Below are 57,305 nucleotides of genomic sequence, written 5' to 3'. Positions count from 1 at the left end.
GGGCGGCCCTGCGGTAGTAGGAGTCCTCCAGCAGGAAGCGGAGCAGCTCGGGGCTGACCTTTCCGGCGGCGGCCCGGCGTCCGTCCGCGTCGTAGGCGGCGTTGTCGCCGGTGAAGTGCCGTACCGCGGCGTCGAGCAGGGCGTTGGCGGGGCCGGTGTCGAAGGCCAGCGGCTCGGCGCCGGGCGCGAGGACGGTGACGTTGGCGATGCCGCCGAGGTTCAGCGCCGCCGGGGTGCCGGGAAGGGCGCGCAGCAGCAGGGTGTCGGTCAGGCCGACCAGCGGGGCGCCCTGGCCGCCGGCGGCGACGTCCCTGCTGCGCAGGTCGGAGACGACGGGCAGCCCGGTCTCCTCGGCGATCCAGGCCGGCTGGCCGAGCTGCAGGGTGCCGCGGACGATGCCGTCCTCCACCCAGTGGTGCATGGTCTGGCCGTGCGAGACCACCAGGTCCGCCGTCCCCGCGCACAGCTCCCGCAGGGCACGCGCCGCCGCGCCGGCGAAGGCCTGCCCGATGCCGCTGTCCAGCGCGCAGACGGCCTGCGTGGTCGTGGTGGCCGGCGGCAGGGTGGCGGCGATCAGGCCGCGCAGGTCGTCCGGGTAGGGCACGGAGAGATGCCCGAGGGGCCGCAGGAGCAGGGTGCCGCCGTCCAGGGCGAGGTCGGCGGCGGCCGCCTCGATCGCGTCGTACGACGTGCCGGACATCAGCCCGATCACCCGCATGGCCCCTCCTTCACCGTCCCCCGTCCGCTCGGCGGACTGAGTGCGCTGCGACTGGGACATGGTGCGTGCCTCCGGGGGAGCGTGTGTGGAAGGAGGGGGGCCGCGGTAGGGGGCCGCGGCGCTCCGGCGGGGGACGGTCGTGCCGTCCCGCCCCCCGCCGGGCGGTCCTCAGTCCTGCTGGACGGCTGCCGCGACCTGCCCCTGACCGGGCTTCGGCTCGTCGTCGGTCGGGCGGGCCGGCGTGGGCTCGGGGGCGCGGTGGAACAAGCTCATCAGACCGCCGACGACGAGGGTGACCACCACGCCGATCGGGACCAGCCACTGCGCGGCGATGGCTGTCGGCACGGTGGCGCCGCCCACGGTCACGTCGATCTTCACCTCGCGCACGGTGTACGTCATCACCGCGACCGTCACCAGGAACGCCACCACGGAGTCGGCCTCGCCCGCGCGCCGGACGATCCGGCCGAGCAGGAACGCGCCGAGCAGGGCGCCGTAGGTGTAGCCGGCGATGGTCAGGCCGGTGAGGTAGACGTTGCCCGTGCTGGTGCTGAACGCACAGGCGAAGACCGCCATCAGCGCCGCCCACACCAGCGTCATCACCCGGGCGAGCTTCAGCAGGGACGCCTCGGAGGGCGTCGTACGGAAGAAGCTGTGGATGATGTCGGCGACGGTCGAGTTCGACATGGAGTTCAGCGCGGAGGACAGCGAGCCCATGGCGGCGCCGAGGATGCCGGCCACGAGCAGGCCGGAGATCACCACGGGCAGCCCGTGCAGGATGAAGTTCGGGTAGAGGTTGTCGGAGCTGCTCAGGCCCAGCTCCTTGAAGCTCTTGCCCTCGTTGTACGACCACAGCAGCGCGCCCACCAGGGAGAACGCCGCGAACTGGAAGGTGACGAAGACACCGGAGGCGATCATGGCCTTCTGGCCGTCGCGCAGGGAGCGGGTGGCCAGGATGCGCTGGACGATGAGCTGGTCGGAGCCGTGGCTGGCCATGGCGAAGATCGCGCCGCCGACGATGGCGGTGGGCAGGGCGAACGGGCTGGTCAGGATGTGCGCGAGGCCGAAGTCGGTGTCGAACAGCTTGAACTCGCCCGCGTGCAGGGCGCGGGAGAAGCCGGCGCCGCCGACGTGCCCGGACAGGACGGCGATGGCGAGGACCGCGCCGCCCAGGTAGAGGCCCATCTGGATGGCGTCGGTCCAGATGACCGCCTTGATGCCGCCGAGGTAGGTGTAGACGACGGTGATCACGGTGAGCACGATGATGATGACGCGGTAGCCCGCGTGCACGCCGAACTCGTCGAGCAGCAGCTTGATGGGGATCGCGGAGGCGAACAGCCGGACGCCCTCGGCGAGGAGCCGGGTGAAGACGAAGGTGACGGAGGCCAGTCCCTGGAGTTTCAGCCCGAATCTGGTCCCCAGGTACTGGTAGGCGCTGACGAAGCCGCCCCGCTTGTACAGGGGGATGAGGACGGTGGCCACGACGACGCGGCCGATGACGTAGCCCAGGGCCAGTTCGACGTTGCCGAAGCCCTGTCCGCTGTAGGCGCCGCCGGGCACGCTGATGACGGTGAGCACGCTGGTCTCGGTGGCGACCACGGAGAACGAGACCGTCCACCACGGCATGCTGCCCTCGCCGACGAAGTAGTCCTTCGACGTCTTCTGCCGGCCGGCCAGGCGCAGTCCGATCACGGCGATCGCCACCAGATAGACGACGATCACCACGAGGTCGAGTTGGCGCACGCTCTCTCCTAAGCAACGGCCGGCGGGGAGACCGGCGGGGTGGGGACAGGGGGGAAGGTGGCCGTCCGCCGGACGCGGACGACGTGGGGTTCGTGCGGCCTGCGGGCGTCCAGGGCCAGCAGGCGCGCGCCGTCCAGCGGGTCCCCGAGCGGGGGGTGCAGCCGCAGGGGGCGCGGGAAGCCGGCGAGCGTCGAGCGCAGCGGCCCGAGCAGCGGTTCGCCGAGGCCGGTGAGCCCGCCGGTGACGGCGACGTCGAGGCCGTCGCCGCCGATCCGGCGGGCCGCGGCGCGCACGGCCTCGCCGAGCGCGGTGCCGGCGTCCCGGACGATCGCGCAGGCCGTGGGGTCACCCGCCGTGGCCGTGCGCGCGACGTCCGGTGCGAAGGAGGCGGCGGTGCGGGCGGGATTGCCGTCGCGCCCCAGGGCCAGGGGCAGCCGGTCGGGGTCGCCGAAGCGCTCGGCGGCGGCGGCCAGCAGGGCGGTGTCCGGGCCGCGTCCGTCGTGGGCGCGCAGCGCGGCCCGCAGCCCGGCCGCGCCGATCCAGGCGCCGCTGCCCTCGTCGCCGAGCCAGGGACCCCATCCGTCGACGCGGGCGTACGTGCCGTCGTCCCCGATGCCGATGGCCACCGAGCCGGTGCCGATCGCGAGCACGACGCCGGTCCGGCCGCCCAGGGCGCCGGCGTGGGCGGTGACCGCGTCGCTGGTGACGGCCACCTCCTCGGCGGACAGGTCGTCCAGGAGCAGCCCGGCCAGGGCGCGGGCCGCGTCCGGTGCGGCGGCGGCACCCGCCGCGCCCACACAGACGGCGGCCGGACGGACGGACGGCTCCCGCGCCAGGAGGGGCCGGACGGCGGCGAGCACGGCCGCACGGGCCGTCGTCACTCCGTCGTCGGTGGCGAGCCCGGGGGCGCCGGGCACCTCGTGAACGTCTCGGGCAGGGCCGGTGCCGTGCCACAGCACGGCACGGCAGCCGGTCTTGCCCAGGTCCACCGCGACTGCTGCTGTCATGCGGCACGCCTTCGTGTGTCCAGGGGATCCGTCACGTCGAACGGTCACAGAGTGGCCAGGAGGCCGGTGGCCGGCGCGGATCGCGGTGCAGCGAGTATCAGAAGGCGAACCTCCGGATGTCAATAAGTAACCTCATCGAGTGAGTCCCGTAAATTTTTGACGTGCCTCGCGGGGCCTGGTTACTGTGGCGCCACCCAGAAGGGCGTCCCCCCAGGAGGCAGCGGTCCATGGCCGGCCAGAAACCACCCCGCACCCCGGCCCGGCCGGCGGACGAGTCCCCCGCCGGTACCCTGGCGCGCATCCGAGCGGAACTGCCCGCCATGGCACCGTCGGAACGGCGGGTGGCCGACGTCGTCCTGGCCGATCCGGCGCAGGCGTCGGAGCTGTCCATCAGCGCGCTCGGCCGGCGGGCGGACACCTCGGTGGCCACGGTCATGCGCTTCTGCCGGACGATAGGCATCACCAACTACCCCCAGCTGCGCCTCGCCCTCGCCGCCGCCGCGGCCCGCGAACACGCCCTCGACGGCGAGCGCCCGATGCCGAGCACCGACATCAGCGCCACCGACACGCTGAGCGAGATCGTCGAGAAGATCATCTACAACGAGGTGCGGGCCCTGGAGGACTCCGGGGCCGGGCTGGACATCGACGTGCTGGGCCGTGCGGTGGACGCCGTGGCGGGGGCGCGGCGGATCGACATCTTCGGTGTCGGCGCCAGCGCCTTCGTCGGCCAGGACCTGCACCAGAAGCTGCACCGCATCGGCCACATGGCGTTCATCTGGACCGACCGGCACGCCGCCCTCACCGCGACGGCCCTGCTCGGACCCGGCGACGTGGCCCTCGCCATATCCCACTCCGGGGAGACCGAGGACACCGTCGAGCCGCTCCAGGCCGCCGCCGCACGCGGCGCCACCACCATCGCCCTCACCAACGTCCCCCGCTCCGCGCTGGCGCGCAGCGCGGACCTCGTGCTGACGACCTGCGCCCGGGAGACGCCCTTCCGGTCCGGCGCGACCGTCAGCCGCATCGCCCAACTCGCCGTCGTCGACTGCCTGTTCGTCGGCGTCGCCCAGCGCGGCTTCGACGCCGCGACCGCGGCGCTGCACGAGACCTACGAGGCCGTCCGGCGCCGCACGTCCCCGCAGCCGGGACGCCGCGCGCACACCGGCGACTGACGGCACGCCCGCCACCCTGCCGTCGGCACCGTCCCGAGTCCTTCGGCACCACCTCGGAGCCCTCCGGCTCCACCCGTGAGCTTCGAGTACCGCCCAGGAAAGGAAAAGCGCCGTGGACCTCAGCACTCTCGGCACCGAGACCCGCAACGAGCGGACCGCCGACCTGGACCGCATGCCGGTCGGCGAACTGCTGTCGGTCATGAACGACGAGGACCAGACGGTCGCCCTCGCGGTACGCGGCGCCCTCCCGGAGATCGGCACCGCCGTCGAGGCGATCACCGCGTCCCTGCGCCGGGGCGGACGGCTGATCTACCTCGGCGCCGGCACCAGCGGCCGTATCGGCCTGCTCGACGCCGTCGAGTGCCCCCCGACCTTCGGCACCGCCCCGGACCAGGTGGTGGGCCTGCTCTCCGGCGGCCCCGGCGCGTTCGTCGTCGCGGTGGAGGGCGCCGAGGACGAACCCGAGCGGGCCGCCGCCGACCTGGACGGGATCGGCGTGAACGACCGGGACACGGTCGTCGGGCTCGCCGCCAGCGGCCGTACCCCGTACGTCGTCGGCGGCCTGCGGCACGCCGCCGCCAAGGGCGCGACGACGGTGTCGGTCGCCTGCAACCGCGACGCGGTGATCAGCCGCTGTGCCGACATCGCCATCGAGGTCCCCACCGGGCCGGAGGTGCTCACCGGGTCGACCCGGCTGAAGGGCGGCACCGCCGAGAAGATGGTGTGCAACATGCTCTCGACCGCTTCCATGGTCCGTCTGGGCAAGGTCTACGGGAACCTGATGGTCGACGTCCGGGCCAGCAACGAGAAGCTGCTCGACCGCGCCCGCCGCATGGTCGTCCAGGCGACCGACGCGGACCCCGACGCCGCCGCCGAGGCCCTGCGGGCGGCGGGGGGCCACGCCAAGACCGCCATCGTCATGCTCCTCGCGCACTGCACCGCCGAGGAGGCCGCCCGGCGCCTGGAGAAGGCCGACGGCGACACCCGCAGAGCCGTGGAGCAGGCATGAGCAAGGCTTACTTCAAGCCTTGACTTAACATCGCGGAATTGCTTGGATCCGGAGCGGTAGCGCGCCGCCGGCACCGTACGGCGCCGACCCCGACACCCCCCGGAGCCCAGGGAGCAGGCGTGAGACGTCATCTCACCGCACTAGCGGCCGTCGCGACCATGACCCTGTCCGCGCTGGTCGGCGCGGGCCCCGCCGCACACGCCGACCGGGCCGCGGGCGGGCCGCCCGGACCCGGCCGGATCGTGACCGGCACCTACTCCACCGGCGCCGCGCGGGCATGGCTGCCGCTGCCGGAGGTCAGGACGGGCACCGATCCCGGCGGCCCGGTGACCGCCACCGTCGTCGCGGACCCGGACGCCGTCCGGCAGCAGTACGCGGGCGTGGGCTTCTCCCTGGACGAGACGAGCGTGTCCAACCTGTGGAAGCTCACCCCCGCCAAGCGGGAGGAGGCCGTCCGGCTGCTCGTCGACCCCGTGCACGGCGCGGGCCTGGACCGGTTCCGGCTGACGATCGGCAGCCCCGACCTCATCGAGCACCTGCCGTTCTGGTCGGAGGACGACCTGCCCGCCGGTGTCACCGAGGACTTCGGGCTGACGTACTTCTCCATCCGGCGGGACATCGACCTGCACATCATCGACACGGTCAAGCTCATCCAGCGGTACAACCCCCATGCCACCTTCTTCGCGTCGGCGTGGAGCGCACCGGCGTGGATGAAGACGAACAACCGGTTCACCGGGCAGGTCGCGCTCAAGCCCGGGAGCAGCACGGACTACTACCAGGCCGGCAAGTTGCGGGACGACTGCATCGGCGTCTTCGCCCGGTACTACGTCAAGTTCGTCCAGGCGTACGCCCGGCACGGCATCCGGGTCGACGCCCTGACCCTGCTGAACGAGCCGGGCATGGACGTCGTCTACCCGGCCATGGACATCAGTGTCGCCCAGCAGCAGAAGCTCGCCCTGGCGATCAAGCGTGAGTTCCGGGCCGCCCGGCTGAACACCCGGCTGTACGTGCATGACTTCAACTTCTGGGACTGGCGCGACCCCCACAGCGAGGCGACCAAGAACTACCACCGCATCTTCGACGACGCCCCCGACGGCTCGGTGACCGGCGAGCAGGTCCGCGAGGCGGCCGACGCCATCGCCTTCCACCCCTACTGGGGGGACCCGCGCGTCATGCGCGACGCCTACGAACAGACGGGCAAGCCGGTCCAGCTCACGGAGACGAGCGATCTGTCGCCCTCGACCATCCTCGACGACTTCCGCCTCGACGCCGGTTCCTACATCCTGTGGGCGCAGACCACCGACCAGGACGGCGGGACCCTGCACTGGACACCGGCCCGGGACAACGACGTCGACTGGGACCAGGTCGCGGCCACCACCAAGTGGCGGGACCGGCTGGTGACGGTGAACACGGCCACGCGCGACTTCACCGTCCGCGACGAGCTGTACCCGATCGGGCAGTTCGCCAAGTACCTCTCGCCCGGCGACGTCCGCCTCGAATCCAGCGCCGCCGAGCACGGCATCGGCAATGTCGTCTACCGCACGAAGAACGGCGGCTTCGTCGCCGTCCTCGGCAACAGCACCCACACCGACGGCAAGGTCCGGATCACCGTCGCCGACCAGACGTTCGTGGTGACGGTCCCCGCGGACTCCTTCGCCACCTACCGCTGGAGGAGCGGCCCCGGCCACCGGCCTCGGTGACCGCCCGGGGCGGCGGCCTCCAGGTCGGCGATGCTGCCCGACATGATGGTCCGCACATGCTCGGTGATGTGCTCCAGGGGCCAGTCCCACCAGGCCACCGCCAGCAGCCGGGCGATGTCCCGGGCGTCGTGGCGGGTGCGGACCAGGCGGGCCGGGTTACCGCCGACGACGCCGTAGTCGGGCACGTCGCCGGTGACCACGGCCCCGGTGCCGATGATCGCGCCGTGCCCGATGCGCACGCTGGGCACGGGCATGGCGAACGGTTCCCCAGCGGTTGACGTGACACGGGCCGCTCCATGATCGCGGTACCAGGTCGTCCCGTACACCGGTTCACTGGAGGGCGATGACGGTGTTGCGCCATGCCTTCGGGGCCGCCGCGAGCAGGGGAAGTGTCGGAACACATGGATGGGACACCGGGCAGCCCGTGGCCGGGGACCGGGCTGGACCCGCCGGCCGGGCGGGTGCTGGAGTACCTGGTGACCGTGCCGTCGGCGGAGGCCCTGCGGCAGCTGGAGGACGCCGCGCTGGCGCTGCGCGTCGACGGTGTGACGGCACGGTGGGCGGCCGGCCCCCCGCGCGCCGAGGCCCTGGTGGAGCGGCTGCACGAGAGGTACGAGGAGGTGCCACCATCCGGCAGTTCCTCGACGCCGACCTCGTCGACACTCTGCGTGTGGCGGTGTCGCCGGTCCGGCTCGGGTCCGGACTCCGTCTGTGGGAGTCCCCCGACGAGCTGCTCGACCGGTTCCACCTGGAGGTCGTGCCCAGCCCGAGTGGTGTGACGCACCACCTTTTCCGGCGAAGGTGACGTGAGGGCCCCCTCGCGTCCAGGCCGCGACGGCGAGGAGGCGTCGGCGGCGGCTTCGAGGAGTTCGACCGGGCGGTAGCCGCCCTCGATGAAGATCGGCCCGCCCGGCTGCGCGGCACCGCCGAATGGTGAGCCGCCGGGGCCGGGTCCGCCCTGCTCGGCCACCCGCGCGGGCGTACCTGTCGCGGTCGGATCGACGACGCCTCGCGCCTGGTTCTCACCGGCTACGCCGCCCGGGCGCCCCTGGTTTCCCGTCCGGCACCTGCCGATGGCCGGGTACCTTCCGCCGGGCGACGGCGTGCCGATCGCCCCGCCCTTGTGGATGATCGTACGGAGAGGAGGCTGGATACCCGGTATGCCTCACATGTCCTACGCATCCGGCATGCCCCGGCCTCGTTCGTCACCGCAAGGGAGACACCTGTGATGCGCTCGATCACGACAGGGACGGCCGCCGTACTGGGTGCCGCCGCGCTGTGCCTCTGGGCCCCTGCCCCTTCGTTCGCCGGTGCGGACGCCGCCGCCCGGGCGTCGGTCACGTACTGCGGCGCGGACAAGGCCACCGGGCTGGCGGTCTTCGCCGACCCGGCCGAGTCCTGCACCGCGGCCCTGGAGGTCGCGAGCGCCTACACCAAGTCCGCGTCCAGCAGGTCGGGCGCACCCGCCACGATCCGCGTCGGCGCGACCGCCTGGACGTGTCAGGAGCGTCAGGGCGACCCGAATCCGTACCGGGAATGCGTGAGCACGAGCGACAGCGGTCGCCGGGTCGTGCTCACGTCCTGACGCCGTGCCTCGTCCTACCGTGGCGGATGTCCTGAACCTGCTGTTCAATGCATGGATCGAGTGATGTCGACTCACGGCGTGGGGAGAAGCGCATGACGACGGGACCCGGTGGCGAGGCCGAGAAGGAGATCCTCGGACGCATCACGGACATGATCAGCCAGGAGAAGGACCTGCGGGACCGTCTGGCGGACCACAGCATCGACCAGCCGACCGAGCAGGCACGCCTGGCGCGGCTGGAGACCGAACTCGACCAGTGCTGGGACCTGCTCCGGCAGCGCCGGGCCCGCGCCGCCGCGGGTCAGGACCCCGGGGAGGCACAGGTACGCCCTGCGTCGCAGGTGGAGGGCTACCTGTCCTGATGACCGGCATACGACGGCATCCCATGTCTCCACCCAGGTCTTCACCCATGGAATGAACGCCCCACCTGCCGCTGTTGCCCCGGCAGTGTCGGCCCCGACACGGCACTCGGCGCGAGGTGGAGATGAGCACGGATGAACATGGCGTTCGCACCCGATGACCTGTCGGGCCAGACCGCCTGTGCCGGCTCCCGCTCGCCGCTGCGCGACTTCCTGCGGACCGAGACCGGTAGCGCCGCCGTCCTGGTGACGGCGGCGCTCGCCGCGTTGGTGTGGGCCAACACGGCGCCCGCCGGCTACGCGTCGTTCTGGGAGACGCACCTGTCCGTCGGGCTCGGCGGCCACGGTCTGTCGCTGCCGCTGCGGGAGTGGATCAACAGCGGACTGATGACGCTGTTCTTCTTCGTCGTCGGGCTTGAGGCGCGCCGCGAGTTCGACATGGGTGAGCTGCGCGACCGCCGCCGTCTGGCCCTGCCGCTCGCCGCCGGGATCAGCGGCATGGTCGTACCGGTCGCCCTCTTCCTCGCGGTCAACGCGGGGCACTCGTCCGCGCACGGCTGGGGTGCGGCGATGTCCACCGACACCGCCTTCGCCCTCGGCATGCTCGCCGTCGTCGGGCACCGGTTGCCGGGCGGGCTGCGCATCTTCATCCTGACGATCACCGTGGTCGACGACTTCGTCGCCCTGGGCGTCATCGCCGTCGCCTACAGCGAGCACGTCGACGTGCCGGCGCTGCTGGTGGCGGTCGCCGTCTTCGGCGTCATGCTGCTCGCCCGCGCACTCGGGGTACGCCGGGGCCTGGTCTACGCGCTGCTGGCGCTCGTCGCGTGGGTCGCGCTGCTGGAGTCGGGCGTCGACCCCGTGGTCATCGGCCTCGCCATGGGCCTGCTCACCTACGCCTATCCGGCGGCACGCGCCGACCTGGAACACGCCACGGGTCTGTTCCGGATGTTCCGCGAGCAGCCGACGCCCGAGCTGGCACGCTCGGTGCAGGCCGGCCTCGCGTCGGCGATCTCGCCCAACGACCGGCTGCAGGGCCTGTACCACCCGTGGACCAGCTATCTCGTCGTCCCGCTGTTCGCCCTGGCCAACACCGGTATCCCGCTCGACGCCGACCAGCTCGAGCGGGCGTTCACCTCGCCGGTCACGCTCGGCATCCTGCTCGCGTTCGTCGTCGGCAAGCCGGTGGGCATCCTCGGGGCGTCCGCGCTGGCGTACGGGCTCAGCCGAGGGCGGGTCCGGCCGCAGGTCGGCTGGGGAGCCGTCGCGGCGGGCGGCGCCCTGGCCGGGACGGGTTTCACCGTCTCCCTGCTCATCGCGACCCTCGCCTTCCAGGGGACACAGCTGGCGGACGCCAAGATCGGCATCCTGAGCGCGCTGGTCGGTTCCTTCCTGACCAGCCGGCTCGTCACCGCGGTCCTCGCGGTGCTGCCGCGCCGGCTGCGGCAGCGGGCGCTGCTCGGCGACGCCGAGACGCTCGTCGACCTGGCGGTGCCGGTCGATCCCGACCGCGACCACGTCCGGGGGCCCCGGCACGCGCCGGTGACCGTCGTGGAGTACGGCGACTACGAATGCCCGTACTGCGGACAGGCCGAACCGGTCGTCCGTGAGCTGCTCGGCGACTTCGGTGACGTGCGGTACGTATGGCGGCACCTCCCCCTGACGGACGTGCACGTGCACGCCCAGCTGGCGGCCGAGGCGGCGGAGGCCGCGTCCGCGCAGGGCCGCTACTGGGACATGCACGATCTGCTGCTCAGCCACCAGGGCGAGCTGCGCCTCGGCCATCTGCGCACGTACGCCGACTCCCTCGGGCTGGACGCCGAGCGCTTCGACCGGGATCTGCGGTCCCACCGGGGCGCGGCGCGGATCGCCGAGGACGTGGAGTCGGCGGACCTCAGCCAGGTGGCGGGCACGCCGACGTTCTTCGTGAACGGGCGCCGGCACCACGGGGCGTACGACATCGTCAGCCTGTCGGCGGCGGTGCGGGCGGCCCGGGAGCGGGCGGCGATCGGGGCCCGCGGAGGGCGGTGAGGGCCGGGAATGCATCACCGGGTGCTGGTGTTGAGAGAACTGTCTGACATGTTCGAGTCAACGGACTCGGGCAGTCGGCGGAAGGAGTCCCTCATGGCACGCAGCACCACACGCCCCGTCGTCAAGCTGAAGTCGACGGCCGGCACCGGAGTCACCTACGTGACCCGCAAGAACCGTCTGAACGACCCCGACCGGCTGGTCCTGCGCAAGTACGACCCGGTGGCCGGCGCGCACGTTCTCTTCCGCGAGGAGCGCTGACCCGCGCGCACCCCGCTTCCCACCTCCGCCGCCCGCCGGCAAAGGCTCCCCCGAGGAGGAACACCCCATGAGGAACGGCATCCACCCCGTCTCCCGCCCCGTCGTCTTCCGCGACCGCGCGGCAGGCTTCCAGCTGCTCACCCGCTCCACCATCGACACCCGGCGGACGGTCGAGTGGGAGGACGGCACCACGTATCCGGTCGTCGACGTCGAGATCTCGTCGGCGAGCCACCCGTTCTACACCGGCACCTCGCGCGTGGTGGACACCGCGGGCCGGGTGGAGCGCTTCCAGCGGCGCTACGGCCGTACCGCCGCCGACCGCCCCTGACGGCGGAACCCGTTCGACCCCCCGGGAGGAGACCGCGATGAAGGTACGCAAGTCCCTGCGCTCGTTGAAGGCCAAGCCGGGCGCCCAGGTGGTGCGCCGGCGGGGCGTGACCTTCGTGATCAACAAGAAGGACCCCCGCTACAAGGCCCGCCAGGGCTGACGCCCCGCCGCGCCGCACCCCACGGCCCGGCACCGCGCACGCGGTGCCGGGCCGTTCCCGTTCCCGGCGCCGTGAAGGGGAACCCGGCGGCGGTAGTCTGGCGATCATGGGGGAGTGGAGGACGCGGCCGGCGTCGGAGGCGGACGTCGAGGCGGTGGCCGAGTTGCGGGCCGTGGTGCTGCGGGCGGATCTGGAGCGGCTCGGACGGTACGACGAGGCACGGGTGCGGCAGCGACTGCGGGACGGGTTCGCTCCGGCGCACACCTGGGTGATCGAGGTGAGCGGCGCCTTCGCCGGCTGCGTGGCGCTGCGGCCGGCCGCCGGCGCCCACTGGCTGGAGCACTTCTACCTGGGCCCGCACCTCCAGGGCCACGGCATCGGCACGGCCGTACTGCGCGGGCTGCTGGAGCGGTGCGACCGCGACGGCATCCTGGTCCGGCTGAACGTACTGCGGGGCAGCCCGGCCCGGCGGTTGTACGAGCGGCACGGATTCACCCTCGAAACCGAGGACCCCGTGGACGTCTTCATGGTGCGCGAGCCGGCCTCGGCCGCAGGGTGATCACCTGCCGGGGGTCGGACCGAGACGGGCGGATGGCGGTGGATGCCGGCCGGGGCCGCGGCCGTCGGCGCCATCCGCGCCGAGCCGGAGCAGCGTGTCGTGGAGCCGCCGGCCCGGTGCGGCCGGAACGGTGGCCTGCTCGCCGTAGCGGGTGTGTCAGCGGGGAAGCACCCAGCCCGGCGTCCAGGTCCCGGCGGTGTCGTGGCCGGCCGGTGTGGCGGTGAGGTGGGCGCGGAGGGTGGCCAGCGCCGGGTGGGGGTTGTCGCGGTGCCACAGGAGCGAGTGCGGGTAGACGGGCGTCGGGTCGGTCACCGGGATGCGGCGCAGGCCGTGGCCGGCGGGCCAGACGAGGCGGGTCCGCTCGGTCGTGAAGGTGGCCAGGGCCGGGGTGTCGGCGACGGTGTCGAGGAGCGCGTCGGAGCCGAAGTTGGGGCCGGTCGCCTCGATGGTGAGGCCGAACTCGGCGACGAGATCGTCGTAGTAGGCGGCCCACTCGGTACCGGGGACGATGCCGGGCATCCAGATCCGGTGACCGGCGAGCTGAGCCGGCGTCACCGACCGGGCGCCCGCCAGCGCGTGGGCCGGGCCGGTGAGGAGCTGGTGCGGCTCGTCGAGCACGCGGACGGACTCGATGTCCTCGGGCAGGGGCCGGCCGGGCATGGCGACGGCGCGGAAGGACGCGTCGACGGCGCCGGACCGGATGGCGGCGACGGCCGTGTCGACGTCGAACAGCATCACCACGTCGAGGTCGATCTCGGGATGCGCGTGGTGGAAACCGCGCATCAGGCCCGATGGCGCGACGCGCGAGGCGATCACGTCGACGCGCAGCGGACGGCGGCCGGTGCGCACGGACGCGGTCGCGCGCTCGGCGACGCGCAGCAGCTCGCGCGCGTGCGGCAGGAACGCCTGCCCGTCGATGGTGAGCTCGACGCCGCGCGCGGTGCGGGTGAACAGCCGCACGCCGAGGTCGCGCTCCAGCGCGGCGACGCGCTTGGAGACGGCCTGCTGGGTGACCGCCAGCTCGGCGGCGGCCTCCTGGAACTGCCCCGCGTCGGCGGCGGCGACGAAGGTCCGGACGGTGTCGAGGTCCATGCCGACACCCTAGAGCCACAACCACTGGTTGTAGCCGACGGCTCTGTGGTTGTTTGATCCCTGCTCGCGGCGCTCGCTTTGATGCTTCCGGTCGCGGATCGGTTGTGCGGGTGAGGGGCGAGGGGCGTCGGACATGAGGAACGGGCACCGGCTGGGGCGGCGGTTCGGGTGGCTGTGGGGAGCGTACGGGGCCAGCGCGCTCGGCACGTGGCTCGCGTTCGGCGCGTTCCCGCTGATCGCCGTCCGGGTCCTGCACGCCGGGCCGGCCGAGGTCGCCGTGCTCTGCGCCGTGGGCGCGGCGGTGGGCGCGGCCGTGGCGGTGCCGCTCGGCCCGTGGGTGGAGTTCCGCCGCAAGCGGCCCGTGCTGATCACGATGGACCTGGTGCGGTGCGCGGCGCTGCTGACGATCCCCGCCGCGTACGCGCTCGGCGCGCTCACCTTCCTTCAGCTCCTGCTGGTCTCGGTCGTCGTCGCGGCGGCCGACATCACGTTCCGCGCCGCCTCCGGCGCGTACCTGAAGACACTGCTGCCGGCCGAGGACCTGCTCGTCGCAGGCGCCCGGTTCGAGTCCACGACCTGGACGACCACGATCATCGGACCGCCGCTGGGCGGTGCGGCCACCGGGCTCCTCGGTCCGGTGGCGACGGTCGTGGCCGACGCGGTCAGTTACCTGCTCTCGGCCTTCGGCATCCGCGCGACGGGCGGGCAGGAGCCGCCGCCCGAGCGCCGGCAGGCCGCGCGCATGCGGGCCGGGGACCTGCTCGACGGCTGGCGGTACATCCTCGCCGACGCGACGCTGCGTCCGCTGTTCTTCAACACCGCCTTGTTCAACGGCCTGGTGATGGCCGCCGAGCCGCTGCTGGCCGTCCTGATGCTCGGCCGGCTCGGGTTCACGCCGTGGCAGTACGGCCTCGCCTTCGCCGCGCCCTCGATCGGCGGGCTGCTCGGCTCACGGCTGGCCCGACCGCTCGCCACCCGGTTCGGGCAGCACCGCGTCCTGGTCGTGGCCGGTACGCTGCGTGCCCTCTGGTCCGTCGCCCTGGCCTTCACCGGGCCGGGCACCGGAGGGCTGCTGCTGGTGATGGGCGTCGAGCTCGGCCTCATCTTCTGCTGCGGGGTCTTCAACCCCGTCTACGCCACCTACCGCCTGGAGCGCACCGCGACCGACCGGGTCGCCCGCACGCTGACCGCCTGGACGGTGACGACCAAGGCCTCGACCGCGCTCCTGACGGCCGTCTGGGGCGTCCTGGCCGGCCTGCTCGGCCCGCGCACGGCCATCGGCATGGCCGGCGCGCTCCTGCTGGCGACCCCACTGCTGCTCCCGCGCCGCGCGGCAACGCCCCTCCCCGAGCCGGAACCGAGCCGGGCCTGACGTCCCGCCGCGGCCGTCACCGCGGCCGGGCCGCGCCGGCCCACGAGCCAGTCCTGATCACCGGCACCTCCTCCGGATACGGCCGGGAGACCGCCCGCCACTTCCACGCGCGGGGACGGAACGTCATCGCCACGATGCGCACCCCGCGTCCGGACCTCCTTCCCGGGTCCGACCGGCTGCGCGTCATCGCGCTCGGCGTGACCAGCCCCGACAGCAGACCGACACCTTCGGCGTGACGGCGACGACACAGGCGGTGCTGCCCCGGTTCCGCGAGCGCGGCTCCGTCCCGACGCGGTCCGGCCCGCCCGCACGTGACGGTCAGTGGTCCTCGGCGCAGCAGCCGTGCGGGGGCGCGGAGCCCGCGGTGACGGTCCGGAGGCGGCAGAAGCAGGACGCCTCGACCGGTACGTCCGCCAGCGCCGCGGCGATCTTCAGCTGCTGGGCCACGATCCGTGCCTCCCCTTCCTTGCCGAGCCGCACCAGGCACTCGTGGAGACCGTGCAACGCCCAGACGTTGCCCGGGTGCTGGAGCGGGCGGGGGAGCGTGTCGTCGAGTCCGAGGTCGGCGCGGTAGACGGCCTCGGCCTCCGCGACCAGGCCCTGTTCGAGGAGCAGGGCGCCGTAGGCGTGCCGGGTGGGCTGCATCCAGCCCCACGGCTCGTCGTACGGCAGGCCGTCGTCCAGTTCGATCGACCGGCGCAGCGCCGCGAACGCCGCCTCGTACCTCCCCTTGCGGTACTCCAGCTCCCCGTCCAGCATCTGCGCGGCGATGGCCAGGATGTCCGTACAGGTGTTGTTGAACAGCATCCGTGTCCGCGGCACCCGGGCGACCGCCTCACGGAACAGCGCGCGTTCCGTGTCGGCCTCGCCGGTCCGGCCCGTGGCCGAGAGGGCGACCCCGCGCGCGTACCGCAGCATCGCTGTCGTGACGCAGTACAGCCGGGCGTCGGCGGGCAGCGGCAGGCGCAGGATGTCGTCCCAGCGGCCGAAGCGGATGAGCACGTGCACCCGCATCGCGAGGAAGCCCTCCAGCCAGTCCGCCATGGGCGGGCTCTCCACGCGCAGCAGTTCCCCGGGTACGGCGGCCTCCAGCCGGTCCGCCGTTTCGATCGCGTCCTGGAAACGGCCGAGGAACATCGCACCGTAGATCTTGAAGTGGTGGTTGTGGCACCGGTACAGGGTGTAGAAGTTCATCGCGCCCGCCCGGGCACGGAACTTCTCGTCGGCCGTGATCGCCTCGGTGTTGTCGGAGATCACCCGGCGGTAGTCGCCGCAGAGCACTTCCAGGTGGGACGGCATGTGCTGGAGATGACCCGCGTCCGGCACCAGACCCCGCAGCCGGTCACCCGCCGGCAGGGCGGCCTCGGGCGTCGGGGACATCTCCATCAGGTGGATGTACAGGTGGAGCAGGCCCGGGTGCCGCGTCCCCGCCTCGGTGGCGAGGGCCTTCTCAAGGACCGCCCTGGCCTCGGTGGTGCGCGCGCCCGGGGCCGGACCGCCCGTGCGGATGTCCCACAGCTGCCAGGGCGTGAGGTTCATCAGGGCGTCGGCGTACAGGGTGGCCACGTCGAGGTCGCCGTCGGCCAGTCGGTGGGCGGCGCTCATGCTGTCGGCGTAGGCGGCGTTCCACACGGAGCGGTCCTCGGCGTCCGGGGCCCGGGACCGTGGGTAGCGGGCACCCAGCGCACCGATGAGGGCCTGCTCGACCGGGGCGGCGCCGGCCGCCTTCGCGTGTGCGCGCCGCACGGCGGCGTGCGCCCGCTCCACCGTCCGCTCCAGGTCCTGTTCGTCGAAGAACTCCCAGGGCTTGTTGTAGTTGGGGCCGAGCGCGTAGGCCAGGCCCCAGTCGGCCATGGCACAGTCGGGGTCCGCCGCGGCGGCGGCCTCGAAACAGCGGACGGCCTCCTCGTGGTTGAAGGCGTACGTCCAGTTCAACCCGCGGTCGAACCAGGTCTGCGCCTCGTCGGACGACGTGGTCACGCGCCGGCTGTGGCTGCCGAGGTCGTAGTAGTCCATGCCCGCGCCTCCCTCGTGTGGGTTGTCTGCGGGTCGCGCGGCGAAGGATATCTTCCAGCAGACCGCATTTCGTCACATACCGGTGGCTCGGGTTTCCGGTGCTCGGGCTCCTCCGCGAGAGCGCGAGAAAAATCCGGGCGGCGATGTCGAGAACCCGTGATCGGCTCCGTCCCAGGGGTGAACGCGGCCACAATGGGTCGCACCAGCACCGAGGAGAAGCACGATGGCCAAGTACCTGCTGCTCAAGCACTACCGCGGCGCTCCGGCAGCGGTCAACGACGTGCCCATGGACCAGTGGACGCCGCAGGAGATCTCGGCGCACATCCAGTACATGCAGGACTTCGCGGCCCGGCTGGAGAAGACCGGCGAGTTCGTCGACGGCCAGGCGCTCGCCCCCGAGGGGACGTGGGTCCGGTACGACGGTGAGGGGCGCCCGCCGGTCACCGACGGCCCCTTCGCCGAGACCAAGGACCTCATCGCCGGCTGGATGGTGATCGACGTCGACAGCTACGAGCGCGCCGTCGAGCTGGCCGGGGAGCTGTCGGCCGCCCCGGGCGCGGGCGGCAAGCCGATCCACGAGTGGCTGGAGCTGCGCCCGTTCCTGACCGCGACGCCCAACGTCACCGAGTGCCATTGATGAACGAGGCCCTGCTCAGGAGCCTCACGCCGAGCGTGCTCGCCCTCCTCGTCCGCCGCGGAGCAGACTTCGCGGCGGCCGAGGACGCCGTCCAGGACGCGCTGGTCGAGGCGGTCCGCGTCTGGCCGGCCGACCCGCCGCGGGACCCGAAGGGCTGGCTGGTCACCGTGGCCTGGCGCAAGTTCCTCGACCAGGCGCGGGCGGAGACCGCGCGCCGCCGGCGCGAGGACCGTCTCGACGAGGAACCGTCCCCCGGGCCCACGCCCGCCGTGGACGACACGCTCCAGCTCTACTTCCTGTGCGCCCACCCGTCGCTGACGCCGTCGTCCGCGGTGGCGCTGACCCTGCGCGCCGTCGGCGGGCTCACCACCCGGCAGATCGCCCAGGCCTACCTGGTGCCCGAGGCGACGATGGCGCAGCGGATCAGCCGGGCCAAGCGCACCGTCTCCGGTGTGCGGTTCGACCAGCCCGGCGACGTCGCCACCGTGCTGCGCGTCCTGTACCTCGTCTTCAACGAGGGGTACTGCGGCGACGTCGACCTGGCCGCCGAGGCCATCCGGCTCACCCGGCAGCTCGCGGCGGCGATCGACCACCCCGAGGTGGCGGGGCTGCTCGCCCTGATGCTGCTGCACCACGCCCGGCGCGCCGGCCGGACCGCGTCCGACGGCAGCCTGGTCCCGCTCGCCGAGCAGGACCGCGGCCGATGGGACACGCGCCTGATCGCCGAGGGCGTCGCGATCCTGCAGGCGGCCCTCGCCCGCGACCGGCTGGGCGAGTTCCAGGCCCAGGCCGCCATCGCGGCCCTCCACGCCGACGCGCCCACCGCCGAGGAGACCGACTGGGTGCAGATCGTGGAGTGGTACGACGAACTCCTGCGCCTGACCGACAACCCGGTCGCCCGGCTCAACCGCGCCGTGGCCGTCGGCGAGGCCGACGGCCCGCGCGCCGGCCTCGCGGCACTCGCCGAGCTGGACGCCTCACTGCCCCGCCACACCGCCGTAGCGGCCTACCTGCACGAACGCGACGGCGACCTGGCGACGGCGGCGCGGCTGTACGCCGAAGCGGCCCACCAGGCCCCCAACCTCGCCGAACGCGACCACCTGACACGCCAGGCCGCCCGCCTCAACACCCGTCGGCGCCCGTGAGGGGTCGCACCCGGATCCGAAGGTCGTACCGGTAGCGGGGCGGCTCGCCGTGTTCTCGCCCCCTGCCTGGTCGCCTCGGCATCGAGCGGGCGCGGTGGCGTGGTCCTCGGCGTGAACGCGACCTCGGACGCCGGCAGGGACGGGCCGGCGCCGCGTACAACGGCCGTACGGCTGGTGCCGCGGCCGTACTCGGGGATCGGCCGCGGCACCAGCCACCCAGGGCACTCCCGCGCACCGCACGAATGCCCCGCGCCGGCGTGCGTATGCGGAGCCGAACGGGTGAACCGACAGGAGTCCAGGGGCCGGTTGACGGCTACCGCGGCCGTGAGCCGGACGGCCGGTGCCGAGGCCCCTGGGGTGGGGCGAGGGGGCACCGGCCGTGGCCTGGCAGCCAGGACGTGTACCGCGGAGTGCCGCGTCTCGGGCGCCGCACGTGTCTCCCGCCGACGGGAGACGGCACCCGAAAACCGGTCGCCCTCCCGGTCCGTCCCGGTCCCCTGCTCACGGACACCGGCCGGCGACGCGAGCCATGCCGGTCAGCACCCGCGAGGGTGTCACCACGCGGTCACTGATCACCGCATCGGCGGGCCAGCGACCCCGCGTCACTGAGCATGCAGCACACAACCAGTCGATATCTACGGTGAATCTTTTACATCAATTGAGCGTGACACTAATTAAACTGAGCGGCAGTCAACGCCAGCCCCCGGGGGACAAGCCACCAGTGAACCGCCAAGCATTGAAAAAGCTCCTCAAAGACCGCCGCGCGCTCATATCCCCCGAAACGCACGGACTGACCCGCCCCACCGGCCGGGGGCGCCGCGCCCCCGGTCTGTCACAGGGTCAGGTCGACGAACTTCTCGGCTACTCCGAGCGCACCTACCAGCGCCTGGAATCCGGCAACTACCACCATCCCCCGGTCGACCTCCTGCGTGACGTGGCGCGCCTGTACGACATGAACGAGCAGGAATGGATCAGCCTCTGCCGGTACGCCCGCGGCGAGGACCCGCCCGGCCCCCTCTACGACACCTCGGGCCACGCCCTGCCCGCCGCCTGGGCCGACGCCGTCGCCGGCATCACGCACCCCGCGTACGTCACGGACGCCTCCTGGAACCTCGTCACCTGCAACGACCGCTTCCACGCCCTGTTCGACAGCGGCCGGGCGCCGGCCAACACCATGCGGTGGATGCTCCTGGACGGGCGTGACCAGCTCATCGACTGGGCCACGGCGTGGGCGCCGCTGGTGATGCCTCAGTTGCAGGCCGCGCTGGCCCAGCGCTCCGACGACAAGGTCCTCCGGCAGATCGAGGCGGACGTCCTCGCCGACCCTCTCGCCCAGCCCCTGTACGAGAAGGGCGGGGCCTCCATCCACCCCGACGGCGACGAGCGTCCGATCCGTCACGCGGTCGACGGGCCGGGGTGGGTGACGATGTGTGTGGCGCAGCCGCTCGCGGCGCCCGGGTCCCGGTGCATGATCCTCGTTTTCCGGCCGGGCCCGCGACGGACCGGGAGCCGACCGCGTATGTTGAAAGCCCAGGAGAAGGGCATGAACGCCTGAATCTGCCCGTCTTTGGTGCGCGGCCAGGCAGTATTTCGAGGACGGCGAAGGAAACAAACCAGCCAATTTTGCCGTACCTTGACTTAATCAGGTCGCAGCGCCTTCAGGGGGGAACCCATGCCTGTTCATATCGCCCGACCCACCACCGTCCTCGCTCCGCACAAAATCACCACAGCGGAGATAGCCGACGACATTCGCGCCCACCACCCCGACCATCCCCGGCTCGGTGCGATCCTCCGTGTCCTCGGCAACTGCGGCGTGGAGACCCGCTATTTCACCCAGTCCTTGGACTCGCCCACCATCAACGGCACCGCGGAGGTGGGCGACCGCGCCGCCCGTGCCTTCGCGGACGGCCTCACCATGGCCGAACAAGCCGTCCGCGCCACCCTCGACCGGTACCGGCTCCAGCCCGGCGACATCACCGGCCTCATCACCACCCACGCCACCGGCTGGGCCGTCCCGAACCTCGACGTCCACCTGGTCGAACGGCTCGGGCTACGGCCCACCATCCGCCGTACCGCCCTGACGACCACCGCCTGCGCCGGCGGAGCCCACGCCCTGGTCCGAGCCGTGGAACAGGCCCTGCTCCACCCCGGATCCCGCGTCCTCGTCGTCGCCGCCGAAGTGCTGTCCACCGCCTACAACCACGCCGACACCAAGATCGAGCACATGATCTACAAGGCGCTGTTCGGCGACAGCGCAGCCGCCACCGTCGTCTCCAGCGACCCCCTCGGCCCCGGCCTCGCCGTCGACGCGGACGGGCTGTTCGAGTACGTCCTCCCGGACAGCCTCACCCTGTACGCGGGCCGTATCGACAGCACCGGACTGCACTTCGACAGCACCAAACAAGCGACCGGCGGTGCCAGACACGTCATGCCCGCCGTCACCGGCTGGCTCGCCGGCCGCTCCGTCGACGTGCCCGTCATCCACCCCGGTTCCAAGCCCATCATCCTCGACACGGCCGACGCCCTCGGCCTCACCGGGACCGACGCCCGCCACTCCCTCGACACCCTCTCCGAAGAAGGAAACCTCGGTGGTGTATCGGTTCTCCGGGTCCTCGAACGCACCCATGGCGAACCCCCTGCCGACGGCGCGAGCGCGCTGGTGGTCGCCTACGGCCCGGGATTCTCCGTCTCCGCCCTCCGCGGCACCTGGCAGAGCTAGCCGGCAGCGGCCGGGGCCCCGTCGCGCGGGCCCCGGCCGTTGAGGGGTGGACGGGTGTCAGCGGCGCAGTGCCGCCAGGTTGCGGTAGCCGATGGCCGCGTGTTCCAGGGACTGGCCCGGGTTGGCCGCGCTCGGGGCGTTGTCCTGCTCGACCATCGGGTTGTGGTAATTGCGGTGGCCCACGCGGGAGAAGAACGTCGTGTAGTCGATGACCCCGGTGCCGAACGGAACCATGTCGTAGCCCATGCCGTTCGTGGTGTTCACGACGCCGTCCTTGGCGTGGAAGAGCGGGTACCGCCTGTCGTGGCGGGTGACCAGGCCCGCCGGGTCGAAGATGTTCGTGCGCGTGGAGCCGTCGTGAGCGGTGTAGGTGCGGAATTTGTACTGGGCGACGTGCGCCCAGAAGACGTCCATCTCCAGCCAGACCAGCTTCGGGTCCGTGATGGACAGGAAGTACTCCAGCTTGCGGATGCCGGAGCTGCGGGTCGGCCTGCCCTGGGCGTCCAGCGGGCCGCCGTCGAGCAGGAAGTCGTAGGCCGCGTCGTGGTTGTGGGTGTACAGCTTCAGGCCCGCGCGACGGGCGATCTCGCCGAGGGCGTTCCACTTGTCGGCGGCCACGTCCCAGTCCGCCTTGTACCGGCTGTTGGTGGGGTCGGCGCCGGTGCCCATGTGCGGCAGGCCGAGGATGTTCGCGATCTCCAGATGCTTCTTGAAGGTGTCGAGATCGCTGCTGGTCAGCGGCCAGGAACCCGGGATGAAGCCGTGGTTGCCCTGCGCGCGCAGGCCGTTGTCGTCGAGCCAGCGGCGCAGCAGCCTGGCGCCCTCCACGGACTCCAGGCTCGCCCCGCCGGGCGCGTTCGGGTGCTGGCCGTAACCGGCGAACTCGACCTGGCGGTAGCCGAAGCGGGCCAGCTGCTCGAACACGGCGCGGAAGCCGGACGGCAGCGAGGTGGACAGCGGATCCCGGCCGATGGCGTCCCGGACGGTGTAAAGGATGATGCCGCGCTTGTCCGGGGGCACCAGGGACTGGCCCTCGCCGCCGGCCGCGGCCCGGGGTGCGGCCTGGACGGGGGCGGCGCCGAGGACGGGAGCGGCGACGGCGCCGGCCGCGACGGCGGTGCAGGTGCTCAGGAAGCGGCGGCGGCCGATACCGAGGCTGCGGCGCAGATCGTCGTCGGTGTGCTGGGTGTTGTTCACGGGTGCCTCTCTCTGGACGGGTCGTCGGTGGTGAGACCGGCGAGGTGCAGCAGGAGCGGTTTCACGTCGGTGGCCGCGATGCGGTCGCCGACGGCGCGGGGGGTGGAGCACAACAGGAGCGGACCGTCGTCGTCGCTCGCGGGGAGGCGGCCGTGGCTGCCCCGGATCGGTGAGGGGTCGAGGGGGACGACCGCCATGCGGTAGCGCAGGCCGAGCTTCTTGCGGGCCAGGGCCGTCGCCGCCCTGACCTTCACATACGGGTCCTCGGGGTCCATGAACAGCTCGACCGGGTCGTAGCCGGGCTTGCGGTGGATCTCCACGAGGCGCGCGAAGTCGGGGGCGCGGGCGTCGTCCAGCCAGTAGTAGTACGTGAACCAGGCGTCCGGTTCCGCCACGGCGACCAGTTCGCCGGAGCGCGGATGGTCCAGGTGGTGGGCCTTCTTGCCCTCGTCGTCCAGGAGCTGCCCGATGCCGGGCAGAGCGTCGAGGGCGGCGCGGGTGGCCGCGAGATCCTCGGGGCGGCGGACGTACACATGGGCGATCTGGTGGTCGGCCACGGCGAAGGCGCGCGACGCCATGGGGTCCAGGTACTCCATGCCGTCCTGGGTGTGGACCTCCAGCAGGCCGGCGCGGCGCAGGGCGCGGTTGATGTCGACGGGCCGGCTCACCGGGGTGATGCCGTACTCGGACAGCACCACGACGGTACGGCCCTCCGCGCGGGCGTCGTCCAGCAGCGGGGCCAGGGCCGTGTCGAGGTCGGCGGCGGCTTGCAGCGAGCGCGGGTCGTCGGGGCCGTGGCGCTGCAAGTCGTAGTCCAGGTGGGGGACATAGCAGAGCGTCAGGTCCGGTTGCCGGGTGCGCAGGATGTGCCGGGTGGCGTCGATGATCCACTGGCTGGAGACCAGGTCCGCGCCCGGGCCCCAGAAGCGGAACAGCGGGAACGTGCCGAACAGGTCGGTGAGTTCGTCGTGCAGGGCCGGTGGCCGGGTGTAGCAGTCGGGTTCCTTGCGGCCGTCGGCGTAGTAGACGGGACGCGGGGTGACGGTGATGTCGGTGTCGGCGCCCATGGCGTACCACCAGCAGATGTTGGCGACCGTGTAGCCGGGGTGGGCGCGCCGGGCGGCGTCCCACAGCTTGTCCCCGGCGACCAGACCGTTGTGCTGGCGCCACAGCAGGACCTCGCCCAGCTCCCGGAAGTACCAGCCGTTGCCGACGATGCCGTGCTCGGCGGGGAGCGTGCCGGTGAGGAAGGTGGACTGGGCGGCACAGGTGACCGCCGGCAGCACGGTACCGAGGTGCGCCCGGGAACCGGCGGCGGCTAGGGCCTCCAGGTGGGGCATGCGGGCGAGGAGGCGGGGGGTGAGGCCGACCACGTCGAGGACGAGGAGCGGGGTGGGGTTCCGCTCGGTCACGGCAGCTCCTTCAGGCCCAGGTCGGTCAACAGATCACGGGCGAGGGCGAGTTCGGCGGCGATGCCGTCGGCGAGCCGGTCCCGGCCGCGCGGGCGCAGGCCGGGCGGGAGCGCCTGCCAGGTGTACGTCTCGACCTCCAGGTGCCGGGTGAGCGGGCGCGGCCCGCCGACGAGCCGGGCGAGGGCCGTGCGGAGCACGGGGAGCGTGCTGGTCAGCGGCGCGGTGGGGGAGGCGTGCAGGGGGACGTGGAAGTGGGCGCGCCACGGTGCGTCCGTCGGCAGCGGGCCGCCGGCCAGGGCCTCGGGCAGGTCGTCGGTGCCGCGCACTCCGGCGTCGGTGAGCGCGCGGGTCTGGTGCAGGAAGCGCGGCTCGGCGAAGCCGGCGAGGGCGGTACGCACCTCGGGCCGGCCGGGATGTTCGGCGTGCAGCGCCGCCGACAGCTGTGCCTTCACCACCGGCACCGGGGACGCGGCCAGGGCGTCCAGCGCGGCCGTCGGATCCTCGAACGAGGTCGCGAGATGACAGGTGTCGACGCAGACGCCGACGCGGGGATGGCCGACGGAACCGAGCGGTGCCAGGGCGTCCGCCGTGGTCTCCACGATGCAGCCCGGCTCCGGCTCCAGGCCGACGCGGACCGAGCGGCCGGTCAGCTCCGCCAGCGAGTCCAGACGCTGCCCGAGGAGGCGCAGCGCCGCCCGGCCCGCCTCGGCGCGGTCGGCGGTCCAGGTGGTGCGCCAGCCCAGCGGCAGGGTGGAGACGCTGCCCTCGGCGACGTCGTCGGGCAGCAGCGCGGCGAGGATCCGGGCGAGCGCGGTGGTGTACTCCAGACGCGCGCGATCCGCCCAGTCGGGCTTGTACACACGGTACTTGACCTCGTCCGCGCCGAAGCCCGCGTACGGGAAACCGTTGAGGGTGACGACCTCCAGACCGCGCCGGTCGAGTTCCCGCCGCAGGGCGCGCAGCGCGGCCGGGTCGGTGTCCACCGCGCGGGCCGCGTCATGGGCCAGCCACAGGCCGATGCCGAGCCGGTCGCGGCCGAGCCGGCGCCGGACGGGCTCGCAGTGGTCGCGCAGCTGGGCGAGGACGCCGTCGAAGGTCTCGGCGGGGTGGACGTTGGTGCAGTAGGCGAGGTGGACGGTCGTACCGTCCGGGTGGCGGAAGCGCATCGCTCACTCCCCGCCGCGCAGCACGGAGTTGCCCTCGTGAGTGGCCTCGGGCGGGACGACGTCCAGCTCCAGCCGGCCGCTCATGCCGTAGAACGCGACCGGGTTGCGCCACAGCACCCGGTCGACGTCGTCCTCGGTGAAGCCCTCGGCCAGCATCAGATCGGCCACCCGGCGGGTCTTCAGCGGGTCGCTGCGGCCCCAGTCGGCGGCCGAGTTCACCAGCACCTTCTCGGGGCCGTAGGCGCGCAGGATCGCCACCATCCGCCGCTCGTCCATCTTGGTGTCGGGGTAGACGGAGAAGCCGAGCCAGCAACCGCTGTCCTTGGCCTCCTTCACGGTCGTCTCGTTGAGATGGTCGACCAGGACCCGGTCGACGGGCAGGGCGCAGTCGCGGACGACGTCGAGCGTGCGGCGCAGACCGGCGAGCTTGTCGCGGTGCGGGGTGTGCACCAGCGCGGGCAGGCCGTGGTCCGCGGCGAGCTGGAGCTGCGCGGCGAGCGCCTTGTCCTCGGCCGGGGTCATCGCGTCGTACCCGATCTCACCCACCGCCACGACCTGGTCCTTGACGAGATAGCGCGGCAGCTCGTCCAGGACGGGGGCGCAGCGCGGGTCGTTGGCCTCCTTCGGGTTGAGGGCGAGCGTGCAGTGGTGGGCGATGCCGTACTGGGCGGCCCGGAACGGCTCCCAGCCCAGCAGCGAGTCGAAGTAGTCCAGGAAGGAGGCGGGGGAGGTGCGGGGCTGGCCCAGCCAGAACGACGGCTCGACCACCGCGCGGATCCCCGCGTCCCGCATGGCCTCGTAGTCGTCGGTGGTCCGGGACGTCATGTGGATGTGCGGGTCGAACAGGCGCATCAGGAGGCCTCCTTGCCGGACTTCGCGGTGGCGAGGGTGAGCACGCGGTACAGGCCGCTGGGGACGGGACGGCCGGCGGCGGTGCGCTCGGCCGCGAAATCGGTGAGCATCCGGGCGAGTTCGGCGTCGCCGCGGGCCCGTTCGGCGAGACCGGCCACCGCCTCGACGGGGACGCCGGTGAACAGGCACTTCAGTACGGCCTGCCGCCAGCCGTGGGCGTCGAGATGACGGGCCGCGTAGGGGCCCACCGCGGCGGCGAGCAGCCGGGTGTCGTTCGTGCGCAGGGCGTCCTCGACGAGGGGGAGCGCGTCGGCGCCGGGGATGAGGTGGGGCAGGGCGAGCAGCACGGCCCGGCGTTCGGCGGCGGTGCCCTGCCGGTAGACGCGGGTGACGGCGGCGAGGTCGGCGCGGGCCGTGTGCAGGATCAGGACACGGGCGGCGTCGGCGTGCCGGCTGCCGCAGCGCCGGCCGGCCTCGGCCAGCCGCAGCTCCCACGCCGAGATCGGGCCGTGCCCGCCGGGGTGGTCGGCGGCCTCGGCCAGTGCCCCTTGCAGCCAGGCGCGCGCGGGCGGGTCGAGGTGCGCGTCGAGATGGTCGCGCAGCGCGTCGGGCGAGGGCGCCGCGGCGGCGGTCGAACGGGTCACGGAGTGCTCCCTTCGGGCACGGCGGCCGGGATACGGGCGGTCGCGCGGCGGAGGAACGGCAGGGAGGTGGCGGCGTGGTGGGGGCCGGCGTGGGAGTGGCGGGGCAGCTCCACGACCGTCAGCCCCCGGTAACCGGTGGCGGCGAGCGCCGCGAGGACGGGCGGGAAGTCGATCTCGCCCTCGCCGAACGGCAGATGGTCGTGCACGCCCCGCCGCATGTCCTCGATCTGCACGTGCCGCAGCCAGGGCGCGGCGGCGCGTACGCAGTCGACGGGGGGCAGCGGCTCCAGGCACTGGCAGTGGCCGATGTCGAGGGTGAGACCGAGCGCGGGCGGGTCGCCGAGGAGATGGCGCAGGTGGTGGAAGTCGGCGAGGGTCGCGAGGAGGTGGCCGGGTTCGGGTTCGACGGCGAGGGGAACACCGGCGGACTCGGCGGCGTCGAGCACGGGGGAGAGGGAGGCGGCGAGCCGCTCCCACGCCGGGGCCGGGCCGGGGTCGGTCGGCGGAACGATTCCGCTGAAGCAGTGCACGGCCGTGGCCCCGAGGTCGGCGGCCACCCGCACCGCCCGCAGCAGCAGGTCCACGCGCCGGGCGCGGGCCTCGGGGTCGGGGTCGAGCAGCGAGGGACCGTGTTTGCGGCGCGGATCGAGGACGTACCGCGCGCCGGTCTCCACGGCGACGCCGAGCCCCAGCCCGGCCAGGCGCCGGGCCACCCGCCGGGTACGGCCGGCGAGGTCCGGAGCGAGCGGGTCCAGGTGCATATGGTCGAGAGTCAGCCCGACACCGTCGTACCCGAGGCCGGCGAGCAGAGCGAGGGCGTCGTCCAGCCGGAGATCGGCGAGACCGTTGGTGCCGTAGCCGAAACGCAGGGGGTTCACGCGGCGCTCCCTTTCCTGACCGGCGGGGCCGTGCGACACGCCCGCTCCTGGCCGGCCGGGCCGGGGGCCGCGGTGACGACGGCGGTGGGGGTGTTGTCGCCCTGGCGGGCGCGGACGAGGCTCATGTGACACTCACCCTTCTGGCCGAGCGGGCGGCCAGTGGGCCGAGGGCCGCCGTGAGCAGGGCGGTCGCACCGGCTCCGGCGCGGGCGGCGAGGGCGGCCTGGAGGGGGATCATGGCGCGGATGCCGGCGCCGACCGCGCGCTGGGTGAGCGGGGGTGAGGGGTTGAGGGAGGCGTGGAGGTAGGGGCGGGCCGTGGTCGTGGCGTAGCCGACGGCGAGCGCGGTGGTGAGCGGGCCGTCGGCCAGGAGCCGGGTCACGGCACCGGTGGCGGCCAGCGCGGCGAGCGGGGCGAGCGGAGAGCCGCCGCGGGTCTCCTGGCGCGAGACGGCCGTGACCGCGAGCGTGTGGGTGCCGAGCAGGGCCGCCGACGACAGGGCCGGCCGGACGCGTCCGGCACCGGCGGCGGCGCCGAGCAGCAGGTCCAGGGCGCGGGCGGCGGCCATCGCGGCCGGACCCGCCGAAGTCCGTTTGAGCAGGAGGTCGTACGACCACACGGTGGCCGCGAGCGGCGCGGCGACCGCCAGCGCCGGGCGCCCCGCCCGGGCGGCCAGGGCGAGCCCGGCGGCCGTCAGGGCGCAGGCCGCGGTCAGGGCGGCGGCGGGCCGGACCCTGCCCGACGGCAGCGGCCGGTGCGGGCGCTCCACGGCGTCCTCGGCACGGTCGGCCCAGTCGTTCAGCGCCATCCCGGCCTCGTACAGGCACAGCGACGAACCGATGGCGAGCAGGCTCCCGCGACCCGGCCGCGCGGCCACGGCCGCCGCCCCGGCCAGCGCGTCCCCGGGAACGGTGAACAGGGCGGGCAACCGCAGCAGTTCGGCCCACGCACGCAGCCGCCCACCGGGGCCCGAGCGGCCGGGGGAGCGCGCCACGCGGCCGTACGACCGGCTCGGCGCCGGCCGGCCGGGTGGGTGCGGGACATGTCTGTCCGGCGCGCTCGGCGTGGGCTCGCCGGGTTCGTGGGGCACGTCGTGGCCGTGCGGTGGGGTCGGTGTCGGCCGGCCGGGTTCGTGTGGGGCGTGGTTGTAGGTGTCGCTCGGTGTGGCCCCGCCCGGTTCGTGGCCGTGCGGTGGGGTCGGTGTCGCTGCGTCGGGGTCGTGTGGCTGGCTCGGTGCCGGGGCGCCGTCCTGGATGCCGGGGCCGGGGGTGGGGCGGCGGGTCACTTGGGGGCTCCCAGGTCGTGGGCGAAGCGCAGGAGCGCGGTGTACTGCTCGGCCAGGGCCGCCGGGGCGGTGCCCACCGGGTCCTTGAAGTAGAAGGACAGGGCGGCGAGCGGACCGCTGTGGCCGGTCTCGTGGGCGCGGGCCGTCAGCCGGGCCAGGTCCAGGACCAGGGGTGCCGCCAGGGCCGAGTCGCAGCCCTGCCAGATGGTCTGCAGGACCATGCGGGTGCCGAGGAAGCCGTCGAAGGCGATGTGGTCCCAGGCGGTCTTCCAGTCGCCGAGCGCCGGCACGTCGTCGATGTGGACCTCGCCCTCGGGGACCGTGCCGAGGGTGTCGGCGAGGACGCGTTCCTTGCCGGCGTTCTTCGCGGCGGCGGCGGCCGGGTCGGCCAGCGCGGCGCCGTCCCCGCCGCCGAGGAGGTTGGTGCCGGACCAGGCGCGCACGTCCAGGGCCCGCTGGGCGAACATCGGGCCGAGGACCGAACGCAGGAGCGTCTGCCCGGTCTTGCCGTCCCGTCCGGCGTACGGCAGCCCGCTGGAGGCCGCGAGGCCGGCGAGCGCGGGGTGGTGCAGCCCGGTCGAGGGGGTGAAGTTGACGTACGGGCAGCCGGCGCGCAGGGCTGCCGCCGCGTAGAGGGAGCTGGGCGGGAGGGACGTACCGGTCGCGGCCGGTTCCGTGGAGGCGACGTTCACCACCACCGCGCGGGCCAGACCGTGCCGTCGGACGAAGTCGCGCAGGTCCTCCGCGAAGGCGGCGATCAGGTCCTCGGCGGCGCGCGTGTCGCCGGGGAGGGGGCCGCCGGTTCTGATCTCCCGGTCGGCGGCGGCGAGTTCGGCGGCGACGGCCGTGGGGAGGCCGGGCGGGAGCACCCCGCCGGCGGCGAGTTGTTCGGCGCGCTTGGGCAGGGGGCAGTCCGTGGTGTCGTGGCCGCCGAAGACGAGGGACGACAGCGCGGGCAGGCCGCTGCCGGCGAACGCCGGGCCCTCGGTGACCAGGCCCGTCGGCGGACGCAGGCCCGCGGTCAGCGCGGCGCAGCCCGCGACCACGGCGGTGGCGACGGAGCCGCGGGCCCCGATCAGCCAGACGCCGACACGCGGGGAACGGGCGGGGGGCGCGGACATGGGCAGCCTCCTTGTCGAGCGCGGACACCGGGAGCGGTGGGGGGGGGATGACGCCGTGCTGTGGGGGGTTGGGCGGTGCGGAGGTGGGGTCGGGGGAGGTGACGGCGGGCGGGAGTCCGGCGTCTCCCGCCCGCCGCCGTTCAGTGGCCCTTGGCGGGCAGTTCCCTGATCCGGATGTCGCGGAAGGACACCTCGTCACCGGCTCCGTGGTTCTGGATGCCGATGTGTCCGTCGGTGAGGCTCCGGGCCGGATCGGTGTTGGTGAAATCGTTGATCTTCACGCCGTTGAGCCAGATCCGAAGGCGTTCGCCCTCGACCCGGATCTCGTACGTGTTCCACTCCCCCGGCGGGTTCAGCGCGCGGTCGCGCTTCTTCAGGTCGGCGGACCGGAAGCCGTAGACGGACCCGGTGGTCTTCTCCGGGACGTCGGTGGCGTCGATCTGGATCTCGTAGCCGTGGTCCACGGCCGACCACGGGTCGTCCGAGGGCGGGAAGCCCACGAACACGCCCGAGTTGTCGTCGCCGGCCGTCTTCCAGTCGAGCTTCAGGGAGTACGACCCGAAGCTCCGGCCGGCGTACCAGAGCAGGCCCATCCCGCCGGACGAGGTGAGCGTGCCGTCGTCGGACAGGGTGAAGGAGCCGGGGCCCGCCTGCCGCCAGCCGTCGAGGGAGTCACCGTCGAACAGGCTGGTGTATCCGGTCTCCGGCCGGCAGTCGGCCTGTGCGGCGCCGATCGCGTACCGGATGCCGCCGAGCAGATGCCGGCGGAACTCCGGGTCCGCGTACGACTCCTTCGTGTGGCCGCCGCCGGTGTAGAAGGCCCGGCCGCCCTGGTACTCCTGGCACCAGGCGATCGGATGGTCGCCGTTCATGGTGCCGCCGGTGTACGACGACTCGTCGAGCGACGCGAGGACGTGGGCCCGGTCCCGGGGGTTGGAGCGGTAGTTGTACCACTCGTCGGTCCGGTTCCACGTCCGTGCCAGTCCCGAGGTCGCCGGGTGGGCGCGGTCCTCGACCCGCACGGTGGCCGGCTGGATCGCCGGGTGCGACTGGAAGTACGCGCCGGCGAGGCCGCCGTAGAACGCCCAGTCGTACTCGGTGTCGGCCGCCGCGTGGATGCCGACGTAGCCGCCGCCGCGGTGGACGTAGTCCTCGAACGCCGCCTGCTGGGCGCTGTCCAGGACGTCCCCGGTGGTCGACAGGAACACCACGGCGTCGTAGCGCCTCAGGGTGGACGGGGTGAACGCGCCCGCGTCCTCGGTGGCGTCGACCGTGAAGCCGCCGCTCTCACCGAGCTGCCGTACCGCGGCGACGCCGTCGGGGATCGAGTCGTGCCGGAAGCCGGCCGTCTTGGAGAAGACCAGCACCCGCTTGCCGTCGTCCGTGTCGTGCGACGCGGCCGGTGCCGAGGCGCAGCCGAGGAGCAGCGCGGCCGTCGCGACGGCGGTCACTGTGCGCATGTGCCGCTCCTCTCAGCCCGTGGTGAAGGTGAAGTCGTCGACGTCGAACAGGGCTCCGCTGCCGCCCTTGAACACCAGGTAGAGCGTGGTGGTGCCACGGGGAGCGCGGGACAGGTCGGCCTGGACGTCCTGGAAGGTCTCCCAGCCGCCGGTCACCGGCACGGTCGCCTTGCCGAGCAGGGTGCCGCTCGCCGAGCCGGCCCGGACCTCCAGGGTGCCGCCCGCGCCGCCGGAGGAGACGCGTGCGGTGATCTTCTTCGCGTTGTCCAGGACGTACGGCGTGAAGGAGATCCAGTCGCCGTTGTCGATGTCGCCGACGGTCTTGCCGCCGTGCGCCGTCTCCTTGGCGATCACGGAGACGCCGGAGCCGTTGCCGAAGTGCTCGGCCTGGCGGTGGCGGGGCTGGAGCACGCTCTGGTCGTGCGAGGTGAGCGCGGCCTGGCCGCCGCCTCCGCCGTCGGTGTACTCGGCGTTCAGTACGCCGAAGATGTTGGCGTCCTCGTCGTGGCCGCCGTCGGCGCTGGTCTGTATGGTGCCGGTGCAGCCGGTGGCCGAGGTGAGCGGGTGGCCGTGGGTGTCGTGGCCGAGGACGAAGGTGACCTTCACCTTGGCGCAGTCGACCCGGCGGCCGTCCTCGGGGTCGGTCACCTTCACGGTGAAGGGGATCGGGTCACCGAAGCTGAACAGCTGCCCGTCCGTCGGTGTCTCCAGCACCACGGTGGGCGCGGTGTTGCCGACGACGATCTGCACGCTGGCGCTGCCGGTGCGGCCCGAGGGGTCCTTCGCGGTGACGGTCGCCGTGTAGGTGCCGTTCTTGCGGTAGGTGTGCCGGGGGGCGGCGTCGGTCGACCGCGTGCCGTCGCCGAAGTCCCAGCTGTAGGTGAGCGCGTCGCCGTCCTGGTCGCTCGTGCCCTCCGAGGAGAACTGGACCTTCAGCGGCGCCTGGCCGGAGGTGCGGCTCGCCGCGGCCTGGGCGACGGGCGAGTGGCCGTCGGTGGCGTTCTCGATGCGGTACAGCGCCGAGTTCTCGTCGCCGCCGAACCAGGAGACGCCGTAGTCGAGGACGTACAGGGCGCCGTCGGGCCCGAACGCCATGTCCATCACCTGGGTGCCGGTCCAGGGCACGTCGTTGATGGACTGGACGGTGCCGTCCGCGTCGCTGGTGATGCGCTTGATCCAGCGGCGGCCGAACTCACCGGCGAAGAAGTCGCCGTCGTAGGCCTCGGGGAACTTGACCGGCGAGTCGAGCGCGGGGTCGTAGTGGTAGACCGGGCCGCCCATCGGGGACTCGGAGCCGTCGCCGAACTCGGGCACGGAGGGGCCGTTGTACGGGATCCAGGCGGGCTGGGCCGGCGGAAGGTCGGTCAGGCCGGTGTTGTGCGGGGAGGTGTTCTTCGGGGCGGAGCAGTCGAAGGAGGCGCCGGAGGCCTTGGTCGCGAAGTCGTAGTCGACGTAGGCGTCGTTGGCGCCGGTGCAGTACGGCCAGCCGAAATTGCCCGGCTTGGTCACCCGGGCGAACTCGACCTGGCCGGCCGGGCCGCGGTTCGGGTCGCCGGCGCCGGCGTCGGGGCCGTAGTCGCCGACGTAGAGGATGCCGGTCGCCTTGTCGACGCTGAACCGGAACGGGTTGCGGAAGCCCATCGCGTAGATCTCGGGCCGGGTCTTGTCGGTGCCCGGCGGGAAGAGGTTGCCGTCGGGGATCGCGTACGAGCCGTCGGCGTTCACCTTGATGCGCAGGATCTTGCCCCGCAGGTCGTTGGTGTTGCCGGAGGTGCGCTGCGCGTCGAAGCCGGGGTTGCGGTCCGCGCGCTCGTCGATCGGGGTGTAGCCGTCCGACTGGAAGGGGTTGGTGTCGTCGCCCGTCGACAGGTACAGGTTGCCGGCCGCGTCGAAGTCGATGTCACCGCCGACGTGGCAGCACAGGCCGCGCGTGGTGGGCACGTCGAGGATCTTCTTCTCGCTCGCCGTGTCCAGGGTCCCGTCGGTGTTGAGCACGAAGCGGGAGAGGCGGTTGACGCCGTCGAAGGGGGCGAAGTCGGCGGCGGTACCGGTCTCGGGCGCGTCGCCCGCCGGGGTGTTCAGCGGGGGCGCGTAGTAGAGGTAGATGAAACGGTTCGTCGCGAAGTCGGGGTCGACGCCGACGCCTTGCAGGCCCTCCTCGTCGTGGGAGTACACGGCGAGCTTGCCGGCGATCTTGGTGTTGCCGGCCGCGTCCGTCAGACGCAGCTCGCCGTCGCGGGAGGTGTGCAGGACCGAGCGGTCCGGGAGGACGGCGAGCGACATCGGCTCCCCGGTCTCCGCCTCGCCCTTGGCGAGGGTGACCTGCTGGAAGTCCTCGGCCGCCGCGGCCGGGTCCTGGCCGGCGACGGCTGCGCCGGCCTGGGGGGAGGTGAGGGTGAGGGTGGCGCCCGCGAGGAGCGCGCCGCCGAACAGGGCGAGCGCCTTGCGCAGGCGTGATCTGTGGGTTCCCTTGCGGGTGGTGCGGTCGTTCCCGTGCACGAAAGGCCTCCAGAGTGGGGCTGGTTGTACGGGGCGGGTGGGTACGCCGGGACGCGCCGTCGTCCCGGAGCCGTGAACCGACCGACAGATACGGTCAGTTGGAGAACGCGGCGTCGAACGAGGCCGACGGCGGCTCGAAGTCGTAGGTCTTCAGGCGGGCCAGGGCCTCGGGTGCGCCCTGGAGCCGGTCCATGCCGGCGTCCTCCCACTCCACGGAGACGGGTCCCCGGTAGTCGATGGAGCGCAGCATCCGGAAGACGTCCTCCCAGGGCACGTCACCGTGTCCGGCGGAGACGAAGTCCCAGCCGCGGCGCGGGTCCCCCCAGGGCAGATGGGAGCCGAGGCGCCCGTTGCGGCCGTCGAGCCGCTTGCGGGCCTCCTTGCAGTCCACGTGGTAGATCCGGTCGCGGAAGTCCCACAGGAAGCCGACCGGGTCGAGGTCCTGCCACACGAAGTGGGAGGGGTCGAAGTTCAGGCCGAAGGCGGGGCGGTGGCCGACCGCTTCCAGGGCCCGGTGGGTGGTCCAGTAGTCGTAGGCGATCTCGCTGGGGTGGACCTCGTGCGCGAACCGTACGCCCTCGGTGTCGAACACGTCGAGGATCGGGTTCCAGCGTGCGGCGAAGTCCTCGTAGCCGCGCTCGATCATCGACTCCGGCGCGGGCGGGAACATGGCGACCAGGTGCCAGATCGCCGAGCCGGTGAAGCCGATGACGGTGTCGACGCCGAAGGCCGCCGCGGCACGGGCGGTGTCCTTCATCCGGTCGGCCGCGCGCCGCCGTACGCCCTCCGGGTCGCCGTCGGCCCACACCGCGTCCGGCAGGATGGCCCGGTGCCGCTCGTCGATGATGGCGTCGCAGACGGCCTGGCCGACGAGATGGTTGGAGATCGCCCAGCACTTCAGGCCGTAGGAGTCGAGGAGCTGGCGGCGGGACTTCACATAGCCGGGGTCGGCGAGAGCCTTGTCGACCTCGAAGTGGTCGCCCCAGCAGGCGAGTTCGAGGCCGTCGTAGCCGAAGTCGCGGGCGAGCCGGCAGACCTCGGCCAGGGGCAGGTCGGCCCACTGGCCGGTGAACAGCGTGAACGGACGCGGCATGAGGGGCGGCCTCCTTCAGCCCGCGACGGGCGTGTAGACGGAGTTCTTCTCGGCGCTCTCCTCCACCGCCGCCAGGACGCGCTGCACCTGGAGCCCGTCGGCGAAGGAGGGGGCGGGGCGGGTGCCCGCGGCGATGGCATGGACCAGGTCGCGGGCCTGGTGGACGAAGGTGTGCTCGTAGCCGAGACCGTGGCCCGGCGGCCACCAGGCGTCCAGGTAGGGGTGCTCGGGCTCGGTGACGAGGATGCGGCGGAAGCCCGCCTCGGCACCGGGGCCGGTGGCGTCGTGGAACCACAGCTCGTTCAGCCGCTCCAGGTCGAAGGCGAGCGAGCCGCGTTCCCCGTTGAGTTCGATGCGCAGGGCGTTCTTGCGGCCGGTGGCGTACCGGGTGGCCTCGAAGGAGGCGAGGGCACCGGAGGCGAACCGGCCGGTGAACACGGCGGCGTCGTCCACGGTGACCGTGCCGGTGCTGACGTGGGGGCTGCCGGTCGCGGACCCGGCCGCCAGGCCGCGGCTCGGGCCGCCGGGCAGCGGGCGCTCCCGGACGAAGGTCTCCGTGAGCGCCGACACCCCGGCCAGCGGCTCGCCCGCCAGGTACTGGGCGAGGTCCACGATGTGCGCGCCCAGGTCCCCGAGCGCGCCCGACCCGGCGTGCTCCCTGCGCAGCCGCCAGGTCAGCGGGAAGGCGGGGTCGGCCAGCCAGTCCTGGAGGTACGTCACCCGGACGTGCCGCAGGGTGCCGAGCCGGCCGTCGGCGATCATCCGGCGGGCGAACGCGGTCGCGGGCACCCGGCGGTAGTTGAAGCCGACCATCGCCACCTGCCCGCGCCCGTACGCCTCCTCGGCCGCGCGCGTCATCGTCTCGGCCTCGGCGACCGTGTTCGCGAGGGGCTTCTCGCACAGGACGTGCTTGCCGGCGGCGAGCGCGGCCACGGCGATCTCGGCATGGCTGTCACCGGGGGTGCAGATGTCCACCAGGTCGATGTCGCCCCGGGCGATCAGCGCACGCCAGTCGGTCTCCACGGCGGCCCAGCCGTGCCGCTCGGCCGCCGCCCGGGCGGCGGCGCCGTCCCGTCCGCAGAGCACGGCCAGCACCGGCCGGCGGGGCAGGTCGAAGACGTGGCCCACGGTGCGCCAGCCCTGGGAGTGGGCGGCGCCCATGAAGGCGTAGCCGACCATGCCGACGCGCAGCGGTGGTTTCCCGGCTGCGGGTGCCGCTTCCGGTGCCGTCCCCGGTGCCGCGTCCGGTGCGGCCCGGGGTGCCGTCTCCGGTGCGGCGTCGGGGCCGGCTGACTGCTGCGGCTGTTCCATGCGCTCGTCCTCCTCGTCGTCGGGGCGCGTTCGTCGTGGCGCGGTGGGGGGTGCGGGCGGGCCGGCTCAGCGGAAGCCGGTGGGCATGTACCGGTCGACGTTGGTCTTGTCGACCACGGCCGAGTAGAGGGTGATGGACGCCGGGATCTCGAACTCGGCGAGACCGCCGACGCCCTTGCCCTGGCCGAGGGCGCGGGCCAGGTCGATGGCGGAGGCCGCCATGGTCGGCGGGTACAGGACGGTCGCCTTGAGCACGCCGTCGTCCCGCTTGATGGCCTGGAAGGCGGAGAGGGCGCCCGCTCCGCCGACCATCAGGAAGTCGTCCCGCCCGGCCTGCTGGATGGCACGCAGCGCGCCCACGCCCTGGTCGTCGTCGTGGTTCCACAGGGCGTCGAACTTCCGCTGCGCCTGGAGCAGTTGGGCCATCTTGGCCTGGCCGGACTCGACGGTGAACTCGGCCGCCTGCCGGGCCACCTTCCTGATGTTCGGGTAGTTCTTCAAGGCGTCGTCGAAGCCCTGGGTGCGCTGCTTGGTCAGCTCCAGGTTGTCCAGGCCGGCGAGTTCGACGACCCGGGCGTCCGGCTTGTCCTTCAGCTTCTCGCCGATGTAGTGCCCGGCGTTGAGGCCCATGCCGTAGTTGTCGCCGCCGATCCAGCAGCGGTAGGCCTGCGCCGAGTCGAAGATGCGGTCCAGGTTGACGACCGGGATGCCGGCGCGCATCGCCTTGAGGCCGACCTGGGTGAGGGCCCGGCCGTCGGCGGGCAGCACGACCAGGACGTCGACCTTCTTGTTGATCAGGGTCTCGATCTGGCCGATCTGCTGGGCGGTGTCGTTGGAGCCCTCGGTGATCTCCAGCGTGACGTCGGCGTACTTCTTCGCCCGGTTCTTGGCGTTGTCGTTGATGGCGTTCAGCCAGCCGTGGTCGGCCTGGGGTCCGGCGAAGCCGATGGTGACGTGCTTGCCGGGCTTGTCGTCGGCGGCCGGCTGCTCGTTCGCGGCCGGCTTCTCGTCCTTCGTCTCATTGCTCGTGCAACCTGCGAGGAAGGCACCGGCGGAGACGGCGGCGGTCCCGAAGAGCAGTCCTCTGCGGCTCGTCAGCTGTGACATGGTGGTGAACCCTTTCCTCAGGTCGTGCTCGCGGTACGGCGCTGGACCAGGACGGCGGCGACGATGATCGCGCCCTTGGCGATCTGCTGGACGTCGCTCTGGAGGTTGTTCAGGGCGAAGATGTTCGTGATCGTCGTGAAGATCAGCACGCCGAGCACGGAGCCGGTGACGGTGCCACGGCCCCCGCTGAGCAGGGTGCCGCCGATGATGGCGGCCGCGATGGCGTCGAGTTCGTACAGGTTGCCGTTGGTGTTCTGGCCGGAGCCGGAGAGCACGATCAGCAGGAAGGCGGCGATGCCGCAGCACAGCCCGGACAGCAGGTAGAGGTACAGCCGCTGGCGGCGGACGTCGATGCCGGCGAGACGGGCGGCCTCGGCGTTGCCGCCGACGGCGACCGTGCGCCTGCCGAAGGTGGTGCGGTTGAGCAGCAGCCAGCCGAGGACCGTCACACTCGCGAACACCAGGACCAGCGGCGGGATGCCGAGCACGTACGAGTCGCGCTCACCGAGGCCGAGGATGCCGTCGACGGTCACGATCTGCGTCTTGCCGTCGGTGATCTGCAGGGCGAGTCCGCGCGCCGACGCCAGCATGGCGAGGGTGGCGATGAAGGGGACCAACCCGCCGTAGGCGATGAGCAGGCCGTTGACGAGCCCGCAGCCGAGGCCGACGACCACCGCCGTGAAGAGGATCCCGGCGAAGCCGTACTCCTGGGTGGCGACGGTGGTCGCCCACACGGAGGCGAGGGCGACGATGGCGCCGACGGACAGGTCGATGCCGCCGGAGGTGATGACGAAGGTCATGCCGACGGTGACCACGCCGATCACGGACGCCTGGGTCAGGACCAGCTGGAGGTTGCGGGTGTCGAGGAACTCGTCGGGCTTGGTGACGCCGCCGATGACGACGAGCGCGGCGAGCACCCCGAGCAGGGAGAGGGTACGGAGGTCGGCGCGGGCCGGCAGGCCGCGCCAGACGGGGAGCCGGGCCGGCGGTGTCGGGCCGGCGGTGTCCCGGGGCGGGGAGACGTGCTGCGTCATGACGCCGGGCTTCCTTCCATGACGAGGTCGAGGACTCGGTGTTCATCCAGCTCCTGGGCGGGCGCCGTGTGCACGACGCGGCCCTCGCGGAGCACCAGCACGCGGTCGGCGAGACCCAGCACCTCGGGCACCTCGCTGGAGACCAGCAGGACGGCGAGGCCCTCGTCCGCCAGCCGGCGCACCACCGCGTACAGTTCGGCGCGGGCGCCGACGTCGACGCCGCGGGTGGGTTCGTCCAGCAGCAGCACCCGGCAGCCGCGCAGCAGCCAGCGGGCGAGCACGGCCTTCTGCTGGTTGCCGCCGGACAGGGTGCGCACGGGCACGTCCGGGTTGTCGGGGCGCAGCGACAGCTCCCGGGTCGCGGCCCGGGCGGCGCCGCGCTCACCGCGCCGGTCGATCCAGCCGCCCCGGGAGAAACGGGACAGGGAGGACACCGACACGTTCCGCGTGACGGACTCCAGCATCAGCAGGGCCTGCGCCTTGCGCTCCTCGGGCGCGAGCCCTATCCCGGCGCGTACGGCGGCACGGACGCTCCCGGTGCGCAACCGGCGGCCGTCGACGACGACATGGCCGGCGGTGGGCCGGCGTGCCCCGTAGACGGTCTCCAGGATCTCCGAGCGCCCCGAGCCGACCAGTCCGGCCAGCCCGACGATCTCACCCGGGCGCAGATCGAGATCGAACGGCGCGAACTCGCCGTCCCGGGCGAGGCCCCGCACCTGGAGGACGGGCTCGGCCTCCGGCGTCCGGGCGGCCCGCCCGGGGAAGACGTACTCCACGGTGCGGCCCGTCATCAGGGCCACGACCTCCCGCGTCGGGGTGGTCTTCGCGGGCAGTCCGCCGGCCACGGCCCGGCCGTCCTTGAGCACGGTCACCCGGTCGCCGATGCGCCGGATCTCCTCCAGCCGGTGCGAGATGTAGACGACGGCGACCCCGTCGGCGGTGAGATCGCCCACGATCCGGAAGAGGTTGTCGACCTCGTCGGGGTCGAGCGCGGCGGACGGCTCGTCCATCACGATGAGCCGTACGTCGTGGGAGAGGGCCCGTGCCATGGACACGATCTGCTGCTGCGCCGCCGACAACTGCCCGACGGTACGGGCCGGATCGATCTCGGGATGCCCGAGCCGCTTCAGCAGCGCCGCGGTCGACGCGCGAGCGGCCTTCCCGCGGACGACGAACCCGGCGGCCGTCGGCTCGTGGCCGAGGTGGACGTTCTCCGCCACCGACAGGTGCTCCACCAGGTCGAGTTCCTGGTAGATGGTGGCGATGCCCAGGCGCATGGCGGCGATCGGGGAACGCAGGGTGACCGGCTCGCCGCGCCAGCGGATGCTGCCGCCGTCCGGCTGGTGGGCGCCGGCCAGCACCTTGATGAGCGTGGACTTCCCGGCGCCGTTCTGGCCGAGCAGACAGTGCACCTCCCCGGCCTGGACGTCGAGGTCGACGCCGTCCAGAGCGCGGACTCCGGGGAAGGACTTGGTGATTTCGGACATGCTGAGCAGCGGTGGTTCTGGTGCCATGTGAGTCCCCTCGGCGGGCGTGCGGACCGGATTCAGGGCGTAGCGGGGCGAGCGCCCTGCGGCCAGGGAGCGGCGTTACACGAGTAAGCGGGGGTGGTGCGGGAGAGGTCGCTGATGCGGACGGGGTGCGTGGGCGGGCGGAACGGTGGCCGCTTGCGCGGGTGGTGCGTCTACGCGGGTGAGAAGAGGTGGTCGCTGATCAGCCGGGCGGCGCCGATGACACCGGCGCTCGGTCCCAACTCTCCGAGGACGATGGGCAGATTGCCGGTGGCCAGCGGCAGCGACTGGCGGTAGACCTGGGTGCGGATCGCGGCGAGCAGGGTGTGGCCGAGGCCGGTCACCCCGCCGCCGATCACCACCAGGCCCGGGTTGAAGAAGGACACGAGCCCGGCGATGACCTGGCCGACCCGCGTGCCGCCCTCACGGATCAGTTCGAGCGCGGTGGCGTCACCCGCGGCGGCAGCGGCGGCGACGTCCACGGCGGTGAGGGTGCCGTTCGCCGCCAGCCGGGCCGCGAGTTCGGCGGACAGGCCCTGCCCGGCCGCCTGCATCGCGTCCCGGGCCAGGGCCGCGCCGCTGAAGTGGGCTTCCAGGCAGCCCCGGTTGCCGCAGGCGCAGGGCCTGCCGTCGGGCACCGCCTGGATGTGGCCGATGTCGCCGGCGCTTCCGGTGGTGCCCCGGTGCACCCGGCCGCCCGCGACGATGCCGCAGCCGATCCCGGTGCCGATCTTGACGCAGAGGAAGTCGGCCGTGGTACGGGCGACTCCCGCGTGCTGCTCTCCCATCGCCATGAGGTTCACGTCGTTGTCGACCATGACCGGGCAGCCGAGCTCCTGACTGAGCGCCTCCCGGACGGGGAAGCCGTCCCAGCCGGGCATGATCGGCGGGGCGACCGGTACGCCCTCGGGGAAGCGGACCGGTCCGGGGACGCCGATGCCGGCGCCGTCGAAACCCTCGGCGAGTCCCGCGGCCCTCAACTTCCCCGCCAGGTCCAGGACTTGCTCGAAGACCGCGACCGGCCCCTCGCGCACGTCCATCGGCTGGTTGAGATGGCCGAGGATCTCCAGTTCGGGGGTGGTGACGGCGACGTCGACCGAGGTCGCGCCGATGTCGACACCGAGGAACCTGAGGTCCGGATTGAGCCGGACGTTGTGGGAGCGCCGGCCGCCGCGCGAGGCGGCGAGTCCGTCGGCCACCACCAGACCCGTCTCCAGCAGCCGGTCCACCTCCACGGCCAGCTTGGACCGGGACAGGTCGACCTGGTCGCCCAGCTGGGCCCGGGAGTTGGGGCCACCGTCGCGCAGCAGCTTCAGCAGGCGGGCCTGGTGCGCGTTGGCCGGTCGAGCCGTCATGCGTCTCACGTGCCCCTCCCCGCCCTTTTCGGCCACCAGTGTCGGGCTTTCGACAGGGAACGTAGCAGTGGCCGCCGACCCTGGGAAGAAGTCGTGCACGGATTCCTGTGAACTTCTTCCACTGAGAGGACAAAGATCCGGGCCTGGCGCACCGTCAGGTCATGCCAAGAGGCTCATCAGGCTCCGGGCCTCCTCCCGGGCGGCGGTCACCGCCGACTCGCCCAGCCCGCACAGCCGTAGGCACGACGACGCGATGGCCTCCGTGTCGGCCGCCTCCGGCTCACGGGAGCGGCGTATCTGGATGACGACCTCCACCAGCTGGATCAGCAGTTCGCCGAGCCGCTCGGCGGTCAGGTGGCGGGCGACGCCGTCGTTCGCCGCCAGGGCACCGAGCGCGCCGTAGCTCTGCTGCAACCGGCCCCGCTCGGCGCGGAACGCGTCGAACCGCTCGGCCCGCACCTCCGGCAGCAGATAGAGCGTGCCGATGTTGTACGGGGTGCCGGAGAGGGTGTCCACGTCCATGGCGGCCACCGCGTACAGCGCGGCGGCCGGATGCGCCCGCTCGGGCACCAGCTCCCGGACGCGCTCCACCATGTGGAGGCTGGGCCGCACCGAGGTGGCCAGCAGCTCGGCGAGGATCTCCTCCTTGGTGGGGAAGTGGTAGTACAGCGAGGCCTGCCTGATGCCCACCCGCTCGGCGATCATCCGGGTGCTGGTACCGGCGATCCCGCGTTCGACGAAGAGGGCCCCGGCGGCGTCCAGGATCTGCTCCCGGGCCGACGTGCCCGGGTCGGACGGCGGTGTGTGCCGGGGCCTGCCTTGGCGGGGACGCGTCATGCTCATGGTCCCATGCTGCCACCCCTCGCCCGATCGCCTGCTCTCACGCGGACGCCGTGTACGCCCGCCAGCCGCCGAAGCGTGTGATGTCGGGTGCGCCCTCGACGGCGTACGGCTCCACCAGGAAACCGCTGACCCGCCGCCCGTCGGCGAGTTCGACGGTGCCGATGGCCATCGGCGCGGGAACGGCCGCGACGAACGCCCCGAACCCCGCGGCCGGCAACCGCCACACCTCCCCCTCGATGCCGGCTTCGGCGTGGCCGCCGGCTTCCGCGTGGCTGCCGGCTTCGGCGTCGCCGCCCGGCCCGCTCCCGGTGGCCCGGAGCAGGCCCGGTTTGGGTGGGGTGGTGTTCAGGGCGTACAGCCGGTAGCCGGGGGTGGTGCGGGCCGGGCCCAGCAGTGTGCCGCCCGCCTGTACCAGCTGCGCGTTGAGCGGCTGGCCGGTGAGGTGGGCGCCCACCACGAACAGGTCGAGCGCCGGGGCGGCCAGCCGTTCGGCCAGGGTGGCCAGGGCGCGGTCGGAGAAGGCCGGGCCGGTGAGCATCACGCCGAAGGGCAGGCCGTCCACGAACCCGGCGGGGACGGCGAGCGAGGCACAGTCCAGCAGGTTGGCGAAGTTGGTGAAGCGGCCCATCCGGGCGTTGGCGCCGACCGGGTCGGCCGCCACTTCCGCGAGGGTGGGGTGCCAGGTGGTGGTCGGGGTCAGGAGCGCCGCGCAGCCGTCGAGGGCGGCGCGTCCGGCGGCGCCCAGCGCGGCGAGCCGGGCGGTGTCGGCGGCCCAGTCGGCGGCGGTCTTCTCCCGGCCGGCCAGCACGATGGAGGCCACGGTGGCGTCGAGGCCCGTACCGATCAGGTCGCGGTGTTTTTCGATGTGCCGGCCCACGGCGGCGTACCGCTCGGCGACGAAGGCCCCGCCGTACAGCAGGTCCGCGGCCTCCAGCAGCGGGGTGACGTCGACCTGGACGATCTCCGCGCCGGTTCCCGCGAGGCGGGCGACCGCGGCGTCGAAGGCCGCGCGCCAGCCGTCGGCCATGCCGTCCAGATGCTCCGGGGCCGGTACGGCGATCCGGGGGCGCGCGGGCGGCGGCGGGAGCTGGGTGCCGGTGCGGGAGAGCGGGTCGGCCGGGTCGGGGCCCTCGACGATCTCTGTCGCGGTGCGGGCGAGCCGCAGGTCGCGGGCGAAGACGGTGACGCAGTCGAGGGTGTAGCAGGCGGGGACCACTCCGGTCACGGGCACCAGGCCCTTGGTGGGCTTGGCCCCGACGATGCCGTTGAGGGCGGCGGGCACCCGCCCGGAGCCGGCCGTGTCGGTGCCGAGCGCGATGTCGGCGATGCCGAGGGCGACCGCGACGGCCGATCCGGACGACGACCCACCCGAGATGCGGGCCGGGTCCCAGGCGTTGCGCACCGCGCCGTAGGGGCTGCGGGTGCCGACCAGGCCGGTGGCGAACTGGTCCAGGTTCGTCTTCCCCAGCACCACCGCGCCGGCCGCGCGCAGCCGCGCCACCGCGGGCGCGTCGGCGCGCGGCCGGTAGGCGTACGACGGGGCGCCCGCGGTCGTGGGCAGGCCGGCCACGTCGATGTTGTCCTTGACGGCCACGACCAGACCGGCCAGGGGCAGCGCCGGGTCGATGGCGGCGGCCTCGGCGAGCACCTCGTCTCGGGGGCGGAGGTGGATCCAGATCTCGGGCCGGCCGGCGCTGCCGATGCGGTCGTAGGCGGCTTCGACGCGTGCGACCGGCGTGCCGGCGGTCATGCCCGTACCGCCGCGAGCACCTGGCCGGGGGCGACCTGTTCACCGGGCTTGACGTAGATCTCCAGCAGGGTCCCGGCGGTGGGGGCGCTCACCTTGGACTCCATCTTCATCGCCTCCAGGGAGAGGATCGGGTCGCCCTCGGCCACGGCGGCGCCGGGCTCGGCGACGGTCTGCCAGACGGTCGCGGTGAACGGCGCGGTGACCGGCACCGCGCCGTCCGGCAGGGAGACGGCGCCCGCGTCGGCACCGGGGGCCGCCGGTTCGTGAGCGTCGTCCCGGTCGAACTCGCCCGCCGCCCGCCAGCGTTGCTTCTCCGCCTCGAACGCGGCGCTCTGCCGATCGCGGAAGGCGGCGATCGAGTCGGCCTCGGCGGCCAGGAAGGCCTGGTACTCGGCGATCGAGAAGGTGCCCTCCTCGGTCGCGAAGGCGCCGCGGCCGGCGTCCGTCTCGGCGCGCAGTTCGAGCAGTTCCTCCGCCGTGACGGGGTACCACTGGATGCGGTCGAAGAAGCGCAGCGCCCAGGGCGAGTCCTGGAACAGACCGCCGGTGCGGAAGCGGTTCCAGATCTGCACGGTACGGCCGACGAACTGGTAGCCGCCGGGGCCCTCCATGCCGTAGACGCACAGGTAGGCGCCGCCGATGCCGACGGAGTTCTCCGCGGTCCAGGTGCGGGCCGGGTTGTACTTGGTGGTCACCAGGCGGTGGCGTGGGTCGAGGGGTGTGGCGACGGGGGCGCCGAGGTAGACGTCGCCGAGCCCGAGCACCAGGTAGGAGGCGGCGAAGACGGTGCGGTAGACGTCGTCGGCGGTCTCCAGGCCGTTGACCCGGCGGATGAACTCGATGTTCCACGGGCACCACGGGGCGTCGTCGCGCACCCCGGCCATGTACCGCTCGATGGCCAGGCGGGTCGCCGGATCGTCCCAGCTCAGTGGCAGGCGCACGGTGCGGGAGGGGACCACCAGCTCGTCGGTGGGCGGAACCTCGTCCTCCAGCTCGCGCAGCAGGGCGGCGAGGTCACGGGGCCTCAGCCGGCGGGCGTCGGTGTGGATCTGCAGGGAGCGGATGCCCGGGGTGACGTCGAGGATGCCGGCGGGCGCGTGCGCGGCGAGGGTCTCCTGGAGCGCGTGCACCCGCATCCGCAGTCCGAGGTCGAGCGTCATGGGGCCGTACTCGACCAGGAGGTTGGCGTCACCGTCCCGGCGGTAGGTGACGCCGGGGCGGGCGTCGGTGGCGGGCAGGCGGCCGAGTACGCCGTCGTCGCCGTCTCCGCCGTCACTGATCAGCGTGGGCGCGGCGCGGCGGGCGTCGAGACCGGCCGTCTCGGCTTCCCTGACCGGTACGAAGCGGACGGTGTCGCCGGGACGGAGCTGGCCCAGCTTCCACAGCTCGCCGCCCGCGACCACGGCGGGGCAGACGAACCCGCCGAGGGAAGGCCCGTCCGGGCCCAGGACGATCGGCGTGTCACCGGTGAAGTCCAGGGCGCCCACCGCGTACGGCGTGTCGTGGATGTTGGACGGGTGCAGCCCGGCCTCGCCGCCGTCCTGGCGGGCCCACCGGGGCCGGGGCCCGATCAGGCGGATCCCGGTGCGGGCCGAGTTGTGGTGCACCGTGTAGTCGGTGGCGTAGAGGGTGTCGATGTCCGCGCGGGTGAAGAACTCCGGTGCGGCGTGGGGGCCTTCGGTGACAGCGATCCGCCAGTACGAGGTGAGGGCGGGGCGGCGCTCGGGCGGAGTGGGGCCGCCGCCGGTGAGGGTCGCGCCGGTGGGGGTGCCCGAGGTGGCGTCGGCCTTGGGCCGCAGGACGTCTCCGGCGACGAGGGCCCGGCCGCCGTGGCCGCCGAAGCCGCCCAGGGCGAAGGTCGAGGCGCTGCCCAGGTACGCGGGTACGTCGATGCCACCCCGGACGGCGACGTAACTGCGCAGGCCGGGACCCTGGCAGGCGCCGAGGACCAGGGTGGTGCCGGCCGGGACCGGCACCGGCTCCCACAGGGCCGCGGGGGTGCCGTTCACCGTGACCGGGACGGGGGCGCCGGTGACGGCGATCACGGTGGCGTCCGAGAAGCGCAGGGTCAGCCCGCCCGCGGTGACCTCCAGCGCGGGCGCCCCGGCCGCGTTGCCGACGGCCAGGTTGGCCTCGGCGAAGGAGACGGGATCGAAGGGGCCGCTCGGCGGAACGCCCACGTGCCAGTAGCCGAGCCGGCCGGGCAGGTCCTGGACGGTGGTCATCGCCCCCGGCACCAGGACGTCGATGCGCGGCTCGGGGTCGGTGGCGGTGTCGAGGGTGCTCGTGCTGTGCACGGCCTCGCGCACCTCCTGCCGCCCGGTCAGCGAGCGCAGCAGGCCCAGGTTGGTGACGACACCGTCGACCCGGCAGGCGGCCAGGGCCCGGCCCAGCACGTCGAAGGCGGCGTCACGGCCGGGACCGTGGGCGATCACCTTGGCCAGCATGGGGTCGTAGTGGGGGGAGATCTCCAGGCCGGTCTCGGCGAAGCCGTCGACGCGGACGCCGGGCATCTCGTCGGCGCCCTGGCCGGGGAAGACCGCCCGGGTGATCAGGCCCGAGGACGGCTGTGCGTCCCGGCCGGGGTCCTCGGCGTAGACGCGTGCCTCCACGGCGTGCCCGGTGGGCGTCCACTCCCGCGCGAACACCGCGTCGTCGACCGCGCCGTCCCGGGCCAGGGTGAGCATGAGGGCGACGAGGTCGACCCCGTACGCCTCCTCGGTCACCGGGTGTTCGACCTGGAGCCGGGTGTTGACCTCCAGGAAGGCGGCCTCCTCGCGCACCGGGTCGTAGACGAACTCCACGGTCCCCGCGCCCCGGTAGCCGACCGAGGCCAGCAGCCGCCGCGACGAGTCGTGCAGCAGCGCGCGGACGGCGGCGGGCAGGGCCGGGGCGGGGGCCTCCTCGATCACCTTCTGGTTGCGGCGTTGCAGCGAGCAGTCACGGTCGCCGATGACGGCGATCCGGCCGGTGCCGTCGCCGAAGACCTGCACCTCGACATGGCGGGCGGGGCGCACCAGGCGTTCCAGGAAGACGCCGGCCGACCCGAAGTGGGACTCGGCGAGGGCCGCGACGGCGGCGAAGGCCTCGCGCACCTCGCCCGGGGTGGCGCAGGCCCGCATGCCGATGCCGCCGCCACCGCCGGTGGCCTTGACCATCACGGGCAGCCCGATCGACTCGGCGGCGGCGACGGCTTCCCCGGCGCTCGCGAGCAGTTCCGTCCCGGCCAGCAGGGGGACCCCGGCCGCCTTGGCCAGGGCGCGGGCGGTGTGCTTCTCGCCGAAGGCGGTGATCTGGTCGGCGGTCGGTCCGGCGAACCGCAGACCGGCCTCCTCCACGGCACGCGCGAAGGCGGTGTTCTCGGAGAGGAAGCCGTAACCCGGGTGGATGATTCCGGCGCCGTGCGCGAGCGCGGCCTCGATGATCGCGTCACCGCGCAGGTACGAGTCACGGGCGGGGGCGGGGCCCAGACGGACCGCGTGATCGGCCTCGCGGACGTGCGGGGCGGCCCGGTCGGCGTCGGAGAAGACGGCGACGGTGCCGAGGCCCATCTTCCTGGCGGTACGGATGACGCGGCGGGCTATCTCACCGCGGTTGGCGACGAGCACGGCGGTGGGACGGGTCACGCGGCATCCTCCGGGGTGCGGGTGGGCTGCGCGGACCGTGGGGCGTCCGCGCCGGGGCTGTCGGTGCCGGGGGCGTCCGGGTCAGGCGCGGCCGGCCCGCCGGGCCGCCCCGGGTCCACGACGATCATGCGCAGGGGGGTCGGGTTGAAGTCGTTGCACGGGTTGTTCATCTGCGGGCAGTTGGACACCACCACCAGGACGTCCGTCTCGGCGCGCACCGCGACCCGGCGGCCGGGCGCCGACATGCCGTCCACGATGCCCAGCGCGCCGTCCGCCTCGACCGGCACGTTCATGAACCAGTTGAGGTTGGAGACGATGTCCCGCGCGCCGAGGCCGTGCCGCCCGGCCTCGGCGAGGAAGTTCTCGCGGCAGCCGTGCTGGAACATCACATGGTGGCCGTAGCGCAGCGTGTTGGACTCCTTCCCGCAGGCGCCGCCGATGGTGTCCTGCCGGTCGAGTTCGTCGGCGACGACGGTCATCAGCGGGCGGCCCTCCCCGCTGCGCAGCACGGTGCCGGTGCGCACATAGGCGTTGCCCTGCCATGCCAGGGTGTCGGGGACGCTGTAACGCTCCTCGGGATCGCGGGCGTTGTAGAGCAGGCAGTCGGCCGACTGGTTGCCGCCGACGTCGACGATCGTCAGGACGTGCCCCTTCGCCACCACCGCGGACCAGGGCGCGTTGGGGGCCACCACCGCGTCCAGCACGACGGCGCCTTCGACCAGGCTCGCTCCCCAGTCCAGGGCGGTACCCTCCGCGTACACGGCGCCGACGGGGACGGTGGAGGCGACGGTGCCACCCGCGGCGGCCGGCCAGGTGGTCAGCGTGTTCTCGCTCAGCGTGTTCTCGGTCCGCGCGGTCGTCATGTCACAGCCCCCTGGCTTGGCAGTAGTCGGCGGTGTTGAGGTACGCCCGGTGCAGTTCCGGCGTGGCGGTGAAGCGCGGCTCGTCCGGGCCGGTCGGCACGCCCCGCCAGGCGTGCACCCGCAGCGGGCCGACGACGTAGCCGGGGCGCGGATCCAGCGGGTGGGCGACGTTCGCGATCAGCACCAGCAGCGGCATCTCCGCGACGAGTTCGACGTGCGTGCCCGGACCGGCGCTGCCCCGCCAGGCGAGCGCGCCGTCCGCCTCGACGCGTACGCCCTGGAAGAAGGACACGCTGGGCGGCAGATCGCGGCGGCCCAGCCCGTGCTTGGCGGCAGCCTTGAGGAAGAGCCCGCGGCCGGACGGGGACGGCCCCTCGGGGCGGGCGTCACCGTACTTGCGCTCGTTCCAGGGGTCGGTGGTGGTGCCGCAGAAGGCGTCGTGCCGGGAGGAGGAGTCACCGCTGACCACGGCCAGGACCCGGCCGTCACCGGACAGCAACGGATGGTTCTCGCCCAGGTAGGCCTGCCACGGGACCTTCTGGGTGTCGGCGACGTTGAGCCGCTCGACCGGTTCGAGCGCGTTGAAGAGCAGCAGGTGGGCGCAGGCGTCACCGGTCGGGTCGTCGAAGCGCAGCCGGGTGCCGCGGGCGAGGACCTTGTGGGTGTAGCCGCCGGGGGCCACCGTCTCCGCCCACACCAGGGCGGCCGGGTCCACCCCCGGCGGGCAGTACGGGCTGCCGGACGCCGGAAGGTACGGCATCCACGCGCCGGCCCGTCCGGCCTGGGCGCGGGCGTCGTCCCGGGCACTGCGGACACTGTCGGTCAGGTGCTGGTCCCGGACCCGGGCGGTGGCCCGTTCGCCGGAGTGCCGGTCGTGCGGCGCGCGAGCCGTCGAGCCTTCGGCCGTGGTCATGGATGTCCCGCCATCCTCTCGTTGCTGCGTCGGTACGTCGGTACGTCAGTCGGTGGGAAGCCGGGCGCCGGGGGAGGGCGCCGCGGGAACCGCCGGACCCGTCAGGCGGGTTCGCCGACGGTCCGGGCCGGGGCGGGCGGCTCGACGTGGGTGTGGGGCACGGGCCGCAGTTCGATACGGCGGTGCAGCCGGCGCGCGAGGAAGTAGCCGGCGCCCACCGCCAGGCTCAGCCCGATGAAGAGCAGCGCGCTCCACCGCAGCCACCACGTGCCGCCGGTGAGGTCGTAGATCTCCGCGCGGGGCCAGACCAGGTTCACCGTCATGCCGGTCTGGAAGAGCACGGCGAGCGCGTTGACCGGCACGCCCCACCGGCCCAGCGAGAACAACGGGCGGCCCGCCTCGTCGACGCCGCCGGGGAGTCCGCCGGCGCCCCGGTGCCGGATGCGCGCGGCCAGCAGCGGCAGCGTCACGCCGAGATAGGCCAGGTACAGCAGGGCGATGCAGAGGCTGGAGAGCGCGGTGAAGATCGCCGACTGGCGGAGGTCGACCAGCAGAGCGACCGCGGCGCCCACGCCCACCACGACCGACGTGACGACCGGCGTGCCGGTACGCGCCGAGACCCTGCGCAGGTGCCGGTGGAACGGCAGGGCGCCCTCGCGCGCCATGGAGTACATCATCCGGGCACCGGAGGTCTGCACGGCCAGGGTGCAGGCGAACACCGCCACCGCGACACAGCACAGCAGCAGGCGTCCCAGCACCCCTCCGAGCCGGTCGGTGAGCACCCAGGACAGACCGCCGGCGGCCAGCTCGCCGTCGGTCAGGCTGCTCGCGGCCGTCAGCCCCGCGAGGATCAGCAGCGCGCCGCCGAGCCCGGAGGTGATCAGCGCCCGCAGGATGGTGCGGGGGGTGGTCCGGCGCGGGCTGTGGGTCTCCTCCGCCAGTTCACCCGCCGAGTCGAAGCCGACCATGACGTACGCCGCCATCAGCGAGGACGCGAGGAAGGCACCGGCGTAGCCGCCGTGCCCGGCCCAGCCGGTGTGCTGGACCACCACCTGCGGGCCGCGCTCGGGCAGGAAGAAGAGCACCAGCACCAGCACGATCACGCCGATGATCTCGACGGCGACGCCGAAGCTGGTGGCGGCGGCCATCTGGCGGACGCCCAGGATGTTGACCGCCGTGGTGATCACCAGAAGCAGGCAGCCCAGCAGAACCGCGTTCCGCGCGCCGGCCGGGGAACCGACCGACGGATCGGCGCCCGGGCCGCCGACGATCTGGAAGCCGGACCAGATGCCCGGCAGCACGGCCTGCGCCGCGATGGCGGCGGCCGCCACGGTGAGGATCTGCCCAAGGATCATGATCCAGCCGGCGAACCAGCCCGCCGTGGTACCGGCCAGCCGGCTCGACCACTGGTAGATCGCCCCGGAGATCGGCCAGCGGGCCGCCAGTTCGGCGAAACAGAGGGCGACCAGCATCTGCCCCGCGAAGACCAGGGGCCAGGTCCAGAAGAACGACGCCCCGCCGAGGCCGAAGCCGAGGCCGAAGAGCTGGAAGACGGTGGTGAGGACGGACACGAAGGAGAAGCCGGCGGCGAACGACGCGAAGCCGCCCACTCCGCGGCGCAGCTCCTGCTGGTAGCCGGCGCCGGCGGGACTGGTCGTGACACCGGCGTCAGGGCTCTGCCCGGAGACGAGGTCGGGTCGGCTCATCACCGCACCTCCGATCGGTCGCGGATACCTGTCGCTTGACAGGTATGGCGATCGTCGGCCGCACCGGTCTCACCACCGAGTCGCAGACGTTAACTTCGTGTGTCCCGCGCCCAGGGCGCTGCCTAAGGGACAACTCCCAGTTCGGGTTGCGGTTCCGGTAGCGGTGTCGGTGGGGCTTTCGGTTCCCACAGTGCGGTGGTCCGTACGAAGCCGTGGATCACGGAGAGCATGGCCAGGACGAGCAGGGGGCCGAACAGCCACGGATACGCGGCCATTTCCACCGGCAGAAAGCGGTAGGACAGCAGGAGCGCGGCGAATACGGCCGTACCGTGGGCGACCAGCTGGATTCCGGACCGGTCCCAGCCCCGGTCGAGCGCGCGGAGCGCTGCCTCGATCGTGAGCGTGAACACCACGCCGGCGACGAGATCGACGCCGTAGTGGTAGCCGAATCCGAGTGTGGCGGTGAGTGTGGCGATCAGCCAGAACGTGCCCGCATGGCGCAGGAATCGCGGTCCCTTGCGGGAGTGGACGAAAATCGCGGTGGCCCATGCCGTGTGCAGGCTGGGCATGCAGTTGCGCGGGGTGATCTCGTCGAACGGTACGGGGTGCGGGGGACCGATCGGCGACGGCGTGTCCGGCCACAGGTCGGCGACCGACCAGTGCCCGCCGTCGGCGCCGTAGGCGAAGACCGGCCCGACCACCGGGAAGATCATGTAGATGGCCGGCCCGAGGAGGCCGATGACCAGGAACGTGCGCACCAGATGGTGGCGCGGGAAGCGGCGTTCGGCGGCCACGTGGCGCAGCTGGTACAGCGCGACGACGACCGCGGCCACCGCGAGCTGGGCGTAGACGTAGTCGAGGGCGTGGGCGCCGATCGTACCGGTGGCCCGGACGATCCGGCCGACCACCCATGACGGGTTGCCCAGCGCGTGATCGGCGGTCGCCACGTACGGGTCGAGCACCGTCGGGCGGGTCTTCGACGTGATGAGGAGCCAGGTGTCGCCCGTCTTGCGGCCGGCCACCAGCAGCAGGCCCAGCCCGACGCCCTTCAGCAGCAGAAGGCGTTCCCGGCCGGTGCGGCGCGTGACCGCGATGACCGCGCAGCCCACGATGACCCACAACGCGCCGTTGCCGAAGGGATGGCCGTCCTCGGTCAGGTCGGCGCCGGCCGACCACCGTGCCAGCAGGAAGACGAGGTCGATGCCGATCGCGACGCCGGCCGCGATGAACCGTTCCCGCCAGGTGAGGACGACCATCGTCAACGCCAGGCTGGCGTACAACAGGAACCCTGATTTAGGCGGGAATATCAGCTCTCGTACCTGATAGGCGATCGGCCCCGGCAGACCGTAGTGACGCGCGGAGATTTCCAGCGCCACGAGGAATGCGAGGGTCACCACACCGGCCGCGGCCCACAGCACCGCCCGTGGTTGACGCCATGCGGCGAACGGAGTTCTGCTCTTTGGTGGCGGAATGACCCGCGATGCTCTAGGTATCAATTGTTCGGCCGATGTGTTGGGTGTTGTTTGGTTTTCCGGTGAGGTCGGGCAATCAGGGTGTGCTTGTCGTGAGTTCGATCATGTTATCGGAGCGTGGGCGCATTGTGGATGGGGAACTGCCCGCGCACGGTCAGCACTCGACGCCCGTTCCGTCCCACGGACTCGGCCCCGTACCGTGGCACCAGGCGTCCAGAGCGCGGCCGTCCACGCACACGATGCCGCACTGACGCGCGTACTCGAGAGCGGGCGCGGTGAAGTCGCTCGTCGTCACGACCGCCGCGACATCGGCCTCGTGGATGGTGAAGCAGGTGCCCCCGAACCGCTGGAGGTCCTGCGAGCCGACCTTGTTGGCGGCACCGTACTGCTTGCACTGGATCACCACGCGCCGTCCGTCCGGGGTGAGCGCGGTCACATCCGCCCCCAAGTCGCCGGCGCCTCCCACCACCTCCACCTCGTGACAGCCGTCACGGGCGCACAGGCCGGCTATGGCCTCCTCGAAACCATCGGGCCCGAGCTCGGCGCAGTCCACCACGCCACCGGGGACTCCGGCCGTCTCCTCCTCGGCCGGCCGTAGCGGAAGGGACAACTCCTCGGCCGGCCGTAGCGGAACGGACGCCTCCTCGGCCGCTTCCTCCAGTGCCCGGGCGGCCCGGCGCGCGTACGTCGCGGCGGAGAAGCGGCGCCACCTCGACCGGCACATCACAGCGGCCGCGATGCCGAGCACCGCCAGAGCCCCGGCCCACAGCGGGCGCCGCTCGGCCATGCCCGCGGCCGTCCGCACCACCAGCGCGAGGAGGCACAGGATGACCGCGAGCAGCAGGAAGAACAGGGCGGTCGTGCGCAGATCGAAGCGTCGATCGGCGCGCACACGTCGAACGGGGCGCACAGGTACAGGCACGCAGGCTCCCTCCCGGACAGCGACGACAAAGGCCGGTCCTCTCCGGATGCCCGAGATCACCGAAAGATCGCACACCGTTCACGGCGACGGCCCTGGCCGGCGATCTCTCGCCGGCCAGGGCCGTCCCGGTACCGGGAGTGCTGTCAGTCGCTCACCCGCGTCGGAGCAGGTACTTGTGCTGCCCCGACAGCACGAGTTCGCCCCGCTGGTTGTGGATGGTGGCCGCCGTCACCACGACACCCTCATCGCCGCGCGGTTCCAGGCCGGTGATGGTGAGCGCCGGGTACAGGGTGTCCCCGGAGTGCACCTCGGCCAGGAACGTGCAGGACAGTTCCAGGAAGCTGATGAACACCTCACCGATGAAGTGGGGGAACAGCGTGGCGCCCGGCGCGGTGAACGCCAGTACCTGCAGGCCGTGCACCACCGGCGCGGAGTGTCCGTGCCGGCGCGCCCACTCGGCGTCGTAGTGCACCGGGTGGTTGTCCGCGGAGACCGTCTGGAAGGCCGCCGCGTGGGCGTCGGTCAGGGTGCGGCTGGGGGCCCGGAACACCTCGCCGACGCGCAGGTCCTCGAAGGTTCTGGGCGGGACGACGAGGAACGCCTCCGGGTCGAACTCGGCCGTCGGCGGTGCCGTGTACTGCGGGTCCATCGCGCTGTCCTCTCGCTCGTTTGCGGTGGTGGGCCTGCGTCCGGGCCTACGTGCCGGGGGCCGGGACGATCCGGGCGGCCAGGAGGTTGGGGTCGTCGTCGGTGAAGTAGGCGGCGCTGGCGACGTACGCCGTGCGGCCTCGTACGGCGAGGGAGGTCGGACCCTGCAGTCCGTCGGCGGCGGTGAGCACCACGGTGTGCCGGCCGCCGGGCTCCACCCGGGCGACCTCGTTGTCCTTGTTGATCGCGGCCAGCAGGGTGTCTCCGCGGCCGGTGAACGCGAAGTCGTCGATGTCCACCAGGCCGGTGGCCCTGGTCGAGACGGGACCGGCCGCGCCGCGGCGGGTGACCGGTATGCGCAGGACGGTGCCCCGGTCCAGGTTCGACACCCACACCGCGCCGTTGTGGACCTTGATGCCGTTGGCGCCCAGGAACCCGTCGGCGGCCAGCTCGGGTGCCGTGGCCCACGCGGTGGGGGCCCCGCCGGTGAGCGGCACGCGCCAGACGGTGCCCAGGACCGAGTCCGCCGCGTAGAGCAGACCGCCGCGCTCGTCCAGCGCCAGGCCGTTGGGCAGGCCGTCGGCCGGGAGGGCGGCGATGCGGTGCGGGGTGCCGCCCGGCCGCAGGCGCCACAGGCCGGTCAGGTCGCTGCTGCCGGTGGCGTACAGGAAGTACAGCGTCCCGTCGTGCGCACGGACGATCCCGCCGAGGAACGGCGAGGTGAGGGCGGGGGTGACGGAGCCGGCGGGCGGCTCGGGGAGCGTCGCGAGGACGTGCACCCGGCCGTCGGGGGTGATGCGGGCGACCTGGCGGTTGTAGGCGAAGGTGACGACCGCGCTGCCGCCGGGCTCCAGGGTGATGTTCTCCGGCCGCTGCCCTGCGCTCACGTCGAGGTGCGCGAAGAAGCGCGCGTGGGACGCCGGGCCGACCGAGGCGGTGGAGGCCGGGGCGGCCGTGGCGGGGCCGGTCGCCGTGACAGCGAGGGCCGCGACCACCGCCGTGGCCAGCAGGCCGGTACGCGTCCGCGTCGTCATAGGGCTGGTCATGTCGTTCCTTCTCTGTGAGATGAACAGTGGGGTGCTTGACATGTGAGGTGATGGGCCGTCAGTCGACGGCGTGAGGTGATGGGCCGTCAGTCCGCGAACCGCTGCCGCAGTTCGCCGATCCCCTCGACCGAACTGACCAGCTCGTCGCCGGCGGCCGGCCGGCGCTGCGGCGTGCGGCCGAGGCCCACGCCGGCCGGCGTGCCGGTGAAGATGACGTCGCCCGGCAGCAGCGGCAGCACGCCGGAGAGCTTGGCGATGAGAGCGGGGACCGGGTGGATCATCTGCCGGGTACGGCCGCGCTGCACCTCCTCGCCGTTGACGGCGCAGGTCAGCTCCAGGTCGTCGGGGTCGTCGAACTCGTCCGGGGTCACCAGCCGGGGGCCGGTGGGTGTGAAGCCCGGGTACGACTTGCCCAGGCCGAACTGGGGGGGCCGGGCCGTCCATCTGGAGGATGCGCTTGAGGACACCGGCCGGGGCGACGAGCTCCTTGATCCGCCACATCAGTCCGGTCGCGCGGGCGCCCCACTCGGCTTCGAGGAACGGCGTCGTGTTCCGGCCCGTGGCGTGCTCCGCCTGCGGACCAGGTCCGCCCGCAGGGCGTCGGGCGTGCCGGACGCCCGGTCATCGGGCACCCGGCCGGCGGCCGGCCCTTCGGTGTGCGGGGGCCGCAGCTTCTCCGGTACCGGTTCCAGCAGCGCCATGCTCAGCCCGCCCAGTCCGACAGGAAGGCGAGGAGTTCCGCGTTGACCACGTCGGGGCGCTCCTCCTGGCAGAGGTGCCCGCACCGCGGAATGGACACGCCGCGGACGTCGCGGGCCAGGCCCTTCCAGACGTCGAGGACGTCGTACGCCTGCCCGACCGCGCTGAAGTCCTCGCCCCACATGGTCAGCACGGGGCAGTCGATGAGCCGGTCGGCGTCCTCCTGGTCCTGCGCGACGTCCTGGGCCGCGGCCCGGTAGTCCATGCAGGAGCCGCGTACGGCCCCGGGCTGCTGGTAGGCGCGCACATAGACCGCGATCTCCTCCGGGCTGAGCATGCCGGGGTCGTACGACCAGCTGCGGTAGAAGTGGGTCAGCCAGATCTCCTCGCGGCCCGCGATCAGGGCCTCGGGGAGGTCCGGCACACCGAGGAAGGTGAAGAACCAGTAGCCCTGCCGGGCCAGGTGCACGTCGTAGGTCTCGGCGATGACGCGGGTGGGGATGTTGTCCATGGCCACGAACCGGTCGATCCGGTCGCGGTGGTCCTTGGCGAACCGGGTGCCGACGCGTGCGCCGCGGTCGTGGCCGACCAGGGCGATCCGGTCATGGCCGAGGTGGTCCATCAGCGCGAGGACGTCGCCCGCCATCGTCCGCTTGTCGTAACCGGAGGCGGGCTTGTCCGTGTCGCCGTAGCCGCGCAGGTCCGGTGCGATCACGGTGTACCGCTCGGCCAGCACCGGGATCTGCTTCCGCCAGCCGTACCAGGTCTCGGGGAAGCCGTGCAGCAGGTAGACCGGAGGGCCGTCCCCCGCGCTCACCCAGTGCTGCCGGATTCCGTTCAGCCGGGCGGTGTGGTGGGTGACACCTGCCAGTTCGGTCACGACCGATCAACGCCTTTCGTGGTGCCGTCAGGTGGGGTGTGGCGCGCACGGTGCCGGACCGGGTCACCGGACCCTCGTGGCCGGTGCGGCGGGCGCGGGCGGACGGAACTCGAAGACCGGCTGGGCGGATTGCGCGGTGATGGACGGTCCGGTCATCAGCGCGACGAGTTCTCCCGCGGCCCGTTCGATCCGCTGGGCGAGTCCTTCGGCGCCCCAGTCCTCGGAGGCGGCGTACACCCCGGTGGGGACGACGACGGCCCGCAGGTAGGCGAACAGTGGCCGCAGGGCGTGTTCCAGCACCAGCGAGTGCCGCCCGGTCCCGCCGGTGGCCCCGATCAGCACCGGCTTGCCCGCCAGCGCGTCCTTGTCCAGCACGTCGAAGAAGGACTTGAACAGCCCGCTGTAGGA

At 73.0% G+C, this 57,305-nt stretch carries 49 protein-coding genes and 4 pseudogenes (1 of these 53 running past the window's edge); 16 read left to right on the top strand and 37 right to left on the bottom strand.

The genetic code is table 11. The annotated features are described in order from the left end of the window. The 3 genes from AB0L21_RS30215 to AB0L21_RS30205 form a co-directional block, all read right to left on the bottom strand. A protein-coding gene (locus AB0L21_RS30215; protein WP_365787624.1) for an anhydro-N-acetylmuramic acid kinase crosses the window boundary here: on the bottom strand, positions 1-718 show its 5' portion. 449 nt of this gene lie to the left of the window's left edge; only the first 718 of its 1,167 coding nucleotides appear in the window; its start codon is at positions 716-718; the stop codon falls past the left edge of the window. Positions 719-886: 168 nt separating this feature from the next. Further along, positions 887-2,458, bottom strand: coding sequence for a sodium:solute symporter (locus AB0L21_RS30210; RefSeq protein WP_365787622.1), 1,572 nt, complete (start codon positions 2,456-2,458; stop codon positions 887-889). Between the two features lie 8 nt (positions 2,459-2,466). Continuing rightward, complete coding sequence (locus tag AB0L21_RS30205) at positions 2,467-3,465, bottom strand: BadF/BadG/BcrA/BcrD ATPase family protein (protein WP_365787620.1); 999 nt, start codon at positions 3,463-3,465, stop codon at positions 2,467-2,469. Between the two features lie 227 nt (positions 3,466-3,692). On the opposite strand from AB0L21_RS30205, the gene AB0L21_RS30200 reads away from it, so the two are divergent. The 3 genes from AB0L21_RS30200 (at position 3,693) to AB0L21_RS30190 (ending at position 7,346) form a co-directional block, all read left to right on the top strand. Next, positions 3,693-4,637 (top strand): MurR/RpiR family transcriptional regulator, encoded by a 945-nt coding sequence (locus AB0L21_RS30200; protein ID WP_365708208.1) that lies wholly within the window; start codon positions 3,693-3,695, stop codon positions 4,635-4,637. Between the two features lie 112 nt (positions 4,638-4,749). Beyond that, entirely contained in the window at positions 4,750-5,646 is an 897-nt protein-coding gene (murQ, locus tag AB0L21_RS30195) for an N-acetylmuramic acid 6-phosphate etherase (RefSeq protein ID WP_365787619.1), read from the top strand. Positions 5,647-5,765: 119 nt separating this feature from the next. Continuing rightward, the gene (locus AB0L21_RS30190; RefSeq protein WP_365787617.1) at positions 5,766-7,346 is read left to right on the top strand and encodes a glycoside hydrolase family 30 beta sandwich domain-containing protein; all 1,581 of its coding nucleotides are present in this window, start codon (positions 5,766-5,768) and stop codon (positions 7,344-7,346) included. Here AB0L21_RS30190 and AB0L21_RS30185 read toward each other — a convergent pair. Then, positions 7,307-7,594: pseudogene (locus AB0L21_RS30185) on the bottom strand (antibiotic acetyltransferase); the annotation flags it as partial. The gene AB0L21_RS30190 and the pseudogene AB0L21_RS30185 sit on opposite strands and share 40 nt — an antisense overlap. A gap of 374 nt (positions 7,595-7,968) precedes the next feature. On the opposite strand from AB0L21_RS30185, the pseudogene AB0L21_RS30180 reads away from it, so the two are divergent. The 8 genes and pseudogenes from AB0L21_RS30180 to AB0L21_RS30145 all read left to right on the top strand — a co-directional run. Next, a pseudogene (locus AB0L21_RS30180) lies at positions 7,969-8,151 on the top strand (deaminase); the annotation flags it as partial. Between the two features lie 423 nt (positions 8,152-8,574). Further along, entirely contained in the window at positions 8,575-8,931 is a 357-nt protein-coding gene (locus AB0L21_RS30175) for a hypothetical protein (protein ID WP_365708203.1), read from the top strand. 92 nt (positions 8,932-9,023) lie between these two features. Then, the gene (locus AB0L21_RS30170; protein WP_365708201.1) at positions 9,024-9,290 is read left to right on the top strand and encodes a DUF2630 family protein; all 267 of its coding nucleotides are present in this window, start codon (positions 9,024-9,026) and stop codon (positions 9,288-9,290) included. 132 nt (positions 9,291-9,422) lie between these two features. Next, positions 9,423-11,318 carry a Na+/H+ antiporter NhaA gene (locus AB0L21_RS30165; RefSeq protein ID WP_365787615.1) on the top strand — a complete coding sequence of 632 codons (1,896 nt, stop codon included), beginning with the start codon at positions 9,423-9,425 and terminating at the stop codon, positions 11,316-11,318. A 93-nt stretch (positions 11,319-11,411) separates the two neighbouring features. After that, the gene (gene rpmG / locus AB0L21_RS30160; RefSeq protein WP_014669330.1) at positions 11,412-11,576 is read left to right on the top strand and encodes a 50S ribosomal protein L33; all 165 of its coding nucleotides are present in this window, start codon (positions 11,412-11,414) and stop codon (positions 11,574-11,576) included. A gap of 67 nt (positions 11,577-11,643) precedes the next feature. Continuing rightward, a complete protein-coding gene (locus AB0L21_RS30155; RefSeq protein ID WP_365708197.1) occupies positions 11,644-11,904 on the top strand; it encodes a type B 50S ribosomal protein L31 in 261 nt (86 codons plus the stop codon). Positions 11,905-11,941: 37 nt separating this feature from the next. Beyond that, on the top strand, positions 11,942-12,064 hold the full coding sequence (ykgO, locus tag AB0L21_RS30150; protein ID WP_365708195.1) for a type B 50S ribosomal protein L36: 123 nt from the start codon (positions 11,942-11,944) through the stop codon (positions 12,062-12,064). 106 nt (positions 12,065-12,170) lie between these two features. Further along, the gene (locus AB0L21_RS30145; protein WP_365787613.1) at positions 12,171-12,623 is read left to right on the top strand and encodes a GNAT family N-acetyltransferase; all 453 of its coding nucleotides are present in this window, start codon (positions 12,171-12,173) and stop codon (positions 12,621-12,623) included. 156 nt (positions 12,624-12,779) lie between these two features. Here the strand turns inward: AB0L21_RS30145 and AB0L21_RS30140 are convergent, their stop codons facing one another. After that, positions 12,780-13,715, bottom strand: coding sequence for a LysR family transcriptional regulator (locus tag AB0L21_RS30140; protein WP_365787611.1), 936 nt, complete (start codon positions 13,713-13,715; stop codon positions 12,780-12,782). 133 nt (positions 13,716-13,848) lie between these two features. Between AB0L21_RS30140 and AB0L21_RS30135 the strand changes: the two genes are divergently transcribed. Continuing rightward, complete coding sequence (locus AB0L21_RS30135) at positions 13,849-15,087, top strand: MFS transporter (RefSeq protein ID WP_365708189.1); 1,239 nt, start codon at positions 13,849-13,851, stop codon at positions 15,085-15,087. Between the two features lie 318 nt (positions 15,088-15,405). On the opposite strand, the gene AB0L21_RS30130 is transcribed toward AB0L21_RS30135, so the two are convergent. After that, positions 15,406-17,103 (bottom strand): hypothetical protein, encoded by a 1,698-nt coding sequence (locus AB0L21_RS30130; protein ID WP_365787609.1) that lies wholly within the window; start codon positions 17,101-17,103, stop codon positions 15,406-15,408. 223 nt (positions 17,104-17,326) lie between these two features. On the opposite strand from AB0L21_RS30130, the gene AB0L21_RS30125 reads away from it, so the two are divergent. From AB0L21_RS30125 to AB0L21_RS30110, 4 genes are all read left to right on the top strand, one after another. After that, on the top strand, positions 17,327-17,740 hold the full coding sequence (locus AB0L21_RS30125; RefSeq protein ID WP_365708185.1) for a YciI family protein: 414 nt from the start codon (positions 17,327-17,329) through the stop codon (positions 17,738-17,740). Then, entirely contained in the window at positions 17,740-18,885 is a 1,146-nt protein-coding gene (locus AB0L21_RS30120) for a DUF6596 domain-containing protein (RefSeq protein WP_365708246.1), read from the top strand. Before AB0L21_RS30125 ends, AB0L21_RS30120 begins: the two co-directional genes overlap by 1 nt. Before the next feature lie 721 nt (positions 18,886-19,606). Further along, positions 19,607-20,440: a helix-turn-helix domain-containing protein gene (locus AB0L21_RS30115; protein ID WP_365787607.1), complete on the top strand. Its 834-nt coding sequence runs from the start codon at positions 19,607-19,609 to the stop codon at positions 20,438-20,440. A 117-nt stretch (positions 20,441-20,557) separates the two neighbouring features. Continuing rightward, positions 20,558-21,604, top strand: a complete 1,047-nt coding sequence (locus AB0L21_RS30110) for a PhlD (protein WP_365708181.1) — start codon at positions 20,558-20,560, stop codon at positions 21,602-21,604. A gap of 57 nt (positions 21,605-21,661) precedes the next feature. On the opposite strand, the gene AB0L21_RS30105 is transcribed toward AB0L21_RS30110, so the two are convergent. The 31 genes and pseudogenes from AB0L21_RS30105 to AB0L21_RS29955 form a co-directional block, all read right to left on the bottom strand. Continuing rightward, a complete protein-coding gene (locus tag AB0L21_RS30105; protein WP_365787605.1) occupies positions 21,662-22,801 on the bottom strand; it encodes a sugar phosphate isomerase/epimerase family protein in 1,140 nt (379 codons plus the stop codon). Then, positions 22,798-24,213, bottom strand: coding sequence for a nucleotide pyrophosphatase/phosphodiesterase family protein (locus tag AB0L21_RS30100; protein ID WP_365787603.1), 1,416 nt, complete (start codon positions 24,211-24,213; stop codon positions 22,798-22,800). Before AB0L21_RS30100 ends, AB0L21_RS30105 begins: the two co-directional genes overlap by 4 nt. Next, positions 24,210-25,379: a metabolite traffic protein EboE gene (eboE, locus tag AB0L21_RS30095; protein ID WP_365787601.1), complete on the bottom strand. Its 1,170-nt coding sequence runs from the start codon at positions 25,377-25,379 to the stop codon at positions 24,210-24,212. The genes AB0L21_RS30100 and eboE overlap by 4 nt, the downstream gene beginning before the upstream one ends. A gap of 3 nt (positions 25,380-25,382) precedes the next feature. Next, positions 25,383-26,231, bottom strand: coding sequence for a TatD family hydrolase (locus AB0L21_RS30090; protein ID WP_365708172.1), 849 nt, complete (start codon positions 26,229-26,231; stop codon positions 25,383-25,385). Further along, positions 26,231-26,875, bottom strand: coding sequence for an EboA domain-containing protein (locus AB0L21_RS30085; RefSeq protein ID WP_365708170.1), 645 nt, complete (start codon positions 26,873-26,875; stop codon positions 26,231-26,233). Before AB0L21_RS30085 ends, AB0L21_RS30090 begins: the two co-directional genes overlap by 1 nt. After that, a complete protein-coding gene (locus tag AB0L21_RS30080; RefSeq protein ID WP_365787599.1) occupies positions 26,872-27,753 on the bottom strand; it encodes a sugar phosphate isomerase/epimerase family protein in 882 nt (293 codons plus the stop codon). Before AB0L21_RS30080 ends, AB0L21_RS30085 begins: the two co-directional genes overlap by 4 nt. Further along, positions 27,750-27,878: a hypothetical protein gene (locus AB0L21_RS30075; RefSeq protein WP_365708166.1), complete on the bottom strand. Its 129-nt coding sequence runs from the start codon at positions 27,876-27,878 to the stop codon at positions 27,750-27,752. The genes AB0L21_RS30080 and AB0L21_RS30075 overlap by 4 nt, the downstream gene beginning before the upstream one ends. Then, the gene (locus AB0L21_RS30070) at positions 27,875-28,747 is read right to left on the bottom strand and encodes an SCO3242 family prenyltransferase (protein WP_365708164.1); all 873 of its coding nucleotides are present in this window, start codon (positions 28,745-28,747) and stop codon (positions 27,875-27,877) included. Before AB0L21_RS30070 ends, AB0L21_RS30075 begins: the two co-directional genes overlap by 4 nt. A gap of 287 nt (positions 28,748-29,034) precedes the next feature. After that, positions 29,035-30,159 (bottom strand): inositol-3-phosphate synthase, encoded by a 1,125-nt coding sequence (locus AB0L21_RS30065; protein WP_365787597.1) that lies wholly within the window; start codon positions 30,157-30,159, stop codon positions 29,035-29,037. Between the two features lie 140 nt (positions 30,160-30,299). Then, positions 30,300-31,619, bottom strand: coding sequence for a ThuA domain-containing protein (locus tag AB0L21_RS30060; protein WP_365787596.1), 1,320 nt, complete (start codon positions 31,617-31,619; stop codon positions 30,300-30,302). A 12-nt stretch (positions 31,620-31,631) separates the two neighbouring features. Beyond that, a complete protein-coding gene (locus tag AB0L21_RS30055; protein ID WP_365787594.1) occupies positions 31,632-34,118 on the bottom strand; it encodes a PQQ-dependent sugar dehydrogenase in 2,487 nt (828 codons plus the stop codon). 94 nt (positions 34,119-34,212) lie between these two features. Next, positions 34,213-35,211 carry a sugar phosphate isomerase/epimerase family protein gene (locus tag AB0L21_RS30050; RefSeq protein ID WP_365708156.1) on the bottom strand — a complete coding sequence of 333 codons (999 nt, stop codon included), beginning with the start codon at positions 35,209-35,211 and terminating at the stop codon, positions 34,213-34,215. Positions 35,212-35,226: 15 nt separating this feature from the next. After that, complete coding sequence (locus AB0L21_RS30045) at positions 35,227-36,522, bottom strand: Gfo/Idh/MocA family oxidoreductase (protein ID WP_365787592.1); 1,296 nt, start codon at positions 36,520-36,522, stop codon at positions 35,227-35,229. A 66-nt stretch (positions 36,523-36,588) separates the two neighbouring features. Then, entirely contained in the window at positions 36,589-37,629 is a 1,041-nt protein-coding gene (locus AB0L21_RS30040) for a substrate-binding domain-containing protein (protein WP_365708152.1), read from the bottom strand. Between the two features lie 17 nt (positions 37,630-37,646). Continuing rightward, positions 37,647-38,663 (bottom strand): ABC transporter permease, encoded by a 1,017-nt coding sequence (locus AB0L21_RS30035; RefSeq protein WP_365708150.1) that lies wholly within the window; start codon positions 38,661-38,663, stop codon positions 37,647-37,649. Continuing rightward, positions 38,660-40,177, bottom strand: a complete 1,518-nt coding sequence (locus AB0L21_RS30030) for a sugar ABC transporter ATP-binding protein (RefSeq protein ID WP_365708148.1) — start codon at positions 40,175-40,177, stop codon at positions 38,660-38,662. The genes AB0L21_RS30035 and AB0L21_RS30030 overlap by 4 nt, the downstream gene beginning before the upstream one ends. A 170-nt stretch (positions 40,178-40,347) precedes the next feature. Further along, complete coding sequence (locus AB0L21_RS30025; RefSeq protein WP_365708146.1) at positions 40,348-41,529, bottom strand: ROK family transcriptional regulator; 1,182 nt, start codon at positions 41,527-41,529, stop codon at positions 40,348-40,350. A 159-nt stretch (positions 41,530-41,688) separates the two neighbouring features. Further along, positions 41,689-42,372, bottom strand: coding sequence for a helix-turn-helix domain-containing protein (locus tag AB0L21_RS30020; RefSeq protein ID WP_365708144.1), 684 nt, complete (start codon positions 42,370-42,372; stop codon positions 41,689-41,691). A gap of 37 nt (positions 42,373-42,409) precedes the next feature. After that, a complete protein-coding gene (locus AB0L21_RS30015) occupies positions 42,410-44,122 on the bottom strand; it encodes an allophanate hydrolase (RefSeq protein ID WP_365787590.1) in 1,713 nt (570 codons plus the stop codon). Beyond that, on the bottom strand, positions 44,119-47,748 hold the full coding sequence (gene uca / locus AB0L21_RS30010) for an urea carboxylase (protein WP_365787588.1): 3,630 nt from the start codon (positions 47,746-47,748) through the stop codon (positions 44,119-44,121). Before uca ends, AB0L21_RS30015 begins: the two co-directional genes overlap by 4 nt. Further along, positions 47,745-48,611: an urea amidolyase associated protein UAAP2 gene (locus AB0L21_RS30005; protein ID WP_365787586.1), complete on the bottom strand. Its 867-nt coding sequence runs from the start codon at positions 48,609-48,611 to the stop codon at positions 47,745-47,747. The genes uca and AB0L21_RS30005 overlap by 4 nt, the downstream gene beginning before the upstream one ends. A gap of 1 nt (position 48,612) precedes the next feature. Next, positions 48,613-49,524 (bottom strand): urea amidolyase associated protein UAAP1, encoded by a 912-nt coding sequence (locus tag AB0L21_RS30000; protein WP_365787584.1) that lies wholly within the window; start codon positions 49,522-49,524, stop codon positions 48,613-48,615. A gap of 101 nt (positions 49,525-49,625) precedes the next feature. After that, a complete protein-coding gene (locus tag AB0L21_RS29995; RefSeq protein WP_365787582.1) occupies positions 49,626-51,230 on the bottom strand; it encodes an amino acid permease in 1,605 nt (534 codons plus the stop codon). A gap of 122 nt (positions 51,231-51,352) precedes the next feature. Further along, positions 51,353-52,648, bottom strand: a complete 1,296-nt coding sequence (locus AB0L21_RS29990; RefSeq protein ID WP_365708132.1) for a phosphatase PAP2 family protein — start codon at positions 52,646-52,648, stop codon at positions 51,353-51,355. Positions 52,649-52,856: 208 nt separating this feature from the next. Then, on the bottom strand, positions 52,857-53,594 hold the full coding sequence (locus AB0L21_RS29985; RefSeq protein WP_365708130.1) for a restriction endonuclease: 738 nt from the start codon (positions 53,592-53,594) through the stop codon (positions 52,857-52,859). A 181-nt stretch (positions 53,595-53,775) separates the two neighbouring features. Beyond that, entirely contained in the window at positions 53,776-54,273 is a 498-nt protein-coding gene (locus AB0L21_RS29980; protein WP_365708128.1) for a MaoC family dehydratase, read from the bottom strand. Positions 54,274-54,319: 46 nt separating this feature from the next. Beyond that, positions 54,320-55,318, bottom strand: a complete 999-nt coding sequence (locus tag AB0L21_RS29975) for a hypothetical protein (protein ID WP_365787580.1) — start codon at positions 55,316-55,318, stop codon at positions 54,320-54,322. 86 nt (positions 55,319-55,404) lie between these two features. Continuing rightward, positions 55,405-55,783: pseudogene (locus AB0L21_RS29970) on the bottom strand (fumarylacetoacetate hydrolase family protein); the annotation flags it as partial. Next, positions 55,778-55,894: pseudogene (locus AB0L21_RS29965) on the bottom strand (FAD-linked oxidase C-terminal domain-containing protein); the annotation flags it as partial. The pseudogenes AB0L21_RS29965 and AB0L21_RS29970, both read right to left, overlap by 6 nt. A 127-nt stretch (positions 55,895-56,021) precedes the next feature. Next, on the bottom strand, positions 56,022-56,897 hold the full coding sequence (locus AB0L21_RS29960) for an alpha/beta hydrolase (RefSeq protein WP_365708123.1): 876 nt from the start codon (positions 56,895-56,897) through the stop codon (positions 56,022-56,024). Positions 56,898-56,960: 63 nt separating this feature from the next. Beyond that, on the bottom strand, positions 56,961-57,305 hold a 345-nt coding region (locus AB0L21_RS29955; RefSeq protein WP_365787578.1), incomplete at its 5' end, for an NAD(P)H-dependent oxidoreductase.

Source organism: Streptomyces sp. NPDC052721, from assembly GCF_040678315.1.
Lineage (GTDB): Bacteria > Actinomycetota > Actinomycetes > Streptomycetales > Streptomycetaceae > Streptomyces.
Note: the sequence above shows the minus strand (reverse complement) of the source record. Positions and strands in the feature narration are given on the sequence as shown.

Coding starts and splice junctions, on each gene's coding strand:
- AB0L21_RS30205 (WP_365787620.1), bottom strand. CDS start 3,465: ATGACAGCAGCAGTCGCGGTGGACCTGGGCAAGACCGGCTGCCGTGCC.
- AB0L21_RS30200 (WP_365708208.1), top strand. CDS start 3,693: ATGGCCGGCCAGAAACCACCCCGCACCCCGGCCCGGCCGGCGGACGAG.
- AB0L21_RS30175 (WP_365708203.1), top strand. CDS start 8,575: ATGCGCTCGATCACGACAGGGACGGCCGCCGTACTGGGTGCCGCCGCG.
- AB0L21_RS30170 (WP_365708201.1), top strand. CDS start 9,024: ATGACGACGGGACCCGGTGGCGAGGCCGAGAAGGAGATCCTCGGACGC.
- AB0L21_RS30165 (WP_365787615.1), top strand. CDS start 9,423: ATGAACATGGCGTTCGCACCCGATGACCTGTCGGGCCAGACCGCCTGT.
- rpmG (WP_014669330.1), top strand. CDS start 11,412: ATGGCACGCAGCACCACACGCCCCGTCGTCAAGCTGAAGTCGACGGCC.
- AB0L21_RS30155 (WP_365708197.1), top strand. CDS start 11,644: ATGAGGAACGGCATCCACCCCGTCTCCCGCCCCGTCGTCTTCCGCGAC.
- ykgO (WP_365708195.1), top strand. CDS start 11,942: ATGAAGGTACGCAAGTCCCTGCGCTCGTTGAAGGCCAAGCCGGGCGCC.
- AB0L21_RS30145 (WP_365787613.1), top strand. CDS start 12,171: ATGGGGGAGTGGAGGACGCGGCCGGCGTCGGAGGCGGACGTCGAGGCG.
- AB0L21_RS30140 (WP_365787611.1), bottom strand. CDS start 13,715: ATGGACCTCGACACCGTCCGGACCTTCGTCGCCGCCGCCGACGCGGGG.
- AB0L21_RS30135 (WP_365708189.1), top strand. CDS start 13,849: ATGAGGAACGGGCACCGGCTGGGGCGGCGGTTCGGGTGGCTGTGGGGA.
- AB0L21_RS30130 (WP_365787609.1), bottom strand. CDS start 17,103: ATGGACTACTACGACCTCGGCAGCCACAGCCGGCGCGTGACCACGTCG.
- AB0L21_RS30125 (WP_365708185.1), top strand. CDS start 17,327: ATGGCCAAGTACCTGCTGCTCAAGCACTACCGCGGCGCTCCGGCAGCG.
- AB0L21_RS30120 (WP_365708246.1), top strand. CDS start 17,740: ATGAACGAGGCCCTGCTCAGGAGCCTCACGCCGAGCGTGCTCGCCCTC.
- AB0L21_RS30110 (WP_365708181.1), top strand. CDS start 20,558: ATGCCTGTTCATATCGCCCGACCCACCACCGTCCTCGCTCCGCACAAA.
- eboE (WP_365787601.1), bottom strand. CDS start 25,379: ATGCGCTTCCGCCACCCGGACGGTACGACCGTCCACCTCGCCTACTGC.
- AB0L21_RS30090 (WP_365708172.1), bottom strand. CDS start 26,231: ATGCGCCTGTTCGACCCGCACATCCACATGACGTCCCGGACCACCGAC.
- AB0L21_RS30075 (WP_365708166.1), bottom strand. CDS start 27,878: ATGAGCCTCGTCCGCGCCCGCCAGGGCGACAACACCCCCACCGCCGTC.
- AB0L21_RS30065 (WP_365787597.1), bottom strand. CDS start 30,159: ATGTCCGCGCCCCCCGCCCGTTCCCCGCGTGTCGGCGTCTGGCTGATC.
- AB0L21_RS30060 (WP_365787596.1), bottom strand. CDS start 31,619: ATGCGCACAGTGACCGCCGTCGCGACGGCCGCGCTGCTCCTCGGCTGC.
- AB0L21_RS30050 (WP_365708156.1), bottom strand. CDS start 35,211: ATGCCGCGTCCGTTCACGCTGTTCACCGGCCAGTGGGCCGACCTGCCC.
- AB0L21_RS30045 (WP_365787592.1), bottom strand. CDS start 36,522: ATGGAACAGCCGCAGCAGTCAGCCGGCCCCGACGCCGCACCGGAGACG.
- AB0L21_RS30040 (WP_365708152.1), bottom strand. CDS start 37,629: ATGTCACAGCTGACGAGCCGCAGAGGACTGCTCTTCGGGACCGCCGCC.
- AB0L21_RS30035 (WP_365708150.1), bottom strand. CDS start 38,663: ATGACGCAGCACGTCTCCCCGCCCCGGGACACCGCCGGCCCGACACCG.
- AB0L21_RS30030 (WP_365708148.1), bottom strand. CDS start 40,177: ATGGCACCAGAACCACCGCTGCTCAGCATGTCCGAAATCACCAAGTCC.
- AB0L21_RS30025 (WP_365708146.1), bottom strand. CDS start 41,529: ATGACGGCTCGACCGGCCAACGCGCACCAGGCCCGCCTGCTGAAGCTG.
- AB0L21_RS30020 (WP_365708144.1), bottom strand. CDS start 42,372: ATGAGCATGACGCGTCCCCGCCAAGGCAGGCCCCGGCACACACCGCCG.
- AB0L21_RS30015 (WP_365787590.1), bottom strand. CDS start 44,122: ATGACCGCCGGCACGCCGGTCGCACGCGTCGAAGCCGCCTACGACCGC.
- AB0L21_RS30005 (WP_365787586.1), bottom strand. CDS start 48,611: ATGACGACCGCGCGGACCGAGAACACGCTGAGCGAGAACACGCTGACC.
- AB0L21_RS30000 (WP_365787584.1), bottom strand. CDS start 49,524: ATGACCACGGCCGAAGGCTCGACGGCTCGCGCGCCGCACGACCGGCAC.
- AB0L21_RS29995 (WP_365787582.1), bottom strand. CDS start 51,230: ATGAGCCGACCCGACCTCGTCTCCGGGCAGAGCCCTGACGCCGGTGTC.
- AB0L21_RS29980 (WP_365708128.1), bottom strand. CDS start 54,273: ATGGACCCGCAGTACACGGCACCGCCGACGGCCGAGTTCGACCCGGAG.
- AB0L21_RS29975 (WP_365787580.1), bottom strand. CDS start 55,318: ATGACCAGCCCTATGACGACGCGGACGCGTACCGGCCTGCTGGCCACG.